We start from the raw sequence: 56,658 nt of genomic DNA on the forward strand, positions 1-56,658 counted from the left end.
CCGGTGCGCGCCGGCCTCGAAGGCGGCAGCTACGGGCCGCTCAACCAGAACGACCAGGAGCGCATCCATGAAGCGGTGCTGACGCTGCTGGAGACCGTCGGCTTCGCCAATGCCATTCCCTCCTGCATCGAGGCGCTGACCGGGGTCGGCGCCGTCTATGGCGATGACGGCCGCGTCCGTTTCCCACGTGGGCTTGTGATGGACACGATCAGACGAGCCGCGCGGAATTTTACGCTGCACGGCCAGGACCCGAGGCATGACATGCTGATCCAGGGCAAGCGCGTGCATTACGGCACGGCGGGTGCGGCGGTGCATCTGGTCGATGCCGAAAAGCGCGAATACCGCGAGTCGCTGGTGCAGGACATTTATGATGCCGCTCGCCTCGTCGAAGGGCTCGACAACATCCATTTCTTCCAGCGGCCGATGGTGCCGCGCGACATTCCCGATCCGCTCGAAATGGACTTCAACACGCTCTACGCCTGCGTGATGGGCACGTCTAAGCATGTCGGCACCTCGTTCACGGTGCGCGAGAACGTGCAGCCGGCGCTGGAAATGCTTTATGCGATCGCCGGCGGCGAAGAGAACTTTCGCGCGCGGCCGTTCGTATCCAATTCCAACTGCTTCGTCGTGCCGCCGATGAAATTCGCTGAGGACGCCTGCGGCGTGCTCGAAGCCTGCGTCGAAGGCGGCATTCCGATCCTGCTTCTATCGGCCGGCCAGGCCGGCGCCACCGCTCCGGCGGCAATTGCCGGCGCTGTGGTGCAAGCGGTGGCCGAAGTGCTGGTCGGCCTCATCTACGTCAACGCCATCAAGCCCGGGCATCCGGCGATCTTCGGCACCTGGCCGTTCGTCTCCGACCTCAGGACCGGCGCCATGTCGGGCGGCTCGGCCGAGCAGGCAGTGTTGACTTCGGCCTGTGCGCAGATGGCGCAGTTCTACGATCTGCCGGGCGGTTCGGCCGCCGGCATGACGGATTCGAAACTGCCCGACATCCAGTCCGGCTATGAAAAGGGCATCACCGATGTGATGGCCGGTCTTGCCGGCCTCAACTTGGTCTACGAATCGGCGGGTATGCATGCCTCGCTGCTCGGCTTTTGCCTGGAGAGCCTGATCATCGACAATGACATGCTGGGCCACTGCCTGCGCTGCGTGCGCGGCATCGAAGTGACCGACGAAGCGCTGTCGATCGACACCATCACCGAAGTCTGCATGAATGGCCCAGGCCACTATCTCGGCAATGAGCAGACGCTGCGCCTGATGCAGACGGAGTATTTCTATCCTGCCGTCGGCGACCGCTTTTCGCCCAAGGAATGGAACGAGAAGGGCCGGCCCGACATCTTGCAGCGGGCGATCATCGAAAAGAAGCGCGTGCTGGCCGAGCGCTTCCCGCGCCATGTGCCGAAGCTGCTCGACGACAAATTGCGTGCCCGCTTCGGCGAGATGATCAAGCTGCCACGCAGCGGCATGGGCGGGTAAGCTTCACCTTACGAAGGTCAGTCCGCACTTAGCCCAAAGCGCTCGACGACTTCGGCGCTGATCAGCTTGCCATGCAGCGCCATCAACACGATCTGGGCATCCAGGCTGTCGCCGGTTTCAAGCGCAGCCTCGATGCGGCGCTCAGCCTCCAGCCGCCGCTCCGGCCCATTGGCCTGCTCGAAGGTTTGTGGGCCCGCGATGCAAAAGCCGAACAGCTGCGCCACGGACCGGTAGGCGTCGGGCGGCGGCTCGTCCGGCCAACGATCCTTCATCAAATTGACGATGGTGAGCTTTACCCCCTCGGGAACAATCGCCGGATGAAGATCGGCGCCGCGCAGCGCGTTGTCCAGTTCCCGCAAGTCACCCGAGCGGCCGAACATGCCGAGGAAACCGAGGGAAGAGCGCCGCTTCGTCATTGATGGGTGTTATCCCTCGTGCAGGACCTGTCAGACGACGTATCTGTAGACTTGGCCCAATCGATACAAGAGCGTTGCCATGAGAAAAGGCGGCCTACCCGATGGCAAGCCGCCTTCGATTTCACCAAACTTGCAACGCTCAGTGGTTGTCCCTCGGCACGCCGCTGGTATGGGCGACGTCCTGGTATTTCACCGCCGGCTTCAGCACCATGCCCTCCGAGAACTGGTCGACCATGGAGCGCTGGATTTCCTGCCATGGCGTCTGGTGCTTGGGATAGTGATAGCCGCCATCGTCCTGCAGTTCGGCACGGCGCCGCGTGATTTCCTCGTCGGAGACGAGGATGTTGGCAGTGCCTTTGCGTAAGTCGATGCGCACACGGTCGCCGGTCTTGAGCAGCGCCAGGCCGCCGCCAATGGCGGCTTCCGGGGAAGCGTTGAGGATAGAGGGCGACCCCGATGTGCCCGACTGGCGGCCATCGCCGATGCAGGCCAGCGCGTGAATGCCCTTCTTGATGAGATAAGCGGGCGGCTGCATGTTGACGACCTCGGCGCCGCCGGGATAGCCGATCGGGCCGGCGCCGCGCATGAACAGGATGGTGTGCTCGTCGATGCCTTGCGCCGGATCGTCGATGCGGGCGTGGTAGTCCTCCGGCCCGTCAAAGACCATGGCGTTGCCTTCGAAGGCTTCCGGGTCGTTCGGGTTGGAGAGATAGCGTTCGCGGAATTCCGGCGAGATGCCGCTCATCTTCATGATGGCGGAATCGAACAGATTGCCGCTGAGATTGATGAAGCCGGCATTGGCCTTCAGCGGCTCGGCAACAGTGCGGATGACATCGGTATTCTCGTTGGCGACCCCCTTGCAATTGTCGCCGATCGATTTCCCGTTGACGGTCATGGCTTCGGGATAGGGCAGCAGCTTGGCCTTCATCAGTTCGGCAACCACAGCCGGCACACCGCCGGCATGATGATAGTCCTCGCCGAGATATTCGCCAGATGGCTGCAGATTGACGATGAGCGGCACATGGAGGCCGACCGTCTGCCAGTCGTCATTGGTGAGCGGCACGCCGAGATGGCGGGCAATCGCGTTGAGGTGGATCGGCGCATTGGTCGAGCCGCCAATCGCCGAATTGACGACAATGGCGTTCTCGAACGCCTTGCGCGTCATGATGTCGGATGGCTTCAGATCCTCATGCACCATCTCGACGATGCGCTTGCCCGTCTCATAGGAGATCTGGCCGCGCTCGCGGTAGGGTGCCGGAATGGCAGCCGAGCCCGGCAATTGCATCCCGAGCGCCTCTGCCAGCGAGTTCATCGTGGTGGCGGTGCCCATGGTGTTGCAATAGCCGGTCGACGGCGCCGATGAGGCGACGATGTCCATGAACTCGTCATAGTCGATCTCGCCGGCGGAGAGCCGCTGGCGCGATTCCCAGACGATGGTGCCGGATCCCGTGCGCTTGCCTTTGTGCCAGCCATTGAGCATCGGTCCGACCGAAAGTGCTATGGCCGGAATATTGACGGTGGCCGCCGCCATCAGCAGCGCCGGCGTGGTTTTGTCGCAGCCGATGGTCAGCACGACGCCGTCGAGCGGATAGCCGTAAAGCACTTCGACCAGGCCGAGATAGGCAAGGTTGCGGTCGAGTGCCGCGGTCGGGCGCTTGCCGGTCTCCTGGATCGGATGGCACGGGAATTCGAAGGGGATGCCGCCCATCGAGACGATGCCTTCGCGCACGCGCTTGGCGAGTTCGATATGATGGCGGTTGCATGGCGACAGATCCGAGCCGGTCTGGGCGATGCCGATCAGCGGCTTGCCAGACATCAGCTCGGCCCGCGTCAGGCCGTAGTTCAGGTAGCGCTCGAGGTAGAGCGCGGTCATGCCTGGATTGTCGGGATTGTCGAACCACTCCTGCGAGCGAAATTTCTTCTTTCCGGTGGGGGCGCCTGCCATCATGGTCTCCGTATTTGTAAGACAAATCGATATGGCAACGCGCGGAAGCAGGCAAGAGGGCGCACCGTCGCAACCGGACTTTGGTGCGATAGACACAGACCAGACCGTGCGTTAGGCCTTCGAAGTCTGTCCGGGAGGTATCGATGGCTTTGGTGATCGAAGGCGAGGAACGCATTGCCGCCCCCCTGCAGAAAGTGTGGGACGCGCTGAACGATCCGAAGGTTTTGCAGGCGACCATTCCCGGCTGCCAGAACCTGGAGATGAAATCGCCGACCGAAATGGCAGCGACGGTGGTCCTGAAGATCGGACCGATCAAGGCGATATTCAACGGCGAGGTGACGTTGAAGAACCTGAAGCCGCCGCACTCCTACACCATCCAGGGCGAGGGCAAGGGCGGTATTGCCGGCTTCGCCAAGGGTGGCGCCGACGTGACGCTGACGGCGGACGGGCCGGATGCGACGGTCCTCAAATACGCGGCCAAAGCCGAAGTCGGCGGCAAGATCGCCCAACTCGGCAGCCGGCTCATCGAATCGACTTCGAAGAAGCTGGCCGGGCAGTTTTTTTCAAGCTTTGGTGAGAAGGTGGGTTCCCCTCCCCCTTGAGGGGAGGGTGCCTCGCGAAGCGAGGCGGGTAGGGTCGCCTCAACCGCCTCAACCTGAGTTGAGCTGCCTCGACTTGTAAAGAAATAGCGTCGAGCGTGTCACCGCGGACCCCACCCGGCCCTTCGGGCCACCCTCCCCTCAAGGGGGAGGGATATCCGAGCTACTCGAACACGATGTTCGGCACCGCCGCTTCGGCCGCGCCGCGTTCTTCGTTGACCCGGTCCCAGACCTTCGAAGCAATGCCGCGATAGATCTTCGCCTCGGCGCTGTCTGGCTTCGACGCCACCACGGGCGAGCCTTCATCAGAACTTTCGCGAATGCCCATTTCCAGCGGCACTTCGCCGAGGAAGGTCACGCCGAGTCGCTCGGCCTCGCGCCGCGCCCCGCCATGGCCAAAGATGTCGTAGCGCTTGCCGGTATCGGGGGCTATGAAATAGCTCATGTTCTCGACGATGCCGAGCAGCGGCACGTCGACCTTCTTGAACATATTCAATCCCTTGCGGGCGTCGATCAGCGCCAGGTCCTGCGGCGTCGAGACGATGACGGCGCCGGCCAGCGGCACCTGCTGGGCCATAGTCAGCTGCGCGTCGCCGGTGCCGGGCGGCATGTCGACGACGAGCACGTCGAGGCGGCCCCATTCGACCTCGCGCAGCATCTGCGTCAGCGCCGACATCACCATCGGACCGCGCCAGATCATCGGCGTCTCCTCGTCGACGAGGAAGCCCATCGACATCACCTTAAGGCCGTAATTCTCCATCGGTTTCAGGATCTTGCCGTCGACGGTCTGCGGCCGGCCATGGATGTTGAGCAGCCTGGGCATGGACGGGCCATAAATATCGGCATCGAGCACGCCGACACGCAAACCGTTGGCGGCGAGGCCAAGCGCGATGTTGACGGCGGTGGTCGACTTGCCGACGCCGCCCTTGCCGGACGCCACCGCGATGATCGCCTCGATGCCGGGCACGCCGCGCTTGCCCGACCTTTCCGAGGCCGGGGCGTGCGGGGCTGGAGAGTGTGGAGCTGGGCGCGGCGCGGCTGGCGCAGCCGGGGGTGCCGGCCTGGGCGCGGGACGCGACGCAACCGGAGCCTCCATGCCGCCGCCCTTCTTCTCCGCCGTCAGCGCGACGACGGCGCCGGCGACACCAGGGATCGCCTTGACGACACGCTCGGCTGCGGCGCGCAGCGGCTCCATCTCCTGTGCACGGGCGGCGGGAACGGTGATCGAGAAAAACACTTTCGAATCGGCGATGAAAATCTCCGAAACCATGCCGAGGTCGACGATGTTGCCGGTGAAGTCCGGCCCGTTGACCGTCTTCAGACGCTCGGTGACGATTTCCTTGGTGACGGACATGCATTGTTCCCTAAGGCGTTTGGCTGCGGCTCAGATAGTGCAGATTGGCAGCGACTCCAAGCACCACAGTGTCCGCCTCACCCTGCCAGGCCAACCGCAAGGTAGGTGAGCGCCGAAATTGCAGCCGTGGCCGGCAAGGTGACGATCCAGGCGATGACGATGTTGCCGGCAATGCCCCAGCGCACGGCCGAGACGCGACGGGCAGCGCCGACACCGATGATGGCCCCGGTGATCGTATGGGTGGTCGACACGGGAACGCCAAGCCAGGTGGCGGCAAACAGGGTGATGGCGCCGCCGGTCTCGGCGCAGAAGCCCTGCATCGGGTTCAACCGGGTGATCTTCGAGCCCATCGTGTGGACGATGCGCCAGCCGCCGAACAAAGTGCCGAGCGCCAGTGCTGTCTGACAGGTGAGGACGACCCACAGCGGCACGTAGAACGTCCCGCCGAGCATACCTTGCGAATAGAGCAGCACGGCGATGATGCCCATGGTTTTCTGGGCGTCGTTGCCGCCGTGCCCTAGCGAATAAAGCGAGGCCGAAAAGAACTGCATGACGCGGAAAGTGCTGTCGACGGCGAACGGTGTCTGGCGCACGAACAGCCAGGAAACGGCCAGGATCAGGACCAGCGCCAGAACAAACCCTGTCGCCGGCGACACGACGATTGCGGCGACCGTCTTGCCAAGCCCGGTCCAGACGATGGCGCCGGGCCCAGCCTTTGCAACGCCGGCGCCGACGAGCCCGCCGATCAGGGCATGCGAACTGCTGGACGGGATGCCGACAATCCAGGTGACGATGTTCCAGACGATGGCGCCGACGAGCGCCGAGAAGATCACCGCCGGCGTGACGATGCTGACGTCGACGATACCTTTTCCCACGGTTTCAGCCACGTGAAGGCCGAAGAACATGAAGGCGATGAAATTGAAGAAAGCCGCCCACAGGACCGCATATTGCGGTCTCAGCACGCGGGTGGAGACGATGGTGGCGATGGAGTTCGCCGCATCGTGCAAGCCGTTTAGGAAATCGAAAAACAGCGCGACGGCGACAAGGCCGATCAGCACGGGAAAGGCGATGGTGGCTTCCATTGCCTAAACGTTCTCGATGACGATGCCGCTGATCTCGTTGGCGACGTCCTCAAAGCGGTCGACCACCTTCTCCAGCTGGCCGTAGATCTCCGAGCCGATCAGGTAGGCCATCGGATCGCTGCGGCCATGCCGCTTGAACAGGTCCTTCAATCCCTGCTCATGCAGATCGTCGGCGCGGCTTTCGACGCGCATCACCTCTTCGGCGATGGCGTTGAGGCGTACCGTGTGCGTGCCGACCTTGCTGAGCAGCGGGATCGCTTCGGCAACCAGCCTGGAGGCGGCAACGATGACGCCGCCCATCTCCTGCATCAGCGGGTCGAATTCCTTCTTTTCGAACAGCTTCACCGTCTTGACGGTCTTGTGCATCATGTCGATGGCGTCATCCATCGACTGGATCAGGTCCTTGATGTCGCCGCGATCGAAGGGCGTGATGAAGGAACGCCGCACCGCCAGCAGGACTTCGGCCGTGATATGATCGGCCTCGTCCTCGAGATCGATGATCTTCTGGCACCAGCGATCGATGTCCTTGCCCTGCAGAAGCTGCTCCAGCGCCTCGGCGCCGCCGACCACGGTGCGGGAATGCCGTTCAAAGAGGTCGAAGAAGCGATCTTCGCGCGGCAAAAGCTTGCGGAACCAGCCCAGCATGTCCGATCTCCTCGTATTCCATCCAACCACATAGCGCCGTGTTCGGCCGGGGGAAACAGCCAGCCGGCCCAAAGATGTGGATGCATGGCCAATTGCGGGTAGAGCTTGCGGCGAAAGGCAATTTCCCCGACCTTGCGCGCAACGAACGGACGGATGGTATGATCGACAAGCTCGAATTCTTCATCGCGCTGGCCAAGGAGGAGCATTTCGGCCGGGCGGCGGAAGCGTGCGGCGTCACGCAGCCGACCTTGTCGGCCGGGATCAAGCAGCTGGAGGGCCAGCTCGGCGTCATGCTGGTCAATCGCGGTTCGCGCTTTCAGGGGCTGACGCCGGAAGGCAAGCAGGTGCTGGTGTGGGCGCGTCGCATCGTCGGCGATTCCAGGACCATGCGCGAAGAGATGCGGGCGGCGCGACATGGCCTGTCCGGGCGTATCCGTATTGCCGCCATCCCAACCGCCCTCGCCATGGTGGCGCGGCTTACGACGCCATTTCGCGAGAAGCATCCGGGCGTCACCTTCTCTATCCTGTCGCGCACCTCGATCGAGGTGTTGTCGCTGCTCGGCAATTTCGACGTCGATGCCGGCATCACCTATCTCGACAACGAGCCTCTCGGACGGGTGACCAGCGTGCCGCTCTATGACGAGCGCTACCAGCTGATCACGGCGGTCGGAAATCCCTATTCGGATCGCGACAAAGTGACATGGGCCGAAATCAGCCAGCTGCCGCTCTGCTTGTTGACGCCGGACATGCAGAACCGCCGCATCATCGACCAGCATCTGGCCGAGGCCGGCGTGCAGGTGCGGCCGACACTGGAATCCAACTCGATGATCGTGTTGTTCTCCCACATACGGACAGGCAAATGGTCGTCGATCATGCCGCTCAACCTGGCGGAAACATTCGGTTTTTCCGAGCCGATCCGGGCCATTCCGATCGTCGAACCGGATGCCAGCCACACGGTCGGGCTGGTCGCCGCGCCGCGCGAACCGCACACGCCGCTGGTGCAGGCGCTGCTGGACGAGGCGATGGCGCTGGCAGACGATTTCCGCGCCAATCGCTGAGCTAGTCATAACTGGTCAATCGGCGCGATAGAAATTTCCTATCGTGCAACGAAACCGCTTTATTGATTTCAGAGGTTTTCTCTGATTTCTTAAGCACTTAGCGATTAAGCGGCGTAGGCATGTCGTTGTTCCAAAACCGCTTCATGCTTTTGGACGATTATATGCATCGATCGCTTCGATAGGGAGGGCGCTGCGTGACGATGCAGCCTGCAAGTACCGAGATACAGTCGCGCACGGCGGCGATCATCCAGGAGTTGAAGGGCCTCGAAGGCCCCCTGCTGCCGATCCTGCACGAGATCCAGGAAGAATTTGGCCACGTGCCGCAGGACGCCGTGCCCGTCATCGCCGATGGGTTGAACCTGTCGAGGGCCGAAGTGCATGGCGTCGTGACCTTCTATCATGATTTCCGTGCCCGGCCGGCTGGCCGGCATGTGCTCAAGCTCTGCCAGGCGGAAGCCTGCCAGTCGATGGGTTCGGATGCGATCGCCGCAAAGGTCAAGCAGTTGTTGGGCATCGATTTCCATGAGACCACCCGCGACGGATCGGTTACACTTGAGCCTGTCTATTGCCTCGGGCTGTGCGCCTGTTCACCGTCGGCGATGCTGGATGGTGAGGTGATCGGGCGGCTCGATGACGAGAAGATCGAAGAGATCGTCGGGGAGGTACGCTCATGATCCCGCGCATCTACATTCCAGGTGACTCCGGCGCGCTGGCGCTCGGCGCCGAAAAGGTCGCCAAGGCTGTTCGTGCGGAACTGGCTGAACGGGGCGTCGAGGCCAAGATCGTCCGCAACGGCTCGCGCGGCGCCTATTTCCTCGAACCGATGGTCGAGGTCGCGACCGAAAAGGGCCGCGTCGCTTACGGGCCGGTCAAGCCATCGGACGTCAAGAGCCTGTTCGACAGCGGCTTTCTCACTGGCGGCCATCACAAGCGCTGGCTGGGCGCGCCCGACAAGATCCCGTTCCTGGCCAAACAGACGCGCCTGACGTTCGCGCGTTGCGGCATCAACGACCCGCTATCGCTCGACGCCTACAAGTCACTGGGCGGGCTGAGGGGCCTGCAGAACGCGGTGGCCATGGCGCCGCTCGACATCGTCAAACAGGTCACGGAATCGGGCTTGCGCGGCCGCGGCGGCGCCGGCTTCCCGACCGGCATCAAGTGGAAGACGGTGCTCGATACGACATCTGACCGCAAATACATCGTCTGCAATGCCGACGAGGGCGACAGCGCCACCTTTGCCGACCGCATGATCATGGAGGGCGACCCCTTCGTGCTCATCGAAGGCATGACGATTGCCGGCATCGCCACCGGCGCGACCAAGGGGTTCGTCTATATCCGCTCGGAATATCCGCATGCGGTGGATGTCATGAACAAGGCTGTCGAGGTCGCCCGCAAGGCAGGCGTGCTCGGCGTCAGCGTGCTGGGTTCGCCCAACGCCTTCGACATGGAAATCCGCGTCGGCGCCGGCGCCTATGTCTGCGGCGAGGAAACGTCGCTGCTGAACAGCCTTGAAGGCAAGCGCGGCGTGGTCCGAGCCAAGCCACCGCTGCCGGCAATCCAGGGTCTGTTCGGCAAGCCGACGGTGATCAACAACGTCATCAGCCTAGCCTCCGTGCCCATCATCATGGACAAGGGTGCGGCCTTCTACAAGGATTTCGGCATGGGCCGCTCGCGCGGCACGATCCCGATACAGATCGCCGGCAACGTCAAATTCGGCGGCCTGTTCGAGGCGGCCTTCGGCATGACGCTGGGCGAAATCGTCGACGATATCGGCGGCGGTACGGCCACAGGTCGCCCGGTGAAGGCGGTGCAGGTCGGCGGCCCGCTCGGCGCCTATTTCCCGCGCGGCCTGTTCGACACGCCGTTCGACTACGAAGAGTTCGCGAAGCGCGACGGGCTGATCGGCCATGCCGGCATCACCGTGTTCGACGACACGGCCGACATGCTAAAGCAGGCGCGCTTTGCCATGGAGTTCTGCGCCATCGAAAGCTGCGGCAAGTGCACGCCCTGCCGCATCGGCTCGATACGCGGGGTGGAGACCATCGACCGGATTGCCGCCGGCATCGAGCCGGAGAAGAACCTGGCTCTGGTCACCGATCTCTGCAACACGATGAAGTTCGGATCGCTCTGCGCGCTGGGCGGCTTCACGCCCTACCCGGTGATGAGCTCGATCACCCATTTCCCCGAAGATTTCAAGCCCGCGCCGGCGCGCGTGGCTGCTGAATAGGAGCTGGCAGATGAATATCAAGGCCGACTTCCCGACACTCATCGAAGAACTCGATTACGGAACCCCGGAATCGAAGGCGCAAAAGCAGGTTACGCTGATCGTCGACGGCCGCAGCATCAGCGTGCCGGAGGGTACGTCGATCATGCGCGCGGCGATGGAAGGCGGGGTCGAGATCCCAAAACTCTGCGCTACCGACATGCTGGACTCGTTCGGCTCCTGCCGCGTCTGCCTGGTCGAGATCGACGGGCGCGGCGGCACGCCGGCATCCTGCACGACGCCCGTCGGCGAAGGCATGGTGGTGCGCACGCAATCCGAGCGGCTCGACGCCATCCGCCGCGGTGTCATGGAGCTTTACGTCTCCGACCACCCGACCGGCTGGAACGAGAAGGCCGGCACCGGCGCCAGCGAGTTCGACGTTGTGGCGAAATCGGTCGGCCTGACCGAGAACCGCTTCGGCATCGAGGGCCGCAACCACGTCAAGCAGGAAAACGGCGTCGCGCCCGGCCATGGCTCGCTGGCGGTCGACTACATCGCCCGCGACGAGTCCAACCCATATTTCACCTATGATCCGGCGCAATGTATCGTCTGCTCGCGCTGCGTGCGGGCCTGCGAGGAGGTGCAGGGCACCTTCGCGCTGACGATCGAGGGCCGCGGTTTCGAATCGCGCATGGTCGCCGGCATGCACGAGGATTTCATCGCCTCCGAATGCGTGTCCTGCGGCGCCTGCGTGCAGGCCTGTCCGACCGATGCGCTGCGTGAAAAGACCGTGCTTGAGAAAGGCATGCCCGAGCGCTCCGCCGTCACCACCTGCGCCTATTGCGGCGTCGGCTGCTCGTTCAAGGCCGAAGTGAAGGACGACGAAGTCATTCGCATGATGCCCTACAAGGACGGCAAGGCGAACCACGGCCACTCCTGCGTGAAGGGCCGTTTCGCCTATGGATATGCCACCCACAAGGACCGCATCCTGTCGCCTATGATCCGGGAAAAGGTCAGCGATCCCTGGCGCGAGGTGAGCTGGGAAGAGGCCATCGCCCATACGGCCAAGGAATTCCGCCGTATCCAGTATCAATACGGCCGCACCTCGATCGGCGGTATCACGTCCTCGCGCTGCACGAATGAAGAGACCTATCTCGTCCAGAAGCTGGTGCGCCAAGGCTTCCGCAACAACAATGTCGACACTTGCGCGCGCGTCTGCCACTCGCCGACCGGCTACGGCCTCGGCCAGACCTATGGCACCTCGGCCGGCACGCAGGATTTCGATTCCGTCGACTTCACCGATGTCGCCGTCATCATCGGCGCCAATCCGGCTTCCGCGCACCCGGTGTTCGCCTCGCGGCTGAAAAAGCGGCTGCGCCAGGGCGCCAAGCTGATCGTGCTCGATCCGCGCCGCACCGAAATGGTCAAGTCAGCGCATATCGAGGCCGACTATCACCTGCCGCTGAAGCCCGGCACCAACGTGGCGGTGCTGACGGCGCTGGCGCATGTCATCGTTACCGAAGGGCTTTTCGACGAAGCCTTCATCCGCGATCGCTGCGACTGGGCGGAGTTCCAGGATTGGGCTTCTTTCGTCGCCTTGCCGGAAAACAGCCCCGAAATCGTGGGCAAGCTGTCCGGCGTCGACCCCGAACTGATCCGGGGTGCTGCGCGCCTCTATGCCAAGGGCGGCAATGGCGCGATTTATTATGGCCTTGGCGTCACCGAACACAGCCAGGGTTCGACCACGGTTATGGCTATCGCCAACCTTGCCATGGCGACCGGCAATATCGGCCGTCCCGGCGTCGGCGTGAACCCGCTGCGCGGCCAGAACAACGTGCAGGGTTCCTGCGACATGGGCTCGTTCCCGCACGAACTGCCAGGCTACCGCCACATCTCGGGCGAGGCGGTGCGTGACATCTATGAGAGCCTTTGGGGGGTGAAGCTCGACGACGAACCCGGCCTGCGCATCCCCAACATGCTGGATGCCGCCGTCGACGGCTCGTTCAAGGGCATCTACATCCAGGGCGAGGACATTTTGCAGTCGGACCCTGATACCAAGCATGTCGCGGCCGGCCTGGCGGCGATGGAATGCGTGGTCGTGCACGACCTGTTCCTCAACGAGACCGCCAACTACGCGCATGTCTTCCTGCCGGGCTCGACCTTCCTGGAGAAGGACGGCACTTTCACCAATGCCGAGCGCCGCATCAACATGGTGCGCAAGGTTCTGGAGCCGAAGGCGCGCTACGCCGACTGGGAAGCGACACAGGAGCTTGCCCGTGCGATCGGGCTGGACTGGAACTATCAGCATCCCTCCGAGATCATGGACGAGGTTGCAAAAACGACGCCGAGCTTCGCCGGCGTGTCCTTCGAGCTGCTCGACCGTGTCGGATCCGTGCAATGGCCCTGCAACGAGAAGGCGCCGCTCGGCACACCGATCATGCATATGGATGGCTTCGTGCGTGGCAAGGGCAAGTTCATCCGCACTGAATATGTCGCGACCGACGAGCGGACCGGGCCGCGTTTCCCGTTGCTGCTGACCACCGGCCGCATTCTCAGCCAGTACAATGTCGGTGCACAGACAAGGCGCACCGAAAACGTAATGTGGCACTCGGAAGATCGGTTGGAGATCCATCCGCACGACGCCGAGAACCGCGGCCTGCGCGATGGCGACTGGGTGCGGCTGACCAGCCGTTCGGGTGAGACGACGCTGCGTGCGCTGATCACCGACCGGGTGTCGCCAGGTGTGGTCTACACAACGTTCCACCATCCCGACACGCAGGCCAACGTCATCACCACCGACTTCTCCGACTGGGCGACCAACTGCCCGGAGTACAAGGTGACCGCGGTGCAGGTCGGCGCCTCCAACGGGCCTTCGGACTGGCAGCGCGATTATAACGAGCAGGCCGAGCAGAGCCGCCGCATCGCTCCGCTACAGGCGGCGGAGTAGTCTTGCCACGGCGTTCGACAATGAGAGCTTCAATCTTGACGGTTGGTCGACCCCCACTCCGTCAGGAAGGAGAGCTTAAGCCGCCTGGCGCCTTTCCTCTCCCTCCGGAGGGGGGAGAGGTGGCGCCGCGAAGCGGCGACGGAGTGGGGGACGCCGGCCCCGCAACACGCAGCCGTCGAAAGTCGCGCACAACCCAAAGAGCAGGCAAACCGGCCTATCTGGCGAGCAGTCGAGCCCCACTCCCTCAAGCTTCGCTCGACACCTCTCCCCCGATCGACGGGGGAGAGGAAAGGCGCGAGCCTCCACAGCTACTGCTAAGGACGAACAGGGCAGAGGGGCGCGCCTCGTGACCCGAAAACGCCCAGCCACCACCCAAATCTCTCGCCTTGCCCACCGCGCCAGCGGCACGACATCGGCCAACCGCATGGTGCCGGAGGAGACGCCGGTGGCGTTCTCGTTTGCCGGCACCACACATGCGGTGATGATGGCGAGCCCCGCCGATTTCGAGGATTTTGCGCTCGGCTTCTCGCTGACCGAAGGCATCATCGCGTTGCCTGACGAGATAGAGGCGATCGAGGTCGAGGACCATGGCGCCGGGATCGATATCCAGATCCGGTTGAAGGACCAGGCCAATACGCGCTTCGAGGCGCGACGCAGGCGATTGGCCGGTCCGGTCGGCTGTGGGCTATGCGGCATCGAATCGATCGAGGAAGCGATGCGCTCGGTCGACAAGGTTGGTGCGTCCAAGCTTACGCTTGAAGCTGACGACATCGTTCGCTCGGTCAAGCTTTTGTCGAAGGTGCAGCCGCTGCATTCGGAAACCGGTGCAGTTCATGCAGCGGGCTTCTACATCCCCGGCAAGGGCATAGTCATGGCGCGCGAGGATGTCGGCCGCCACAATGCGCTGGACAAGCTGGCCGGCGCGCTGGCCAAGGCCGGCATTGACGGTGCATCGGGCGCGGTGGTGGTGACATCACGCGTCTCGGTCGAAATGGTGCAGAAGACGGCGGCGATCGGCTCGGCCTTCATCATCGCCGTCTCGGCGCCGACAGCCCTTGCCATCCGCACCGCTGATGAGGCCGGCATGACGCTGGTAGCGCTGGTGCGCGGCGACGATTTCGATGTTTTCACCCACCCGGAACGGGTGGTCTTGGGAGTTGCCCAGCATGTCGCATAACGAAGAACACATCACGAGCACCGGGGAAAAGCTGGTGCGCATGGCCAACCAGATCGCCGCCTTCTTCCATTCAAGGCCCCGCGAGGAAGGTGTGGCGGGCGTGGCCGAGCACATCAACAAGTTCTGGGAGCCCAGGATGCGCCGCCAGTTCTTCGAGATGCTGGACAGCGGCGGCGAAGGTTTTGACGAACTCGTCGTCGTGGCCTCGGCCAGGATCAAGCGGCCGAAGACCGAGGAGCAGGCCGATGTGAGCATCGGCTACGTCCAACCCACGGGTGCAGAGAGCGCCGCTCCCCAGAAATAGCCTCCCCCAGAAATGGCGGGCGAACACGGTTCGCTGCGGGTTATATTCCTGTCTTCTAAAGTTTGGCTGCCGCATCCGCCGGGCGTCTGCTATGGTCGGCGATCAGAAATCGTCTGGCCGGGCGGGATAGCAACGTGAGGCCGATCGAGACGCGATATGCCCTCAGCGGCGACGTGCGGATCGCCTATCAGGTGGTCGGCCAGGGATCGTTCGACCTGGTTTTCGTGCCCGGCTTCATCTCCAATCTCGACCTGCATTGGGAAGACGAGGGCTACGCCAGGCTGTTGAAACGGCTCTCGGCGTTCTCGCGGCTGATCCTGTTCGACAAGCGCGGCACCGGCCTGTCCGACCGCGTCGACCCACGCCATCTGCCCAGCCTCGAAACCCGCATGGACGATGTGCGCGCGGTGATGGATGCCACCGGCAGCGGCCGTGCGGCCTTGCTCGGCGCTTCGGAAGGCGCGCCGATGGCAATGTTGTTTGCCGCCACCTATCCGGAACGGACACGAGCGCTGGCGCTCTATGGCGGTTATGCGCATTTCCACAAATGGGTGATGTCGCCGGAGCGCCTCGAGGCCTTCATCGCGACGGCCGGCACGGAATGGGGCACGGGCGCCACACTGCCCAACTTCGCTCCCGGCCGGGTAGATGATGCGCATTTCACCCAGTGGTGGGCCCGCTTCGAGCGGCTGTCGGCCAGTCCGACGGCAGCGGCCGCTCTTGCCCGAATGAATGCCGGGATCGACGTGCGCGGCGTGCTTTCGGCGATCGGCGCACCGACCCTGCTCATCCATCGCCGCAACGACGCGCGGGTGGACCCCGGAGCCAGCCGCTTTCTGGCGAAAAACATCTCGAATGCGCGACTGGTCGAAGTCCCCGGGCGCGACCACCCGATCTGGACCGGCGATGTCGACCGGGTGGCCGACCTGATCGAGGAATTCCTGACCGGCGAGCGTGCCGTGGCCGAAGCGGAGCGCGTGCTTGCCGCTCTTCTGGCGACACGCATCTACGACACGGCGCGGGTTGGCGACCGCATGTGGAGCGAGCGCAGCGAGCGCTTCCAGGAGAGCTGGCGGCAGCTGGTCGGCCGTCATGGCGGACGCGTTGCCGGCATCCATGGCGAATTGATGATCTCGCGCTTCGACGGGCCGGCGCGGGCCATACGCTGCGCGGCGGCACTGCGCGATGCGGCGCAACATATGGGCATTGCAAGCGCCCAGGGCGCCCATGTCGGCGAGGTCGAAATGCGCGGGCCGCCCGTGGGGCTGATGGCACGGGTGACGATGCAGATCGCCGCCCATGCCGGGCGCGGCGACATTCTGGCGTCGCGGCTGGCGGCCGATCTGGCGGCGGGGTCCGGCCTGTATTTCATCGATGCCGGGCGTGTCACGGTGGATGAGCTGGACGAGCCGCTGGCGCTGGTCCAGGCAACGTCGGAACAGCACCTGGAGCCGGCCTGCCGCCCCAAGGCGAAACCCGCCGAGCCGGCTCAACTGACGGCGCGCGAAAGCGAGGTGGTGATCCTGATCGCCGACGGCAAGAGCAATGCCGCGATCGCCGCCGAGCTGAGGCTCAGCGAGCATACGGTCAAGCGTCATGTCGCCAACATATTGCTGAAGCTCGATTTGCCGTCACGGGCGGCGGCAGCGGCATTTTCCGCCAGGCAGGCTGGCCCGGACGGGCCATAGGGACCATGGCGCTTTCGGGCGAAGCGGCCAGGTGGGGTCGAGGCGTACCAATTCTCTCCATGCAGGCCAGGCGGATGTCGCCGGGAAAGGCACTGCGGATGGAGGATGCAATGCTGAAGTCAAACAGGTCGATCAAATCGCTGGTGATAGCGGCAGGCGTTGGCGCGCTGTTCACGATCGCTCCCGCCAGAGCCGAGGATGCCTCGGCGGCCGCCGCCTACAAGGACATCGAGGCGACGCTCGGCTCAGTGCCGGACATGTTCAAGACGCTGCCCGATGTCGCGGTTGCCGGCGCCTGGGCCGAGATCAAGGGTGTGCAGCTCAACCCCAAGACCGCGCTCGACGGCAAGACCAAGGAACTGCTGGGGCTGGCCGTCGCCTCGCAGATCCCCTGCCAGTACTGCATCTATTTCCACACCGAGGCCGCCAAGCTCAATGGCGCGACCGATGAGGAGATCAAGGAAGCGATCGCGATGGCGGCCATCGTGCGCCACTGGTCGACGATGCTCAACGGCAGCCAGGTCGACTTCGCGACCTTCAAACAACAGACCGACGGCGTGTTCGCAGCCGTCAAAGCCAAGTCGCAGTGAAAGACAAACGCCCGGCGGTGCGCGCCGGGCAGTGCTTGATCATCAACCGCCCGATCGACGGGCCATGGAGGAAGAAATGCTGACAAAGACGCAAAGCGTGGACGGCGCGGCGATCAAGAAAGCGATCGAAGGACGGGACGGCAGGATGCTGGCGAGCTTCTATGCCGACGACGCGCTGGTGCGGGTGATCGACCGCAACAATCCGCCGAGCAAGCCGCGCGAGATCCGCGGCCGGGCGGCGATCAGCACGTTCTGGGACGACATCTGCAGCCGGGCGATGACCCACAAGGTCGACACCACCATCGCCGATGGCGACAATCTCGCCTTCACCCAGGCCTGCGCCTATCCGGACGGAACGAAAGTGTTCTGCGCGGCGATGCTGGAGCTGAAGAATGGGCGGATTGCGCGACAGACCGTCGTGCAAGCCTGGGACGAGTAGGTCACCGCGAAAGATCAACCGCGGTTTGGGGCCGCATAACTGGAGGAGACAAAAATGTTCAGCGCCAGATGGCAGATCGACGCCAAGTTCGGACACAAGCAGACCGTGCTCGAACTGCTCAAGAAATGGGAACGCGAGATCGGCTCTCAGGTCGGCATCGCCGACCTCAAATTCCAGATCATGACCGGTTCGATCGGCGCTCGGGAAGCGACGGTCGAATCGCATCATCAGGTCGAAAGCCTTGCCCAGCTGGAGGGATTCTTCGCCAAGATCGGCAAGATCGACGCGCACGCAAAATGGGGCAAGGAGATGGAGCCCTACGTCGTGTCGGGCACCAGCCTTTGGAACATCTATCGCATCGTGGAGTAGCCGTGGCAGGTGCAGCAGTTTTCGGCCATCAGTTGCGGCGGCCGAAACTCGTCCGCTGCCCGGGAAACCGCCCTTCCCTGGCCAATCCGGCAGCCGCGACACGTGCCGGCTGATTGGGCAATGTGGCCTGCTTGGCCAGGGCCGCCGCTATCAAGGCGTCGGCCTGGCGCGCGCGCTGGTCCGCGCCGGCATCTCCGGCAGGGTTGCCCGCCACGGCGGAGCTCGACATCCGCCGGCGGGGTTTGAAAGCAAGATAGAGAAGCAACGCGCCGAGCAGTCCAGCCCCAATGACGATCGTCAAACGCGTGCCGGTCATGCCGGTGCGTTCGATCTGGGTGGGGTTGGCGGGGTTCTGGACGACGGTGAGCTTGTCGCCGACCTGCGGTTCGCGGGCACCGTTCTTGTTCAGCTCCATCGTGGCCTCGACGGCGTCGGCGCCGGTGCCGACGCGCAAGGTGCCGGTGAATTTCTGGGTCACCTTCCACTCTTTGTCAGCATGAACCGTCTTGAACGCATCCACCAGTTCGCACGGGATCGTGGCGGTGCTGACGGTCTGGTAGACAATCTTGTGGGCGGTCGATTCCATGTCGCATTCGACATTGACCGCGAGGATTTCAGCAGGCGCCTCGGGCCAGCCGCTCTTCTTGATCATGTCCTTGCCGCCGAACACAGCGATCAGCAGACAGAAGCCGCCAATGAGTACCAGCTTGATCTTGGTCGTGTTCATGCGCAAACCCCTCGCCGCGCGGTTTCCCGGCAAGAAGCTGCTCGTTCAGGTTGAATATTCAGTAAATCGTGAACTCCCGCCGTACCGCAAAAGTAACTCTCGCTTAATGTACAGAAAACGGGTTGGCGAATATCTTAGAGATAGTGGCGGCCTCTACCCATGCGCCACCATCACATGACGAACGGCGGTATAATCCTCCAGCGCATAGAGAGACATGTCCTTGCCGTAGCCAGACTGCTTCAGCCCGCCATGCGGCATCTCGTTGGTCAGCATGAAATGGGTGTTGATCCAGGTGCAGCCATATTGCAGACGGGCGGCCGTCGCCATGGCGCGCGAGACGTTCTTGGTCCACACCGAGGATGCCAGGCCGTAGTCGCTGTCATTGGCCCAGTTCACGGCTTCATCGACTTCGGAGAAGCGGGTGATGGAGACGACCGGACCGAACACTTCGCGGCGCACGATCTCGTCTTCCTGCAGCGCGCCGGCAACCACCGTCGGCTGGTAATAGAAGCCGGAGCCTTCGCCGGGCTTGCCGCCGGTGGTGATCTCGATGTGCTTCAGTTCCGAAGCGCGCTCGACGAAGCTCGAGACGCGATCGCGCTGGCGGCGCGAGATCAGCGGCCCGATCTCGTTTTTGGTGTCGTCGGGCTGGTTGTATTTGATGGTTGAGACGGCAGATGAGAGATCGGCGACGAGCTTGTCGTAGATCTTCTTGCCGGCATAGATGCGGCAGGCGGCTGTACAATCCTGCCCGGCATTGTAGTAGCCGAAAGCGCGCAGGCCGTTGACCACGGCGCCGAGGTCGGCGTCGTCGAAAACGATGACCGGCGCCTTGCCGCCGAGTTCCAGATGCGTGCGCTTGACCGACTTGGCGGCGGCCTGCAGCACCTTCTTGCCCGTGGCGACGTCGCCGGTGATCGAAATCATGTTGACCTTGGCGTGATTGATCAGCGTGTTGCCGACGCTGTCGCCGCGGCCGAGCACGACATTGACGACGCCCTCGGGCAGAACCTCGGCCAGGATCCTGGCCAGCTTCAGCGCCGTCAGCGGCGTCTGCTCCGACGGCTTGAAGACGACGGTGTTGCCGCCGGCAATGGCCGGCGCCAGCTTCCAGGCCATCATCATCAGTGGATAGTTCCACGGCGCGATGGAAGCGACGATGCCGATCGGATCGCGCCGCACCATCGAGGTGTGGCCGGGAATGTATTCGCCGGCGACCACGCCCGGCATCGAACGCACCGCGCCGGCAAAGAAACGATAGCAGTCGACGATCGCCGGGATCTCGTCATTGAGCACGGCGTTGATCGGCTTGCCGCAATTCAGCGCCTCGAGCGCCGCGAACTCCCGCGCGTTGGCCTCGATGCGGTCGGCGATCTTGAGGAGATAGCCGGAGCGCTGCGCCGGCGTTGTGCGTGACCACAAGACGAATGCTCGCCCGGCGGCAGTAACAGCCGCCTCGATCTGCGCCTGGCTTGCTTCAGGCAGGTTGAGAATGGTCGCCCCGGTCTTTGGATTCAGAATCGGCTCCTCAGTCTCGGTGCCGTTCTCGAACTTCGAGCCGATCAGCATCTGGGTGTCCATGCAGGTTCTCCTCGGTCAGGAGCGAGTAGCGAATAGCGAGTAGCGAATGGGCTGGTCGTGCAATCTCCCCTATTCGCTGTTCGCTACTCCCTATTCGCTGTTCTTCATTTGCCCGAACCGGCGATCTGGTCGCCGTCGCGGGTCAGGTAATAGGCGGCAAGGATGGGCAGCAGCGTCACCAGCACCACGACCATGGCGACGACATTGGTGACCGGACGCTGGCGTGGGCGGATCAGCTCTTCCAGCATCCAGATCGGCACGGTCTGCTGCTGGCCGGCGGTGAAGGTGGTGACGATGACCTCGTCGAAGGAGAGCGCGAAGGCGAGCATCCCCCCGGCAAGCAGAGCGGTGGCGATGTTGGGCAGCACGACGTGCCGGAAGGTCTGGAAGCCGTCGGCGCCGAGATCCATCGAGGCCTCGATCATTGAGCCGGAAGTGCGGCGGAAACGGGCGACCGCATTGTTGTAGACGACGACAACGCAGAAGGTGGCGTGGCCGAGCACGATCGTCCAGAACGAGAACGGTATGTCGGCCAGTGAGAAGGCGGAGCGCAATGCGATGCCGGTGATGATGCCGGGCAGCGCGATCGGCAGGATGACGAGCAGCGAGATCGTCTCGCGGCCGAAGAATTTCGTCCGTGACACGGCGGCGGCGCACAGCGTGCCCAGGATCAAGGCAATCGCCGTCGAGATGGCGGCGACACGGACCGACAGCGACAGCGCCTGCCAGACATCCGGCCGGTTCCAGGTGACGGCAAACCATTGCGTGGTCAGCCCCGGCGGCGGCCAGACGAAGCTCTTCTCTTCCGTGGTGAAGGCATAGACGAAGATCAGCAGGATCGGCAGGTGCAGGAAGAGCAGGCCGCAAGCGGCTGCGATCTTGAGGCCGAGCGGGGCGGATTGCGAACCGTCAGAGCGCATCGAAGGCCCCCATGCGCTTGGCGCCCCAGAGATAGAAACCCATGATGACGATGGGCACGACGGTGAAGGCGGCGGCGAGCGGGATGTTGCCGGCTGTGCCCTGCTGCGAATAGACGGCCTGGCCGATAAACAGCCGCGACGTGCCGATGATCTGCGGGATGATGTAGTCGCCCAGCGTCAGCGAGAAGGTGAAGATCGAGCCGGCGACGATGCCGGGCAGCGCCAGCGGGAACAGCACGTTGCGGAAGGTCTGGCCCGGCGACGCCCCGAGATCGGAGGACGCCTCGACCAGATTGCCGGGCACGCGCTCCAATGCCGCCTGCACCGGCAGGATCATGAACGGCAGCCAGACATAGACGAAGGCGATGAAGGTTCCGGTGGCGGAGACCGACAGGGAATTGCCGCCGACGACCGGCAGCGACAGCCAGCCATCGAGCATCCAAAGCAGATGCAATTTGGCGAGCAGCCAGGTCAGAATGCCTTCCTTGGCGAGGATCAGCTTCCAGGCGTAGATCTTGACGAGGTAGCTCGACCACAGCGGCAGCATGATGCCGAGATAGAACAGCGCCTTCCAGCGGCCGCGGGCATAGCGCGCCGCATAATAGGCGATCGGGAAGGCGATGACGGCCGAGGCCAGCGTGACCAGCACCGCCATCGTCACCGTGCGCAGGATGATGTCGAGATTGGCGGGCTGGAACAGGTCGCCATAGGTCTTCAGCGTGAATTCGTGGTTGATGAGGCCGGAGAACTCGTCGATCGAGAAAAAGCTCTGCGCCAAGAGCGCGAACAGCGAACCGATATAGACGACGCCCAACCACAGCACCGGCGGCGCCAGCATGAGGAACAGCAGGAGTTGCGGCTTGCGCCAGAACAGGTCGGACAGCGCACCGCGCATGCCGCCGCTGCCGGGCAGGATGGCGGGGGCGGTGGTTGGGTCGAGCGCGGCGATGGTCATGGGGCGACCGCGTGCTGAAGGAACCCTGAGAAGCCGCGTTCCTTCACACCCCCCTCTGTCCTGCCGGACATCTCCCCCTCAAGGGGGGAGATCAGCAGTTTCGCTGCCCCGCCAAATCCCCAACGTTGAAGATTGGCGAAACCGGGAAGAACAGCCAATCTCCCCCCTTGAGGGGGAGATGTCCGGCAGGACAGAGGGGGGGGGCTTGGCGCCAACCTTAATCATGCCGGCTCGTCCATCAAATGCAAATGCTCGCGGTTGAAGGTCAGCACCACCGCTTCGCCTTCCGCCGGCAGTTTCGTGCCGGCCGGCACGATGGCGTGCAGCCTCAGGCCATCAGCGTCCAACGCCAGTTTTGTGGTAGCGCCGAGATAGTTGGTTCCGACCAGGCGCGCGGCAACCCCTTCGCCTTTCGCAATGCTGCCGATGCGGATGGATTCGGGACGCAGGCTGCCCCAGCGGTGCTCACCGGAATAGCGGTGGACGAAATCCGGCGGCAACACATTGGAGGAGCCGACGAAATCGGCGACGAAGCGTGTCCTGGGCCGCTGGTAGATGTCTTCCGGCGTGCCGATCTGCATGATCTTGCCGTCATTGAAGACGGCAACGCGGTCGGCCATCGACAGCGCTTCGCCCTGGTCGTGGGTGACGAAGACGAAGGTGATGCCGAGCGCCTTCTGCAGCGACTTCAGCTCTTCCTGCATGTTTTCACGCAGCTTGAGGTCGAGCGCGCCGAGCGGCTCGTCGAGCAAAAGCACCTTGGGCTGGTTGACCAGCGCACGGGCCAGTGCAACGCGCTGGCGTTGGCCGCCGGAGAGCTGGCCGGGACGGCGGGCGCCATAGCCGGGCAGACGTACCAGCGACAGCGCTTCGCCCGCCGCCTTATGCCGCTGCGGCTTGGCGATGCCCTTGACCATCAGCCCGTAGGCGACATTGTCGAGCACGTTCAGATGCGGGAACAGCGCGTAGTCCTGGAACACGGTGTTGACGTTGCGGCGGTAGGGCGGCACGCCCTCGGCGCGTTCGCCGAAGATCGAGATCGAGCCCGATGTCGGCTGCTCGAAGCCGGCGATGAGGCGCAGGCAGGTCGTCTTGCCTGACCCCGACGGACCGAGCATGGCGAAGAACTCGCCGGGCACGATGTCGAGATCGACCGCATCGACGGCGCGCACGCTGCCGAAATGGCGAGAGACTTTCTGGAAGGAAACGGCCGATGTCATGGGCTATCCGTCTGTTGCCGGTTTGTGGTTCGTGCCGCCACCAATCAGGCCAGCGGGCACGGCACTTCACCTCCCCCTCGATGGGGGAGGTCGCGGCGAAGCCCCGGGTGGGGTGACTAGCACCGGACGTCAGCGTTGCCCCCACCCCGACGCTGCGCGTCGACCCTCCCCACAAGGGGGAGGGTTAAGGGAGCTCACCGCCCGCCGATGACGCCGATATAGTCGGACACCCAGCGGTAGTAGGGCACGCACTGGCCGTTCTGGGTGGCGCACTTCGACACCGGCGTCTTCCAGAACTTGATCTTGTCGAAGTTCTCGTAGCCGTTGGTCTTGCAGCCTTCCTCGCCGAGCAGCTCGTTGCCCTTGCAGGCAGCGGGCACCACGGGGAGCGAGCCGAACCAGGCAGAGACATCGCCTTGCACCTTGGGCGACAGCGAATGCTCAAGCCACATATAGGCGCAGTTGGGATGCGCGGCGTCGGCCTCCATCATGGTGGTGTCGGCCCAGCCGGTGACGCCTTCTTCCGGCACGGTCGAGGCGACCGGCTTCTTGGCGGCAACCAGCGTGTTGACCTGGTAAGGCCACGAACCGGAAGCGACGACGCCTTCGTTCTGGAAATCGTCGACCTGGATGGCGGCGTCATGCCAGTAGCGGCCGACCAGCGTCCGCTGAACACGCAGCAGCTCGAGCGCTGCCTTGTACTGGTCTTCGTTCAGTTCGTACGGGTCCTTGATGCCGAGTTCCGGCTTGTGGAACATCAAATAGTTGGCGGCGTCGGCGATGTGGATCGGGCCGTCATAGGCCTGGACGCGGCCCTTGTTGGACTTGCCGTCCGGCAGGTTCATTTCCTCGAAGACGACGTTCCAGCTCTTGGGCGCTTCCTTGAAGACATCGGTGTTGTACATCAAGATGTTCGGGCCCCACTGATAGGGAACGCCGTAATGCACCTTGTCGACGGTGAACCAGGGCGCATCCTTCAGACGGTCGTCTACCGCCTTCCAGCTCGGGATGAGATCGGTGTTGATCGGCTGCACGCGCTTGCCGGCGACGAGGCGCAGCGAGGCATCACCCGAAGCGGTGACCAGATCGAAGCCGCCCTCATTCATGAGCGAGACCATCTCGTCGGAGGTGTTGGCGGTCTTGACGTTGACCTTGCAGCCGCTCTCCTTCTCGAAGGAGGTCACCCAGTCATAGCCCTTGTCGGTTTCGCCGCGCTCGATGTAGCCCGGCCAGGCAACGATGCTGACCTCCCCTTCGCCCTTGCCGAGCTCCTTGACCTGGGCGACGGCCTGACCGGAAAAGGTCAGCGCGACCGTCAAGGCGGTGCACGTCTTCAGGAATGAATTCATCGTCAATCTCCCATTTTGGCGCCTGACTGCGAAGCGAGTCGCCGCCGCAGTCAGCCGCAGGCTGAAAAGCGTCAGTTCATCCGATGGCACGTTGCCGCTCTGATGGCGGCTTTCGTCCCAGATGAAAAGTGCTCGGAAAATTCCGGTTTCGCAAATTCATTTATCAGAAACGCGATATCGGTTTTTCCGATAGATAAGCACACACCGTATCAACGCTGCTGGCGTACCATACGCTGCGACTGGGCAAGGCCGATGAAGTCGCGCGACGCCTGCGGCAGACCGGAGCCGCGGCGCCAGACCATGCCGACCTGGACGACCGGCAGGGAGCCCGAAATGTCGCGCGATTCGATGCGGTCGCCTTCCAGCGACCAAGGCCGGTAGACTAGGTCGGGCAGCAACGCCACGCCCGCACCTGTGGCGACCAGGCTGCGCACCGCTTCGACCGAGCGGGTGCGAAAGGCGACATGCGGCCTGGCGCCGATCGCCGCCAGAAGCTTGCCGGTGTTCTCCTCGATCTCGTCGACGGTCAGCATGATCAGCGGCTCGCCGGCAATGTCGCCTATGCCAATAATGTCGGCGCTGGCCAGCTTGTGGCCGAGCGGGACCCACAGCCGGTAGGCCGAGACCTCGAGGATTTCCGACTGCAGCGCGGTGCGGTCGCGCAAATTGGAGGTGACCATGACGGCAATGTCGAGCTTGCCGCCGATCAGCAGATGTTCGAGATAGTCGCCATTGTCCTCGATGGCCGAGACATCGACGCCGGGATAGGCGCGGCGGTAGCGCGCCAGCAGATCGGACAGCACATAGCCCGCGACCAGCGAGGTGACGCCGAGCTGCAGCCGCCCGCCGGCCACCACCTGGTCGTCGGAAAAAGCGCGGCGCGCGTCGGAGACGTCGGCCAGGATCTTGGTCGCATGGCGCAGGAACTGGTGGCCTTTGTGGGTAATGTTGAGGCCACGCGGATGGCGCTCGAACAATTCGACGCCGAGATCGCTCTCCAGCTCCTTGATCGCCTCGGTGACCGAGGATTGCGAGATGGAGAGGTTTTGTGCGGCGCCCGACACCGTGCCTTGCTCGGCGACGGCAATGAAGAACTGCAGCTGGCGGATGGTGAAAGCCATGGCCGGACTAAACACCGGCGCGCCGGGGAAGGAAAGCCGAAGGCGGAGCTTATACCCATACGGCTTGAGGCGCCTCCTGGTCAGCCGAACCCGAGGCGCCGCCGGCAAGCAGGACCGTAGCGAAGCGCGAGCATAAACGCCGTCTCCAGCGCCAAAACGATGACGATGATGCGAAAGCCGATGGCATAGGAATCCCGGCCGCTGCCGCGCATAAGGTAGCCGGTGACGAGGAAGCCGGTGTTCCATAGCGTGGCGCCGAGCAGCGTCGCCGCCGCGAAGGGCAAGAGTGGAAGACGGAGCGCGCCGGCCGCGATCGGCAGATAGTTGCGAACCGTCGGGATGAACTGCGCCAGCAAGGAGACCCGGACATGATGGCGGCGATAGGCCTGACCAAGCTTGCTGTAGGTCGCATAGCGCAAGCAGACATATTTGCCGAAACGCTGGACCAGCCTGTCGGCACGATCCAAGCCAATCCGACGACCCAAACTATACCAGACAAGGCAGCCTGTGATGGCGGACAGCGTCGTTACCAGAAGCAGGATCGCCAGCGCCGGGAGATCGGGGGCTGCCGTCATGCCGAGGAACAGCAGCAGCACATGCGAGGGCGGCAGCGGCAGGATCTTTTCGGTGAAGGCGAGACAGCCGACGCCGAGCAGGCCGAAGCCCAGGATCGCCGACAGTGGATCAGTCATGCGAAGCGCCAGTCATAGGTTTTGAGGTTCTTGATCCTGGACACCTTATACACCGTAATACACCGTCGCCGGCGGAAAGTTGCGGAATGTCCGGCCAAGCCGGGTCGGCTTCCAGGTCGGAGCGCGCAAGCGTCCAGGAAAGACAAGGCATCGTTTGCAGCATGGTGGCCTCATTGCTGATGCGGGCGATTCGCCCGGCCCGCATTTCGACGAGGCGCTGTTTGCGGCTGCCAAGTTGCATGGACATTGCGAAGAGCCGGATGATTGAAAAACAATTTTTCACCAGAACGACATCTTATGCGGCCGGCGACGCGGCGCGCATGATGCACAACATCGCCTTCGTGGTATCGGGTAGCGGCATGGGCCGGGATCGCGGCGCACCAGTCGCTGGTGTTTGGCTAGGCGGCAGCGATGCTGAGGCGCGCTCCAGCCTCGGCCAGTGCCGAGGCAATGTCGCGCGGCGGCGGCTGGTCGGTGGCGAGTTCGGAAAAACCGTCGAAGCCGCAGACCTGGACTAGACCCTGGCGACCGAACTTGGTGTGGTCGGTGATGACCAGCGAGCGCTGGCCGCGCGACAGCACCATGCGGGCCAACTCCGCCTCTTCCAGATCGTAGTCGGCAAGGCCTGCGGCGGCATCGACGGCGCCGATCGAAATCACCGCATGGCTGACCGAGAAGCGGCTGACGAAATCGATCGCCGAGGCGCCGAAGGCGGCTCCGGAATCGCTGCGCAATTCGCCGCCGGCCATATAGACCTTGTTGCCGTTGACGGTGGCCAGCGTGCGGGAGATGTCGGATGAATTGGTGACCACGGTCAGCCGCCGGTGGCCGAGCAGTTCGCGGGCCAGGAACGAGGTCGTGGTGCCGGTGTCCAGCATGACCGATTCACCGTCGCGAATGGTGGCAGCGACCATGCGGGCGATCAGCCGCTTGGCCTCCGCATTGTCGCGCATACGCCGCTCGAAGGGCGCTTCGCCGGCCATCGACGGCAGGCCGATGGCGCCATGCATCTTGAGCACCGAGCCATTGCCGGTCAGTGGCTTGACATCCCGGCGCACCGTTTCAAGCGAAACCCCCAGCCGGTCGGCGAGGCTGGCAATGGTGACGGTGCCCTCTTCCTTGAGGAGGCGGAGGATTTCGCCATGCCGTTTCGAATGGATCATCTGGCTTCCTGAATTTGCGGCCTGCCCGGTTTTAGGGCAATGCCGCCGTTTTTAAAGGAATTGCTCGTGGTTTCGGGCAAAACACCCAAAAAAAGTCACAACATTTCATTGACAGTTACGTAGCACTGGCGTGACATTGACGGCGTGACAGCTTCGGAACTGCCACGGGAGGGTGATGGCAGAGCCGCAATTCACGGACCGGACCGTCTGGCCAGACCGTCTGGGTTTGAACTGGCACAAAAGTTTCTCAAATCCGCGGGGGCGGAGACCGGGTATCAAAACCTGGCCAGAGGGGCTCGTCGGTGCGGCGCGGGATAGGAGTTCCTGCGTCCCGCACCGACGAGATTTTTTGCGTTTCCCAACGCTCGTTACGCGGCGCATGGCGCCCAGGAAAGCTCCGCAAAAGTCAGGGATGGTCCCGTGACTGCTGAAGACCGCATCCGGGCCTTGCCCTGCTGGAACGGCAACATCGACATTGCGCCGCTGCCGGGCGGCCTCAGCAACGCCAATTATCTGGTCAAGGACGCAGCCGGGCGGCATGTCGTGCGCTTCGGCCAGGACTATCCATTTCACCACGTCTTTCGCGACCGCGAGGTGATGACGGCCCGCGCGGCGCACGCCGCAGGCTTCGCGCCGGCGGTCCGCCATTCCGAACCCGGCATTATGGTCACGGAATTCCTCGGCGCGAAAACCTTTGTCGCCGAGGATGTGCGCGCCAATATCGGCCGCGTCGCAGCCCTTATGCGCGGGTTCCATCGCGAGATGCCCAATCACATCTCCGGCGCCGGCTTCATGTTCTGGGTCTTCCATGTCATCCGCGACTATGCGCGAACGCTGAGCGAAGGCGGCAGCCGCAAGCGGGACGAGCTGCCCAGGCTGCTGGCGCTAGCCGACGAACTGGAGCGGGCGCAGAAGCTGCTGCCGATCGTGTTCGGCCACAATGATCTTTTGCCGGCAAATATCCTCGACGATGGCGACAGGTTGTGGCTCATCGATTTCGAATATGCCGGTTTCAACACCGCGATGTTCGATCTTGCCGGCGCTGCCTCCAACGCCGAGATGAGCGACGCGGAGTCCTTCACTTTCCTCACGGCGTATTTCATGCGCGAGCCGGATGAGGCGATCCGCCGCTCGCACGCGGCCATGCAATGCGCCTCGCTGCTGCGCGAGGCGATGTGGAGCATGGTTTCCGAACTTTACCTCGACGCGCCCGGCATCGACTACGTCGCCTACACCGCGGAGAACCTGACGCGGCTCGACGGGGCGCTGGACAATTACCGCACGAAGTACGGGACACAGTCATGACATTGCCTACACATGCCGGCATCGTCGTCATCGGCGGCGGCATTATCGGCTGTTCGACGGCCTATCACCTGGCACGCGACCACAAGGCCGATGTCGTGCTGCTGGAACAGGGGAAGCTGACCTCGGGTTCGACCTGGCACGCGGCCGGGCTGGTCGGCCAGCTGCGCTCGTCCGCCTCGATCACCCGCGTGCTCAAATATTCGGTCGAGCTCTACAAGGGGCTGGAAGCCGAAACCGGGCTCGCTACCGGCTGGAAGATGACCGGGTGCCTCAGGCTTGCGACCAATGCCGACCGCTGGACCGAATATAAACGGCTGGCGACGACGGCCAGGAGCTTCGGCATGGACATGCAGTTGCTGTCGCCGGGGGAGGTCAAAAAGATGTGGCCGCTGCTGGAGACCGGCGACCTCGTCGGCGCCTCCTGGCTGCCGACCGATGGGCAGGCCAGCCCCTCCGACATCACGCAGTCGCTGGCCAAGGGCGCGCGCATGCATGGCGCCAAGCTGTTCGAGGACGTCCGCGTTACCGGCTTTGACATGACGGACGGGCACATCACCGCGGTGAAGACCAACAAGGGCGACATTGCTTGCGACAAGGTGGTGAACTGCGCCGGGCAATGGTCACGCCAGGTCGGCGCGATGGCCGGCATTTGCGTGCCGCTGCAACCGGTCAAGCACCAGTACATCATCACCGAGAAGATCGACGGGCTGGCGACCGACGCGCCGACAATCCGCGATCCCGACCGCCGCACCTATTTCAAGGAAGAGGTCGGCGGGCTGGTGATGGGCGGCTATGAGCCGAACCCGCAGGCCTGGACGACCGGCCTGCCCGGCGGCGATGTCCCCGACGACTGGGAGTTCCGCCTGTTCGACGACGACTACGATCATTTCGAACAGCATATGAGCCAGGCGATCGCGCGCGTGCCGGCGCTGGAGACGGTCGGCGTCAAGCAGATGATCAACGGGCCGGAGAGTTTTACGCCGGACGGCAATTTCATCCTCGGTGTCGCGCCCGAATGCGCCAACATGTTCGTCGGCGCCGGCTTCAACGCCTTCGGCATCGCTTCCGGCGGCGGCGCCGGCTGGGTGCTGGCGCAATGGGTTGTCGATGGTGAAGCGCCGCTCGACCTTTGGGTGGTCGACATCAGGCGCTTTTCCAATTTGCACCGCGACCGGCAATGGGTCAGCGATCGCACGCTGGAAGCCTATGGCAAGCATTACACGATCGGCTTTCCGCATGAGGAGTACGTCTCGGGCCGGCCGCGCATCGTCTCGCCGCTCTACGAGCGGCTGAAAGCGCACCGCGCGGTGTTCGGCTCCAAGCTCGGCTGGGAACGGCCGAACTGGTTCGCGCCGCAGGGCGCCACATCCGAAGACATTTATTCCATGGGCCGGCAGAACTGGTTTGGCCCGGTCGGCGAGGAGCATCGCCATGTGCGCGAGAAAGTCGGCATCTTCGACCAGTCGTCCTTCGCCAAATACGAAATGGCGGGTTCGGATGCGGCTAAGGCGCTGGACTGGATCTGCGCCAACGATGTCGCCAAGCCGGTGGGACGGCTGACCTACACGCAGCTTCTCAACACGCGCGGCGGCATCGAGGCCGATTTGACGGTGGCCAGGCTCGCCGAAGACAAATTCTACGTCGTGACCGGCACCGGCTTCCGCACGCATGATCTCTCCTGGATCGGCGACCATGTCGGCAAGGGTCTCGACGTGACGCTGAAAGATGTCACTGAGGATTTCGGCACGCTGTCACTGATGGGGCCGCGCGCCCGCGACGTTCTGGCTGCCGTGACCGATGCCGATGTCTCGAACGCCGCCTTCCCGTTCGGCCATATCCGCGAGATCACGACTGCCGGCCATACGGTTCGGGCGCTGCGCGTCACCTATGTCGGCGAGCTTGGTTGGGAATTGCATGTGCCGATCGCCGCCACCGGCGAGATTTTCGACACGCTGATGGCGGCAGGCAAGCCGCACGGCATCCGGCCGATCGGCTACCGGGCGCTGGAATCACTTCGACTGGAGAAAGGCTACCGCGCCTGGGGCTCCGACATCACCCCCAACGACACGCCTCAGGAGGCCGGCCTCGGCTGGGCGGTGAAGCTGAGGAAGAACACCGATTTCGTCGGCCGGCGGGCGCTCAAAAAGATCAGCGGCGCCGACCTGAAGAAACGCTTTGCCGGCTTCACGGTCGACGATCCCGATATCGTGCTGGTCGGGCGCGAGACGATTTTGCGCAATGGCGAACCGGTCGGCTATCTCACCAGCGGCGGTTATGGCTACACGCTGGCTAAGAACATCGGCTATGGCTATGTCCGCAACGCCGATGGCGTCAGCGACGATTTTCTCAGCTCAGGGGACTATGAGCTGGTGGTCGCGATGGAACGGACGCCGGCCAACATTCATCTCGAACCGATGTACGATTCTTCGATGAGCAGGATCAAGGCGTAGACGAAACCTGGATTAGCTCACACGGAGTACAAGGCCGCGGCTGGGCACGGTGTCAGCCTCGCCCGGCATCGAAACATAAGGCGCAGTCTCCTCGGCACGAACGACCCTGACCTCAGCCTCGAGCGCAGCGATGCGATCGGCAAAGCCGGCGTTCCACAGCGTGTTCTTGATGGTCAGCACGATGACGCCACCGGGACGGCAGACGCGGATCAGTTCGTCCAGCCCCTCGGCGCCGACATGGCCGGAGGTGAAAACGCCGGCCGAGACGATGCCGGCATAGGCATTGTCGGCAAAGGGCAGTGGCCCGCCGAGCGCCAGGCAATGCAGCGCCGAATAGACGCCCTTTGCCGCCGCTTTAGACAGCATGCCTTGCGAAATATCGAGCGCTTCGACCTGGGGATAGCCGGTGATGGCCAGCCACTCGCCGATCAGCCCGGTGCCGGCGCCTGCGTCGAGAAGCGGTGCGGCGCCGCGCGGCAGATGGCGGGCCAGCAGGGCCAGGCAGATCGTCGGATGGCGGTAGCCGGCGGCCGACATGTCGGCATCGTAGGTTTCCGACCAACTGTCATAGATCGCGGCGACGTCCTCGGGCCGTTGCGCCGCATAGGCGGCGCCAAGCCCGCCATGATCCTTGTTGCCCGCCATGGCTGTTTCTCCGCCAGCTCGCTGCTCACCCTCGATCGGGATGATAGCCAAACGGCGAAAACTGTGGAACCGTTGTCGCAAGAAATAACACGCCAGGGGCAACAGGCATGGGGACCGACGAGGCACGCGCAACACTTGCGGCGATTCCGGCATTGGCGGGCTATGACGGACCGCTGGAGCGGCTCGGCGGGATGACCAATCTCGTCTTTCGGGCCGGCGATATCTGCCTGCGTATCCCCGGCAAAGGCACGGAGGAATATATCAACCGCGCCAATGAAGCGGTGGCGGCGCGTGAGGCGGCCAAAGCCGGCGTCAGCCCCGAAGTGCTGCATGTCGACCCTGCGACAGGCGTGCTGGCGAGCCGCTTCGTTGCCGGCGCCGTGACGATGTCGCCGGAAAAATTCAAGCTGCGCGCCGGCAGCCCGGCCCGCGCCGGCGAAGCCTTCCGCAGGCTGCACGCGTCCGGTGCGGTGTTTCCGTTCCGCTTCGAGCTGTTTGCAATGATCGACGACTATCTCAAGGTCTTGTCGACCAAGGACGTCGCCTTGCCGCCGGGCTACCACGACGTGGTGCGCGAATCCGGCACCGTGCGTGCCGCCCTTGCTGCCCATAGACTGCCGATTGCCGCCTGCCATTGCGATCCACTGTGCGAGAATTTTCTCGATACGGGCGAGCGGATGTGGATCATCGACTGGGAATATTCGGGGATGAATGACCCGCTCTGGGACCTCGGCGACCTCTCGGTCGAAGGCCGGTTCGACACCACGCAAGAGGAAGAGATGATGCGCGCCTATTTCGGCGGCGAGGCAAAACCGGCCGAGCGCGGCCGCGTCGTTATCTACAAGGCGATGTGCGACCTGTTGTGGACGTTGTGGGGGCTGATCCAGCTTGCCAACAACAACCCGGTCGAGGACTTCCGCGCCTATGCCGACGGCCGCTTCGCCCGTTGCAAGGCGCTGATGGAAACGCCTGAGTTTTCACGGCATCTGGCGGCGGTGCGCCAAGGTTAGGTCAATTCACGCCTTTCGGCACGTTCTCTGGCGGCACGACTGTTTCGACCACCTTCTGGCGGTGGAAGATGAACAGGCCGGCGAGCACGACGATGGCCGAGCCGATCAGGATGCGCGGTCCCGGCACGTCGCCGAAGAAGGCCAGGCCGAAGATCACCGCCCATAGAAGGAGGCTGTAGTGCAGCGGCGCCAGCGTCGAGGCAGGGGCCAGTTTCAGCGCCCTGGTAATCATCAGATGCGCGCTGCAGGAGACGATGCCGAGCAGGAGCATGGCGCCGAAATCGAGTGCCGACGGCGCCTTCCAGGCGCCGATGGTCATCACGGCGCCAACCAGCAGCGTGCCGATCGTCTGCCATGTGACCAACGTGGTGTCGCTGGTGCCGCGCAGGCGGCGGCTGAGGATGATGGCGAAGGCGAAGGCAATGCTGCCGACCAGTGCGAACAGCGAGGACTGCGAGAACGCCGCCGAAGAGGGCTTCAAGATGATCAGCACGCCGCAGAAGCCGACCAGGATGGCGGCCCAGCGGCGCCAGCCGACCTTTTCGCCGAGCAGGAAATGCGACAGCGCCGCCACATAGATCGGCCCGGCCATGTAGAAGCTCATCACGTCGGCAAGCGGCAGATAGACGACAGCGGCATAGAACAGCGCCGTGTCCACCGTGGTCGCCAGCACGCGCAGAATCTGGAGGACCGGCCGCTCCATCCGGAACAGTCTGCCGGCGCCCTGGTTGGCGATCATCGGGCCGAGCACGATGAAGGCGCCGATCGATCGGATCAGCACCACCTGGCCGACCGAGAAGCTGGCGACCAGCCATTTGCCCATCGCGTCGTTCAGCGCGAACATGAAGTCGCCGGCCAGCATCAAAAGGATGCCGGCCAAAAGCACGTTCCTGATGGTAAAGGTGCGGACGAGCGACTGGGCCATGCGGCTCCCTAGCTGCAAGCGGCCGCTTTGACGAGGCAAATCGGTAAGACCAGCGGCGGAATCGGCTGTTTCTACGCAGTTTTGTGCCGCCGGTTCACCTGTCCGGGACGGCCGGCGATCGACAGCCGTGTCTCCTGCTTCGTGCGCTCGGCCACCACCTTGCCCCTGGCGACGACGCACAGCCGTTCGGCACGTAACCTCAAGGCTTCGATCGGATTGCCGGCATCGAGGATGACGAAGCTGGCGCGCTTGCCCACGGCAAGGCCGAGATGATCGAGGCCCATGATGGCGGCGTTGACATTGGTGACCATGTCGAAGCAGCGTGCCATGTCGGCAGGGCTCGACATCTGAGCGACGTGAAGCCCCATGAAGGCGACGTCGAGCATGTCGGCGGTGCCCAGCGAATACCAGGGGTCGAGAACGCAATCCTGGCCCCAACCGACGCGGATGCCGAGCGCCAGCATCTCCTTCACCCGGGTCATTCCGCGCCGTTTGGGAAACGTGTCGTGGCGGCCCTGCAGCATGATGTTGATCAGCGGATTGGGGATCGCCGACACACCGGCCTCGGCAATCAGCGGCAGGAGCTTGGAGGCGTAATAATTGTCCATCGAGTGCATTGAAGTCAGGTGCGAGCCGGCCACCTTGCCCTGAAGGCCAAGGCGGTGGGTCTCATAGGCAAGCTGCTCGATGTGGCGCGACAGCGGATCGTCGGTCTCGTCGCAATGCAGGTCGACCATCAGCCCGCGCTTAGCCGCGATTTCGCACAATTCGGTCACCGAGCGCGTGCCGTCGGCCATGGTGCGTTCGAAATGCGGGATGCCGCCGACGATGTCGACGCCCATGTCGAGCGCGCGCAGCGTGTTCTGGCGCGCCGTCGGCGAACGGTAGAAGCCATCCTGCGGGAAGGCTACCAGTTGCAGATCGATATAGGGCGCGACAATCTTCTTGACGTCGAGCAGCGCCTCGACCGCCAGCAGCCGGTCGTCGCAGACATCGACATGGGTACGGATGGCGAGCAGGCCCATCGAGACCGCCCAGTCGCAATAGGCGAGCGCCCGCTCGCGCACCGCGTCATGGGTCAAGAGCGGCTTCAGTTCGCCCCACAGCGAAATGCCTTCCAGCAGCGTGCCCGAAGCGTTGATGCGTGGAATGCCGTAGGACAGCGTGGCGTCCATATGGAAATGCGGATCGACGAAGGGCGGCGAGATCAGATTGCCACGGGCGTCGATCGCCGTGCCGGCGCTGACATGCAGTTCGGACTCGATGGCGACGATCGTCTCGCCGATGATGCCTAGGTCGGCGACGGTGCCGTCGGGCAGCGTTCCGCCGCGCACAACAAGATCGAAATCCATCTGTCGTCATCTCCCTGCAGATCAGTCGCCGCAATCGTGGCGCAAAAGACACCGTGCCGCAGCCGATTGTCTCCGCGACAGCGAAAGGTTCCATCCGGTCACAACTCGCTCTATAAGCCGCCTTTCGCCCCGGTGGCGAATCCGAAATTCGTCAGTCAGTCATGGGATCGGCCATTTGTTTCGCTTCTTCCGTTCGACGGAAAACCAGCGCCTTATCGCAAGGCTTTTGCGGGAATCCTTTCACGCACATAGATTTGGCTACGCTGCGGCCATTCTGTCGATGCTGGTGGTGGCGGCAACGACAGCAGCCAGCGCCTATATGCTGCGCGAAATCACCAATGAATTCGTGGTTTACAAGAGGATTGGGCAGGTCAATCTGATCGCGGCGGCGACCGGAGCGATTTTCATTCTCAAGGGCTTCGCAAACTTCATCCAGGCCTACTTCATGAGCAGGGTCGGCAATGCCATCATCGCCGACCGGCAGCGCAAGATCTATGACAGCATTCTCGCGCAAGGCATCGAATTCTATCATTCGACCTCTTCGTCCGAACTGATTTCGCGCATGACGAACAATGCCCAGGCCGCGCGCAGCGTGCTCGACCAAATCGTCACGTCCTATGTTCGCGACCTGGTGACGCTGGCTGCGCTGGTGGGTGTGATGGTCTGGCAGCAGCCGGCGCTGTCCCTGATCTGTCTGGTGATCGGGCCGATCGCCATTTACGGCGTCAATCGTATCCTCAAGCGCGTCCGAAAAATTGCCTCGCAAGAATTCCGTTCGCTCGGCCAGATCGTGCAGGTGATGCAGGAAACGGCGATCGGCGTGCGCGTCGTCAAATCCTTCGGTCTCGAAGGCGCCATGCGCAAGCGCATGTACAAGGCCGTGTCGGACGTGGAGAGCCGCGCCAACAACATCGCCACGCTGGAGGCCGCCACCAGCCCGGTTATGGAAACGCTTGCGGGGCTGGCCATCGCTGGCGCCGTTTTTGTCAGCGGCTTCCTGGTTCTGGGCGGCGGCGGTCAGATGCCGGGCAACATCATGGCCTTCATCGCGGCGCTGCTGTTGGCCTATGAGCCGGCCAAGCGCCTGGCCCGCGTACGCATCTCGCTTGAAACCGGCATTGTCGGCGTGCGCATGATGTTCCAGCTCGCCGACCGGCCGCTGACGCTGGCCGAAAAGCCGGACGCAAAGCCGCTGCGGGCCGGGCCGGGCGAGATCCATTTCGACAATGTCAGCTTCGCCTACCCCGAAAGCGCGCCGGTGTTCGAGGGACTGGACCTGACGCTTGCCGCCGGCAAGATGACGGCGCTGGTCGGACCCTCGGGCAGCGGCAAGTCGACCATCCTCAACCTGATCATGCGCATGTACGACCCGCAGAGCGGCAGGGTGATGTTCGACGGGCAGGACATTTCTTGTGCCACGCTCACCTCGGTGAGGGAAAAGATCGCCTATGTCAGCCAGGACACGTTCCTGTTTGCCGGCACGATCATGCACAACATCAGGCTCGGGCGCGAGGGCGCCACGGACGAGGAAGTAATGGCCGCCGCAAGGGCCGCCAATGCACATGACTTCATCAGCGCCCAGGCGAAAGGCTACGACACGGATGTCGGCGAGAATGGCGCGCTGCTGTCAGGCGGCCAGCGCCAGCGCATCTCGATCGCACGCGCCATGCTGCGCAATGCCGAAATCCTGCTTCTGGACGAGGCGACCAGCGCACTCGACGCCGAATCCGAGGCGCTTTTCCGCGACGCGCTGCAGCAGCTGACGGTCGGGCGCACCACCATCGTCATTGCCCACCGCCTGTCGACCGTGCACCAGGCCGACACGATCGTGGTGCTGGAGGCCGGCAAGGTGGTGGAAAGCGGCGCGCATCGCACGCTGCTCAACCAGGGCGGGCTGTATCAGAAGCTTTACGAATATCAGCTGATGCCGTGAGCTTTACCCTCCCCCTTGTGGGGAGGGTCGCTGCGCAGCAGCGGGGTGGGGGTCGGCGCCGCACCCCCTCACTGCGGCACGTGCCTCACCGCGCCCTTGTCTGCGCTGGTGGCGAAGGCGGCGTAAGCGCGCAGCGCGGTCGTCACCTTGCGCTTGCGCTTTTCCTCGGGCTTCCAGGCCATGGCGCCCTTCGCCTCCATGGCCGCGCGGCGCGCGTCGAGTTCAGCGTCGCTGACAGCAAGCCGGATCGTGCGGTTGGGGATGTCGATCTCGATCGTATCGCCTTCCTGCACCAGTCCGATCGTGCCGCCTTCCGCTGCTTCGGGCGAGGCATGGCCGATCGACAGGCCTGATGTGCCGCCTGAGAAGCGGCCGTCGGTGACCAGCGCGCAGGCTTTGCCGAGGCCTTTCGACTTCAGATAGCTGGTGGGGTAGAGCATTTCCTGCATGCCGGGGCCGCCACGCGGCCCTTCATAGCGGATGACGACGACATCGCCGGCCTTGATTTCGTTGGACAGGATCGCCTTCACCGAAGCGTCCTGGCTTTCGAACACGCGGGCCGGGCCGGTGAACTTCAGGATCGACTCGTCAACGCCGGCCGTCTTCACGATGCAGCCGTCGAGCGCCAGATTGCCTTTCAGCACGGCAAGACCGCCGTCTTTCGAGAACGGCGTCTCGGCTGAGCGGATGACGCCCTTCTCGCGGTCGAGGTCGAGCTCGTCCCAGCGGCGGTCCTGGCTGAAGGCGACCTGTGTCGGCACGCCACCCGGAGCGGCGAGGAAGAAATCGCGGACGCTCTGGCTCGAGGTGCGGGAGATGTCCCAATGGTCGAGCGCTTCGCCGAGGCTTGCCGTATGCACCGTCGGCAGGTTGCGGTTGAGCAGCCCGGCATTGTCGAGCTGGCCGAGGATCGCCATGATGCCGCCGGCACGATGGACATCTTCCATATGCACGTCGGACTTGGCCGGTGCGACCTTGCACAGCACCGGAACGCGGCGTGACAGCCGGTCGATGTCTTCCATGGTGAAATCGACCTCGCCCTCATGGGCGGCGGCCAGGATATGCAGCACGGTGTTGGTCGAGCCGCCCATGGCGATATCGAGCGTCATGGCGTTCTCGAAGGCGCCTTTGGAGGCGATGCTGCGCGGCAGTGCCGACTCATCATCCTGCTCGTAGTAGCGCTGGGCGAGATCGACGATGAGATGGCCGGCCTCGACGAACAGCCGCTTGCGGTCGGCGTGGGTTGCCAGGGTCGAGCCGTTGCCGGGTAGCGACAGGCCGAGCGCCTCGGTCAGGCAATTCATCGAATTGGCGGTGAACATGCCGGAGCACGAGCCGCAGGTCGGGCAGGCCGAGCGTTCGATGACCTTGACGTCCTCGTCGGAGATCTTGTCGTCGGCGGCGGCAACCATGGCGTCGACCAGGTCGAGCGCTTGTGTCTTGCCGGCGAGCACCACCTTGCCGGCTTCCATCGGCCCCCCGGAGACGAAGACGCTTGGGATATTGAGGCGCAAGGAGGCCATCAGCATGCCGGGCGTGATCTTGTCGCAATTGGAGATGCAGACCATGGCATCGGCGCAATGCGCGTTGACCATATATTCGACCGAGTCCGCGATCAGCTCGCGCGACGGCAGCGAATAGAGCATGCCGTCATGGCCCATGGCGATGCCGTCATCGACGGCGATGGTGTTGAATTCCTTGGCGACGCCGCCGGCCTTCTCGATCTCGCGCGCCACCAGCTGGCCAAGGTCTTTCAGATGGACATGACCCGGCACAAACTGGGTGAAGGAATTGACCACCGCGATGATCGGCTTGCCGAAGTCCGAATCCTTCATGCCGGTGGCGCGCCACAGGCCGCGGGCGCCGGCCATGTTGCGGCCGTGGGTGGTGGTGCGGGAGCGATAGGCAGGCATGAATTTTCCTTGGCTGGCTGGCTGCGCTCAACGCGGAGCGTGGCGGCGCTGGATTTGGATCGCAGGGTTTATAGACCGGCAAGTATGGTCTGGCCACATTTTTGCAATGCGCCAGAGTCTCGCTGAAATCAGGGTTTCGAAAAAGATTGCCGGCCAGTGTCGGATCGCTAGCCCGGCATCCGTCCTTGGGACGACGGCAAGGGAATGGCACCATTTCAATAAGTCAGCCGCTTCACCTGTAACCGCAACCAAACACCCGAGGAGCATGACATGCAAAAGATCACCACCTGCCTGTGGTTCGATGGCCAGGCCGAAGAGGCGATGAATTTCTACGTCTCCATCTTCAAGAATTCGAAGGTGCTGAGCGTGCTGCGTTGGCCCGAAGGCCATGCCGATGCCGGCAAGGCGCTGGTGACCACGTTCGAACTCGACGGCGTGCAGTTCCAGGCACTCAACGGCGGACCGCAATTCAAGTTCAACGAGGCGATGTCACAGTCGATCGACTGCAAGACCCAGGAAGAGGTCGATTATTTCTGGGACAAGCTCATCGAAGGCGGCGGCGAACCGTCGCAATGCAGCTGGCTGAAGGACAAGTTCGGCGTCTCCTGGCAAGTCGTGCCGGAGCAACTGCCGCGCCTGCTTCTGGATCCGGACCGGGCCAAGGCCGGGCGGGTGATGTCGGCGATGATGCAGATGAGCAAGATCGATATTGCCAAGATCGAGGAAGCTGCGGAGGGGTGAGAAGGGGTCCGCGTAGCGGACGAAAAGCCAATTGCTTGGCTTTTCGAGCTTCGAACGCCCTGAGCCATGCGAAGGGCCGGCGCGCGTTGGAGCCAATTGACCCTTCAACGTCGGCGCTGCCCCTCATCCGCCCTTCGGGCACCTTCTCCCCGTAAGCGGGCAGAAGGAAAAGGGGCGCCTTAGGCCGCCTTGTCGCGGACCTGGTAGTCCTTGACGGTTGCGAAGCGGATCGCCTTCCAGCGTTCGGCTTCGTAGTTCAGCGAGAAGGCGTGCTGGGCCAGAAACACCGGGTCGTTGTCGAGGTCGCGGGCGATGTCGCCGCGATGCGCCTCAATGAAGCGAAGCGTTTCGGCCTTGTCGTCGGCAGAGATCCAGCGGCAGACCGAGAAGCGCGACATTTCGAATTCGACCGGCAGCGTGTATTCGAAATTCAGCCTTTCCTTCAAGACGTCGAGCTGCAGCGCGCCGACAACGCCGACGATGGCCGGCGAGCCGTCTTCCGGCGAAAACAGCTGCACGACGCCTTCCTCGGCCATCTGGTGCAGCGCTTCCTTGAGTTTTTTCGCCTTCATCGCGTCGCCGAGGCGCACACGGCGCAGGATTTCCGGCGCGAAGTTAGGTACGCCGCGGAACAGTATCTCCTCGCCTTCGGTCAGCGTATCGCCGATACGCAGCGTGCCGTGGTTGGGAATGCCGACGACATCGCCGGCAAACGCTTCGTCGGCGGTGACGCGGGTGCGAGCGAAGAAGAACTGCGGTGCCGACAGGCTCATCGGCTTGCCGGTGCGCACCAGCTTGGCCTTCATGCCGCGCTCGAGCTTGCCCGAACAGACGCGCACGAAGGCGATGCGGTCGCGATGGTTGGGGTCCATATTGGCCTGGATCTTGAACACGAAGGACGTCATCTTCTCCTCCGTCGCCTCGACCTTGCGGGTGTCTGCCTCCTGCGCGCGCGGCGGCGGGCCGAAGGCGCCGAGCGCCTCGATCAGGTCGCGCACGCCGTAATTGCGCAGCGCCGAGCCGAAATAGACCGGTGTCAGATGGCCTTCGCGGAAGGCGTCGATGTCGAGCGGGCGGCAGGCTTCGCGCGCGAGCTCCAGCTCCTCTATGAAGGCCTCGCGCTCGTTTTCCGGCAACAGGCCGGCGACGCGGTTGGAATCGGGACCATCGACCGGCGTGCGGTCTTTCTCTGCATCGCCCTTGCGCACCGCATTCAGCGCCAGGTGATAGGTGCCGGCAAAAGTCTTGCCGCGGCCGATCGGCCAGGTGATGGGGGCAGTGTCCAGCGCCAGCTTCTGCTCGATCTCGTCCAAAATCTCGAAGGGGTCGCGGCTTTCGCGGTCCATCTTGTTGATGAAGGTGATGATGGGGATATCGCGCAGCCGGCAGACCTCGAACAGCTTCAGCGTGCGCGGCTCGATGCCCTTGGCGGCGTCGATGACCATGACGGCCGAGTCCACCGCCGACAGCGTGCGGTAGGTGTCGTCGGCAAAATCCTCGTGGCCGGGCGTATCGAGCAGGTTGAAGACATTGTCCTCGTATTCGAAGGTCATCACCGAGGTGACGACCGAAATGCCGCGCTCGCGCTCGATCTTCATCCAGTCGGACCGCGTCTGGATGCGGTCCTTCTTGGCCTTGACCTCGCCCGCAAGCTGGATGGCGCCGCCGAACAGCAGCAGCTTTTCGGTGAGCGTCGTCTTGCCGGCGTCTGGGTGGGCGATGATCGCGAAAGTGCGGCGGCGCGATACCGCCTGTTCGATGTCTTCAGCCAATTTCTGGAATCCTGTCTGTGGCGCGGGCTTCTAGCAGCGCATTGCTGGCCTGTCGACAGTTTCGGGCCGGCAGGCCGACCACACTTGAGCTTGAATCGTTACGGTGGCATCAGAGGAGCCCATTCTGAGAGGTCCGGTATGAGCAGCGCTAAAGAAGTCATCGTCATCGGCGCCGGCATTATCGGGGCGTCCATCGCCTGGCACCTGACCAAGGCCGGGGCGCGGGTGACTGTGATTTCCGATAGTGGTGCCGGCGGCGTCGCCACGCCAAACTCCTTTGCCTGGATCAACGCCAGCTGGGGCAATCCCGAAATCTATTTCCGGCTGCGCATCCGTGCGATGGCCGAATGGAAGCGGCTGGCAAACGAGCTGCCCGGCCTGCCGCTCGCCTGGTGCGGCGGGCTGTGCTGGGATCTGCCGGCCGACAGGCTCGAAGCCTACGCGGCTGAGCACGCTTCCTGGGGTTACGGCATCGAACGCGTCGACGCCGGGCGCGTAGCGCAAATCGAGCCCAATCTCGTCGAGCCGCCGGAATTCGCTGTCTATGTCGCGGAAGAAGGCGTGGCCGAACCGGTCGCAGCGGCCAAGGCGCTGCTGGCCGACGCAGAACGGCAAGGTGCGCGCGTTCTCTCCAGTTCTGTAACCGCACTTGTCCAGACCGATGGCAGGATTGCCGGTGTCGATACATCGCATGGGCTGATGCCAGCCGAAGAGGTGGTGATCGCAGCCGGTGTCGGGGCGCCCGATATTGCCGCTACCGTCGGCATCAAGCTGCCGATCGAGACGCCGCCCGGTCTGATCGTCCACTCGCAGCCCTACAAGAAGCTCCTCAACGGGCTGGTGCATGCCGAAAAGCTGCATATGCGCCAGACGGCGGAGGGCCGCATCATCGCCGGCTCGGATTTCGCGGGGAGCGATCCCGGTGAGAATCCCGACGCCACGGCGCGCGAGCTGTTTGCAGCAATGAAGGCGGCCTTGCGCGGCGCCGACGAACTGGAATTCGATTTCCACACGGTTGGCTACCGGCCGACGCCGATCGACGGCTTTCCGATCATCGGCCGCGCCGAGGGCACGGAAGGTCTCTATGTCGCCGTCATGCATTCCGGCATAACGCTGGCGCCCGCGGTCGGGCTGTTCGCCACGCGCGAAATTCTCGACGGCGAGCGTGATCCGCTGCTGACGCCTTATGGGTTGGGTCGGTTTGCTCAGTAGCCCGGCGGACGCTTGAAGCCGCCGGTCAGCGCTTCGATCGCCTTGGCGATGCCGAGCAGCCGCGATTCCGACCAGCGCTTGCCGACCAGTTGCAGGCCGATAGGCAGGCCGTCGCGGTCTTGCCCGCAGGGCAGCGAGAGTGCCGGATGGCCGGAATAATTGAAGACCGCGCCATAGGCCGGTAGCATCCAATAGCTTTGCTCCTTGCCGTCGACTTCGATCGGCGTGCCGGGCTCACAATGCGCGAAGGCCGTGGTCATGGCGACCGGGCACAGCAAGGCATCGCAGGTTTCGAAGAACCTGTCCCAGGCCAGGATCGAGCGGTCGCGGCGAGCGAGCGCCTCGAACCAATTGGTGATCGGCGTTGGCTGCTCCGGCGGTTCGGGCTGCGCTGCCTCCAGCATCATGCCGATCAGATCGCCGCCCTGCTCCAGATCGTCATGCAGATCGATCTCAGGCAAGTTCGCTTCTTCCACAATCACCCCTGCTGATTGCAACCGCTTGGCCAGGCTTTCGGCGGCGACAGCGATTTCGCCAGCCACCGGAAAGCCGGTGATGGACGGCGCCACGGCGATGCGCAATGTCTTGAGGTCTAGCCTGAGCATGGCCTCTACGGGCACCGGCGCGAGGTCCGTGTCTGCTCCGTCCGGGCCGGCGATGATTTTGTAGATCAGCGCAAGATCCTCCACGCTGCGCGCCAGCGGGCCGAGGCAGGACATCAGCCGCACGCTACGCGCCGCGCCGTTCGGATCGGGGAAGGCGCCGGCCAGGGACACGCGGTGCTCGGTCGGTTTCAACCCGTAGACGCCGCAAAAAGCCGACGGCAGGCGGATCGAATCCTGCATGTCGGTGCCGACATCGAACGGCGTCATGCCGGCCGCCACCGCTGCCGCTGCGCCACCGCTGGACCCGCCTGACGTGCGCGATCGGTTCCACGGATTGCTGGTGCGACCGAACAGCGGATTGTCCGATTGCCAGTCGCCCAGCATCGTCGCGACATTGGTCTTTCCAATCAGGATGCCGCCTGCGGCTTTCAATCGGGCGACGACCGGGCTGTCTGCCTTTGCCACATAGTCGGCGAATGGTGCGAAACCAACCGTGGTCTTCATATCAGCGGTTTGGTGCATGTCCTTCAACGTGAAAGGCACGCCATGCAGCGGTCCGAGCGCATCGCCGCGCGCCTGCACCGCGTCGGCTTGTTTCGCGCGCTCGCGGGCGCCTTCCCGATCGAGATTGACGACCGCGTTGACCGCCTCGCTGTGTCGGTCGATTTGGGTCAGATGGGCGTCCAGAGCTTCGACGGCGGAGATCTTTCGCGCCGCGATTGCGGCGGCGAGATCGATGGTCGAGGAAAAGGCGAGGTCCATGATTGCTCCGGCTGCTGCCAAACGTATCGCGGTTAAAAACCAAGTTCAGCATTCGGAGATCATCGGCGCTTGATCAAAATTGCGCTTGCCGGTCGGTTGAGGTTGGCGCTCTACGGCGCCCCCCTCTGTCCTGCCGGACATCTCCCCCACTTTGGGGGGCGATTGGCAGCTTTGGCTTCGGCGCCCCTTTTCCTGCGTTGAAAATTGGCGAAGGCCGCCGTGACCTCCAATCTCCCCCCTCGTGGGGGAGATGTCCGGCAGGACAGAGGGGGGCGCGAAGGAGTGCGGCTTAGACTAGGGCCTAGACGACCAGTGCCAGCCTTGCCACAGCCGGCACGAACGGCCGAATGCTCATCCCATCGCCAGTGATCGTGACAAAACTCGCGGGCGGGATGGCCTGCCATTCCCCGCCCTCGCGATCGAAAGGCTCCGACACGATGCAACGGCCGGCATTGCGCACCGACGTGTACAGCGTCGGCGCGTGATCGTCGCTGGCATAGCGCACGGCATACAGCGCCTTTCCATCCGAAAAGGCCGCAGTCAGTTTCAAGGCTGGCTCCAGACCGGCGCGGCGCGATGCCTCGATGACGCGGGCGGTGGCGCGCGATACTGCCCCTTGCGGGTCGCCAGCAAGACCCTCGTCGATCATCAGCAGGAAAAACAATTCGGAATCGGTGGTGCCCTCGCGCTGGTCGAAGACGGCGTCAGAGAGCGAGTTCTCCAGCGCGCGGCGGATCTTTTCGAAGCCGCCGATCTGGCCGTTGTGCATGAACGACCAGCTGCCGGAGATGAAGGGATGGCAGTTCATGCGGCTGGTGGCGCCGCCGGTCGACGCCCTGACATGGGCGAGGAACAGGCCGGATTTGATCTGCCGGCATAGGCTTTTCAGATTGGGATCCGACCAGGCCGGCAGGATGTCGCGGTAGAGGCCGGGCTCGGGCCGGTCGCCATACCAGGCAAGGCCGAAACCGTCGCCATTGGTCGGCGACTTGGCTTCCTGGGCGCAATGGCTCTGGGCGATCAGCGAGTGGCAAGGCGCGGTGACGACGTCTTCGAGGAAGACCGCTTCACCCAGATAGGCCGCCCATCGGCACATGGCTTCTAACCAATCCTAGGCGCGATCCAAGAGAGCCTGGGGCTCCTTGACCGCGTGCGAGCCTCTGTTGTGCGTCCGCTCGTAGAGTTCGCGAACGATTCGGCTTGCCGTAGTTTCGAAGAGAAACGGCAAGAAAGCGTGAACGAGTGCCGCACCAGCGGCCATCAGGAGGCGCGAGCAGAACCAGGCGGCAAAGGCCATATGGCTGAAATAGGTCTCGCCCACCTTGGCCGGGTGAGAGGTGAACAGCTTCGAAAACAGCGTCGTCATGGTGATCCCTCCTGCCGGGATAAGCCCCCGATGTGGGTATCCTGCCACGGGGTAAAGGTTCATCGGTCTCAATTTGTCCTTGTCTAACGCCGTGGTTCGGGACATTCATCCCAACATGGCGCTTGAATTTGATGAAATCGACCGAAGATTGCTGGCCGAGCTGCAACGCGACGGCACACTGTCGGTCGATCAGCTCTCCGAAAAAGTGTCGCTGTCGCGCAACGCCTGCTGGCGCCGGGTCAAGCGGCTGGAAGAGGACGGCGTCATCACCGGGCGGGTGGCGCTGGTCGATGCCGACAAGCTCGGGCTCGGGCTTTCGGTGTTCATCCTGATCCGCACGTCCAATCATGACCCGGACTGGCTGCAGAAGTTTCGGGCGGCGGTGACCGGTTTTCCCGAGATCACCGGAGTCTATCGCATGTCCGGCGATCTCGACTACGTGCTGCGCGCCCGCGTCGCTGACATGAAGGCCTATGACCGGCTCTATCAGCGGCTGATCGCCAAGGTGGCGCTGTCGGACGTTTCGGCCTCCTTCGTCATGGAGGAGATCAAGGAGACGACGGTCGTTCCGGTGGAATTGCGCTAGGTCACACTGACGCCCGAAAGAAAGCCGTTGATAGGCCTGCGGACGAGTTGACCGAATCGCCGTTCGCGCCGATAGGATCGATTTTATGCGCGCAGCCCTCCACAATTCCTCCGTCATCGGTCCAACCGTCGGCTTCGTCAGGTTGCCGCATGGCGATGGACTTCCCCTTCCCGCTTACGAAAGCACCGGCGCCGCCGGCATGGATCTGCGCGCCGCGGTGCCGGAAGACCGGCCGCTGCTGATCCTGCCTGGCAAGCGCGCCTTGGTGCCGACCGGTCTGATCCTGGAAATTCCCGAAGGAATGGAAGGCCAGGTGCGGCCGCGCTCCGGCCTTGCCTTCAAGCATGGGCTGACCGTCCTCAATTCACCAGGCACGGTCGACAGCGACTATCGCGGCGAGGTTAAGGTGCTGCTGGTCAACCTCGGCGACGAGGATTTCGCGGTGACGCGCGGCATGCGCATTGCCCAGATCGTCTTTGCCGCGGTGACGCAGGTGACGGTTGAGGAGCGCTCGCTGGCCGGCGCCACGACGCGCGGCGCGGGCGGGTTCGGATCGACCGGCACCGCCTGAATGAGCATACCGAAACTGGTCATCTTCGACTGCGACGGAATCCTGGTCGACACCGAGAACCTTGCCAACCGGCGGCTTGCCGAGTGGTTTGTTGCCGCCGGTTATCCCACCACATTCGGATATTGCCGCAAATATTTTTCCGGCCGCAGCATGGCTTCGGTGCAGAAGGAAATCGAAGAGACGACCACGGTGCGGCTCGGCGCCGATTTCGTCGATCGCTGGAATGCCGGCCTGCCCGATCTGTTTGCGCATGGCGTCGAGGCGATCCCCTATGTGCGCGACTTCATCGAGGCGGTTCGCGCGGCCGGCATTCCCTATTGCGTCGCCACTTCCGCGCGTATCTCGAAGATGCACATCACGCTCGGCCAGACCGGGCTGCTGCCGCTGTTCGAGCATGCCATGTTCTCTTCGACCATGGTCAGCCGCGGCAAGCCATTCCCGGACCTGTTCCTGCATGCGGCAAAGACCATGGGCTTTGCGCCCGCCGACTGCATCGTCATCGAGGACAGCGTTGCCGGCACGCAGGCCGGCATTGCCGCCGGCATGCGTGTCTATTCCTATCGTGGCGATCCCTATTCCGACCGCGATGGCCTGGCCAGCGCCGGCGGCGTCCTGTTCGACGACATGCGCGAACTTGCCGGGCTGGTGCCGATCCACTGAAGCTGTGTTAGGTTCCGCGCGGCCAGCCTGAGGCGCCCATGCCAACGAACCTGCTTCGCTCCATCCTAAAGCGTTTCACCGTTTCATGGAAACGGCGAACCGCTCTATCTTCTTGTTTTGTTGCAATTTCCGGCCGGAAAACCGCACACACTTTTCCTGAAATTGCTCTAGCGCTTGTGCTGCTGCCGTGGCTTTGGACCGCAGCCGGCGCGCAAGCCGTCAGCTTCCCGGAATTCGCCGGCGCCATCCCCGGCCACATGAATGTGACCTATCTGGACCTCGCAAGGATGGTCATTCCCGGCCTCGCAGGTGACAGCAACGGTTTCTACCGGGGTGGATTGCCGATCGAGATGGGCCACATCGAGGGACCGGATGACGGCGGTTCGCCGCCTGAGACATCGGGTCTCTCCAACGCCGGCGTGCTCGCCATCAAGGCCGGGGGTAAGGACCGGCTGGCGATGCTCTACGACCTCGGCGACTCTCCCGACAGCGCCGAAGGCTATGCCGTGCTGGCGCTCTACGACATCACAGACAAGCCGAAGCTGCTCGACGCCGTCAATGTCGCGCTCGACCGCGGCACCTATTTCCGTGAACCGGGCAAGCTTTCCGTTGGGCCGAACGACGACATCGTGATCACCATGAGCGCGCATTTCAATTCAAGCCAAAACTACGCGATCACGCCGCTGATCATGGTGCGCGACGACAAATTCCAACTGATCGACATGATCTTCACCTTCGATGAGAACCTGTGCGCCTACAGCCGCAAGCAGGACGTTGCTTTCCAGACGATCGCTGACGGGCAGCCTTATGCCGCAGTCAAAGTGACGGTGACCGACGCCACGGTGCTCAACGGCGAGAGCTGCGACGGCCAGCCGCCCAAGCCTGAAGCCCACGCAATTTCCGTTACCTATCATTGGGACAAGAAGACGTTGCACTACGTCAGGGATTCCGACGCGCTGGACAGATTGGCAGGAGAGAACGCCAAACGCTTCTGAGCCAACCGCATTCGTTTGCCCGGTGCATTTCTGCACGATAGAATCTGCCGATATTCCGCATCTGAAGGGAGCACTCATGGACAAGGGCAAGATCTTTCGCGACCTGCACGCCTCGACCTTCGTCATGCCCAACCCCTGGGATGTCGGCACGACCAAGCTCCTGGCCTCCTTCGGCTTCAAGGCGCTGGCGACGACCAGCGCCGGTTTTGCCTTCTCGCGCGGCCTGCCCGATGGCGCAGTGACCTTCGAGGCGATGATCCACCATTGCCGCGAGCTGACGGCGGCAACCAGCCTGCCGGTGTCGGCCGATCTCGAGAAAGGCAAGGGCGACAGCGCGACGAGTGCCGCCGAGACGGTTTTTGCGGCCGAAGCGGCAGGTCTCGCCGGCTGCTCGATCGAGGACCATACCGGCGATCCCGACAAGCCCATCTATGAGTTTTCACACGCCGTCGAGCGCGTTGCAGCTGCTGCTGAAGCCGCACGGGCGCTCAAGCATGATTTCGTCTTCACCGCACGGGCCGAGAATTTCCTTTGGGGCAAACCGGATCTCGACGACACGATCAAGCGGCTGCAGGCCTTCGAAAAGGCCGGCGCCGATGTGCTCTATGCGCCCGGCCTCAAAGATGTCGAGACCATCCGGGACGTCTGCTCGGCGGTGAGCAGGCCGGTCAACGTCATGGCACTGTCGGCCTTCACCATCGCCGACCTTGCCATGGCCGGGGTCAAGCGCATCTCGCTCGGTCCGTGGCTGACCAATTTCGCCTTCGGCATGCTGGAAACCGCGGCGCGCGAGATCCAGCAGGACGGCACGTTCGGCTTCACCCGGGCCGCCATGCCGTTCGGCAAATTGCAGGCGCTGTTTTCCAAATCCTCAGGGTAGGGGTCCCGGCGCATGACGCTCACCGTCGTCGACATGCACACCGGCGGTGAGCCGGTCAGGATCGTCACGGACGGCTATCCAGACATTCCCAAAGGCACGATCCTGGAAAAGCGTGCCTATGTGCGCGACCACCTCGACCATTTGCGCAAGCTGCTGATCTTCGAGCCGCGCGGCCACTACGACATGTATGGCGCGCTGCTGGTGGAGCCCGACCTGCCCGGCGCCGAGCTGGCCGTGCTGTTCATGCACAACGAGGGCTATTCGACGATGTGCGGCCACGCCATCATTGCGCTTGGCCGCTACGCCGTCGACGAAGGGCTGGTGGTCAAGCAGGAGCCAATCACCACCGTCAACATCGAGGCGCCGTGCGGCATGGTCGTCGCTTCGGTGGAGGTCAAGGACGGCAAAGCGGGATCGGTGTCGTTCGAAAGCGTGCCGGCCTTTCTGTTTGCCCATGACCAACAAATCGAATTGGGGGGATACGGCAAGATTGCGTTCGACATCGCCTATGGCGGCGCCTTCTACGCGCTGGCCGGCTGCCATCAATTCGGCCTGGAGTTCGGCCGCAGCCGGGTGCGCGATTTCGTCGACGCGGCAACCGCGCTGACCGAGCGGCTGAAGGCGGCGTTCCCTCTATCGCATCCCGACCATGCCGATCTCGCTTTCCTCTACGGCACCATCCTCACCGATGGACACGATGCATTCTCCAGCGAGGCAACGCAAAACATCTGCGTCTTTGCCGATGCCGAGGTCGACCGCTCGCCGACCGGCTCCGGCGTCACCGCGCGGCTGGCGGCAATGCATGCCAAGGGTGAGATCAACCCTGGTCAGGAGCGGTCCTTCGAAAGCATCGCCGGCTCGCGCTTTTCCGGAGCGGTGGCGCGCACGACCATGGCCGGCCCGCATGATGCGATCATCGCCCGCGTCGGCGGCCGCGCCTACTATTCGGGCCGGACGGAATTCACCGTCGAGCCGGATGACGAATTGGGACGCGGTTTCCTTCTGCGTTGATAGGCCTATCGCCCGGCGCTCTCCCGCGCGCCGACCGCCTTGTGCAGATGCACCATCATGGCGGCGGCAAAGAGCGGCGTCAGCAGGTTGAGCAGGGGCACGGCGAGGAAGGCAGCGATGAGCAGCCCGGCCAGAAAGACGGTGCCGGCATATTTCCGGCGCAACGCCCTCGCCTCATCTTCCGGGCGGAAGCGCATGGCGGCGAATTCGAAGAATTCACGTCCGAGCAGATAGCCGTTGACGATGAAGAAGGCGGCGATGTTGACGCCTGGAACCAACAGAAGGAGCAAGGCGACGATGTTGCCCAGGATGACGACGCCGAAGAATTTCACCGACAACACGAGCGAGCGCAGCGCCGGCATGGCGCGTCCGACGGGATCGGCCGGATAGTCGGTGCGCTCGACCACTTCGGCGATGTCGTCGAGAAACAGGCCCGCCACGATTGCCGTCACCGGCGCGATCAGCAGCGCCATCCCGAAGGCAAGCGCGATGGCAGCGATGATGCCGCTCAGCCATCCGGCCCAGGACGGCAGGCCGGGCAGCAAGGAGTGAACCCATGGCAGGGCCAGCCAATCGACAAGCCCGGTCAAGACGAACCACAAGGCGACCAGCGCCAGGACGGTCAAGCCCAGCGTCTTCAGGAAAACCGCGCGGAATTCGGGAGAAAACAGCCGGCTGAAGGAGGCGCGGGCAGCGTTGGAGATCACGGCGTTTCCACCCCCAGGAACAAACGGATATCTCCGACATAGGCGGAGACCCTGTCAGCCGCAAGCCTGCTGGAGCGGGCGCAATTCCGGACGGGAACTGGAGCATGATCCCAAAAAGTGGGTACCGGTTTTTGGAAAAGATCATGCTCCAACAAAGGGTTAGATCATGATGAGATTTCAACCAAATCTCATCATGATCTAGCGCGCCAGCGCCCGGGAGCGGGCGGGGATGGTCATTGCCGCAACACCGGCGACGACGCAGCCCATGCCCCAGAAAGCTGTCGGCCCAAGGCTTTCACCGAGGAACAGGACGCCGATGCCGACGCCGATCGGCACGCGCAGATAGGCCTGCGACGTCGTGCCGACCGAACCAAGCGTGTGGATGAGGCGGAAAAAGATGCAGAAGGCCAGCGCCGTGGAGAACACCGACAATGCCAACAAGGCCAGTATCGACGCCATTGAAGGCGACAGCGTCCACGGGCGGTCGAAGGCCAGGCTCAAGGGGACGAGGATGACCGCGCCGCACAGCATCGAGCCGGCGGCCGGCAGCATCGGGTCGAGTCCCCTAAAGCTGCGGCCGAAAATGGCGGCGCCGGCATAGCAGACCGTGGCGGCAATGACGGCAAGCTGCGCCCACAATTGATGGCCGAGCCCGCCAAGCGCCTGGGTGCCGACGATCAGGCAAATGCCGGCAATGCCGGCACCGACACCGAACAGCTTGCGTGCGGTCACGGATTCATGGCGGGTGATAAGCGCGGTTAGCAGGAAGGTGAAGATCGGCGAGGTCGCGTTGAGAATGGTGGCCAGACCGGCGTCGATGGAGCGCTCGGCGGCGGCGATCAGCGTGAACGGCACGACGCTGTTGAGGCAGGCCTGGACCATGAACCGCCACAAGGTCGCGCTGTCCTTGGGCATGGCGAGGCCGCGCCAGCGGATCAGCGCGAGCAGGATGGCGCCGGCAATCAAGGTGCGGGCAGCGATGAAGGATATCGGCGGGATCGTCTCGACACCGATCTTGATGAAGCTATAGAACGCGCCCCACAGGGCGGCCAGCACGCCAAGCAGCGCCAGTTCGGTGGTCATGTCGGTCTTTGCTTGCATGCGGGTGCTTCCAGCGCTTGATTTGAGGCCAAGCTTGTAGGCGACCCGGCGGTCAGATGCTTCGGCCACGGTCGAACTGTGATGGAGCCTCGTCCCAGGCGCGCGCGCCGGCTTGGGCCGGCAAAGGATGGAAATCGGTTGCCATTTTTCGGGGTGATGCTGTAGACCCGCCCGGGCGCGGCAGAAAGCCGGCAGGTTCCGAGGCGGAGACATTGATGCCGGATTTTGACGTGCTTTGCATCGGCAATGCCATTGTCGACATCATCGCCCAGTGCGACGACGCTTTTCTCGAGACCAACGGCATCATCAAGGGTGCGATGAACCTCATCGACACCAAGCGCGCCGAGCTGCTCTACAGCCGCATGGGGCCGGCGATCGAGGCCTCGGGCGGCAGCGCCGGCAACACGGCGGCGGGCGTCGCCAGCTTCGGCGGCCGCGCCGCCTTCTTCGGCAAGGTGTCGAACGATCCGCTCGGCGAAATCTACGCCCATGACATCCATGCCCAGGGCGTTGCCTTCGACACCAGGCCGCTTGAGGGACAGCCGCCGACGGCGCGCTCGATGATATTCGTCACCCCCGATGGCGAGCGTTCGATGAACACCTATCTCGGCGCCTGCGTCGAACTCGGCCCGGAAGACGTCGAGGCCGACAAGGCATCCGGCGCCAAGGTTACCTATTTCGAGGGCTATCTGTGGGATCCGCCGCGCGCCAAGGAGGCGATCCGGCAGACGGCGAAGCTCGCACACGAGGCCGGGCGCGAAGTGTCGATGACGTTGTCGGATTCGTTCTGCGTCGACCGCTACCGGGACGAGTTCCTCGAGCTGATGCGCTCGGGCACTGTCGACATCGTCTTTGCCAACAGCCACGAGATCAAGTCGCTCTACCAGACAAAATCCATCGACGAGGCGCTGGCGGCTATCCGCAAGGACTGCAAGATTGCCGCTGTCACCCGCTCCGAAAAAGGCTCGGTGATCGTGCGTGGCGAGGAGACCGTCACCATCCAGGCGACGACGATCCGCGAACTGGTCGACACCACCGGCGCCGGCGACCTCTACGCCGCCGGTTTCCTCTACGGCTACACCTCGGGGCGCAGCCTGCAGGATTGCGGCGATCTCGGCTCACTGGCCGCCGGGCTGGTGATCCAGCAGCTCGGACCGCGGCCACGGCAGAATCTGCGCAGCGCTGCCCAACTGGCGGGGTTGCTGTAGGGCCGTCTTTCGGCGCGCAGCGCCGAGCCAGATGAGGGGTGCCCGCCGGTTCAGGCTGTCCGGCGCTCCGCTCAGGCGGTGCGGCGAACGTCGTCGGACGTAGGCCCGGGTTCCAAAGCCCCGGCGGTGACCAGCCGGTTGCGGCCGCTCTTTTTGCCGATGTACATCAGTCGGTCGGCGAGCGTTATCAGCGCCTCCGAATCGGACGCTTCCGCCGGGTAGATGGCGACGCCAACGGTGCAACCAACATGGATGGCTCCATTCGGCGTCGGCACCTTGATCCGCAGCTTTTCCAGGATACGTTCGGCGACGCCCACGGCCTTCTGTCGGGCCCGGCTAGCCTCTCCTGAAAACAGGAATGCGAACTCGTCTCCACCGAGCCGCGCCACGAAATCAGCGCTGCGCAGGATGGTGCGAAGCTGACCCGCCACCTCCTGCAGCAGCGCGTCGCCGGCCTCGTGGCCGAGCGTGTCGTTGACCTTCTTGAACCTATCGAGGTCGATGAACAGCAGGCCGGCCGCCTGGCCGGTGCTGTCGCAGCGGTCGATCACCGACCTCAGCTCGTTGTGAAAGGCGCGCCGGTTGGGCAGGCCGGTCAATGCATCGTGGTTGGCCGAGTGGTCGCTGTGCTGCTTGGCCAGCTCGATCTCGCGCTTTTGTACCGAGAGTTCCTCATTGGCGGCCTTGAGTTCGAGCAGCAGCTCGGCGTTGAGATCCTCGACGACCTTGCGGTCGCTGATGTCGACGACGAAACCTTCCAGGAATTCCAGTTCGCCGGCCTCGTCCCAGACGCCGCCGCCGATCTCGCGGACCCAGAGCGGCTCGCCGACCTGCGGCACGATGCGGTAGTCGACGTTCCAGTTGCAGCGCGCCTCGAGCGCGGTATCGACGGCGGCATAGACGGCAGCGAGATCATCCGGGTGGATGGCCGAGACATAGTCGCGCACGGCATTTTGAATGAAGTCGCTCGGCCGATAACCGCTGACGGTGAAAATGCCGTCGCTGATGTAGAGCATGGTGTAGGACGCATCGTTGCGGCAACGGTAGAGATAACCGTCCATGCGGCCGGTGATACTGAGCAGCGCGTCCAGCCGCTCGTCGTGGTAGACCCCATGGCCAACCGCGGATGCAGAAACCCCGTCATGCTTCATGGCCGCACCCCCGTTAGCGGTCTGAGCGCGCCGCCAATGCCATAAGGCCATAGGGGCGAGAACGTTCCCTATAGCAGCCGAATATTATCAATCTCTTATGGGTTGGTGATTTTGCCGCCAATCAGGCTCCCGCGCTATAGGCCGCGATCGCAGCCATGTTGACGATGTCCGAATCCTTGGCGTTCAGCGAGACGATCTGGACCGGCTTGTTGAGGCCGACCAGCAGCGGGCCGATGACGGTGGAGCCGCCGAGTTCCTGCAGCATCTTGGTCGAGATCGAGGCCGAGTGGAACGCCGGCATGATCAGCACATTGGCCGGTCCGGTCAGGCGAATGAATGGATACTGGGCCATGGCGCGGGCATTGAGCGCCACGTCGGCGGCCATCTCGCCATCATATTCGAAATCGACGCGGCGCTTGTCGAGGATGCGTACCGCTTCCTGGACGCGTTCCGAGCGCTCGCCCTGCGGGTGGCCGAAAGTCGAATAGGCCAGCATGGCGAGCCTCGGCTCATAGCCCATGCGGCGGGCGAAGCCCGCCGCCTCCTCGGCGATATCGGCGATCTGCTCGGCATTGGGCATATCGTGCACGGCGGTGTCGGCGACGAGCACGGTCTTGCCCCGGGCGAGCACGATCGAGACGCCGATGACGCGGTGGCCGGGCTTGGCGTCGATGACGCGGCGGATATCGTCAAGCGCCGTGGAATAGTTGCGAGTGACGCCGGTGACGATGCCGTCGGCATCGCCCAGCGCCACCATGCAGGCAGCGAAATGGTTGCGGTCGTTGTTGATCAGCCGCTGGCAGTCGCGGAACAGGAAGCCTTTGCGCTGCATGCGCTCGTAGAGATAATCGGTATAGATGCCGTTTCGGCGCGACAGCCTGGCATTGATGATCTCGATGCCTTGCTTGTTGAGGTCGATGCCGGCGTGCCTGGCGTTTTCCTTGATGACATCGTCGCGGCCGAGCAGGATCGCGGTGCCGAGCTTCTGGTTCACATAGGAGACGGCGGCGCGCATCACCTGTTCTTCCTCGCCCTCGGCAAAGACGATGCGCTTGGGCTGGCGGCGGACGCGATCGTAGATGCGCTGCAAGGTCGAGGCGATCGGGTCGCGGCGGGCCGACAGCTCCTGCGCGTAGCGGTCGAGGTCGAGGATCGGCTTGCGGGCGACGCCCGACTCCATCGCCGCCTTGGCCACAGCGAGCGGGATGGCCGAGATCAGGCGCGGATCGAACGGCACCGGGATGATGTAGTTGGGGCCGAATTTCGGCCGGTTGCCCTGATAGGCGGCGGCGACATCGTCGGGCACGTCCTTGCGCGCCAGGTCGGCCAGCGCTCTCGCTGCGGCGATCTTCATGTCGTCATTGATGGTGGTGGCCCTGACATCCAGCGCACCGCGGAAGATGTAGGGGAAGCCCAGCACATTGTTGACCTGGTTGGGGTAGTCGGAACGCCCGGTGGCCATGATGGCGTCGGTGCGGATTTCGGCCACTTCCTCCGGCGTGATCTCCGGGTCGGGATTGGCCATGGCGAAGATGATCGGGTTCTTGGCCATCGACTGCACCATCTCGGTGGTCAATGCGCCCTTGGCCGACAGGCCGAGGAAGACGTCGGCGCCATCCAGCGCCTCGGCCAGGCTGCGCGTGGCGGTCTTGACCGCATGCGCCGACTTCCACTGGTTCATGCCTTCGGTGCGGCCCTGGTAGACGACACCCTTGGTGTCGCACAAGATGATGTTTTCCGGGGCGAAACCCATCGCCTTCATCAGTTCGATGCAGGC

Annotated in this window: 51 protein-coding genes (2 of these 51 only partly in view); 25 read left to right on the forward strand and 26 right to left on the reverse strand. The window is 63.6% G+C overall.

The genetic code is table 11. From position 1 onward, the window contains the following. Window positions 1–1,476, forward strand: partial view of a trimethylamine methyltransferase family protein gene (locus NKJ78_RS09595; RefSeq protein ID WP_023696769.1) — the 3' portion only. 129 nt of this gene lie to the left of the window's left edge; the window shows 1,476 of its 1,605 coding nt (coding positions 130–1,605); its start codon lies beyond the left edge, outside the window; its stop codon occupies window positions 1,474–1,476. A gap of 17 nt (window positions 1,477–1,493) precedes the next feature. Here the strand turns inward: NKJ78_RS09595 and NKJ78_RS09600 are convergent, their stop codons facing one another. Then, the gene (locus tag NKJ78_RS09600; protein ID WP_023696770.1) at window positions 1,494–1,892 is read right to left on the reverse strand and encodes a hypothetical protein; all 399 of its coding nucleotides are present in this window, start codon (window positions 1,890–1,892) and stop codon (window positions 1,494–1,496) included. Between the two features lie 139 nt (window positions 1,893–2,031). Beyond that, entirely contained in the window at window positions 2,032–3,837 is a 1,806-nt protein-coding gene (locus tag NKJ78_RS09605) for an IlvD/Edd family dehydratase (protein ID WP_023669481.1), read from the reverse strand. Between the two features lie 143 nt (window positions 3,838–3,980). Here NKJ78_RS09605 and NKJ78_RS09610 point away from each other — a divergent pair, with 143 nt between their 5' ends. After that, entirely contained in the window at window positions 3,981–4,439 is a 459-nt protein-coding gene (locus tag NKJ78_RS09610; protein WP_023692623.1) for an SRPBCC family protein, read from the forward strand. 160 nt (window positions 4,440–4,599) lie between these two features. On the opposite strand, the gene NKJ78_RS09615 is transcribed toward NKJ78_RS09610, so the two are convergent. The 3 genes from NKJ78_RS09615 to NKJ78_RS09625 all read right to left on the reverse strand — a co-directional run bounded on the left by NKJ78_RS09615 (window position 4,600) and on the right by NKJ78_RS09625 (window position 7,517). Continuing rightward, entirely contained in the window at window positions 4,600–5,790 is a 1,191-nt protein-coding gene (locus NKJ78_RS09615) for an Mrp/NBP35 family ATP-binding protein (RefSeq protein WP_023692624.1), read from the reverse strand. Between the two features lie 77 nt (window positions 5,791–5,867). After that, on the reverse strand, window positions 5,868–6,872 hold the full coding sequence (locus NKJ78_RS09620; protein ID WP_352459230.1) for an inorganic phosphate transporter: 1,005 nt from the start codon (window positions 6,870–6,872) through the stop codon (window positions 5,868–5,870). A 3-nt stretch (window positions 6,873–6,875) separates the two neighbouring features. Beyond that, window positions 6,876–7,517 (reverse strand): DUF47 domain-containing protein, encoded by a 642-nt coding sequence (locus tag NKJ78_RS09625; protein WP_023673429.1) that lies wholly within the window; start codon window positions 7,515–7,517, stop codon window positions 6,876–6,878. Between the two features lie 158 nt (window positions 7,518–7,675). Here NKJ78_RS09625 and NKJ78_RS09630 point away from each other — a divergent pair, with 158 nt between their 5' ends. The 10 genes from NKJ78_RS09630 (at window position 7,676) to NKJ78_RS09675 (ending at window position 18,292) form a co-directional block, all read left to right on the forward strand. Next, window positions 7,676–8,575 carry a LysR family transcriptional regulator gene (locus tag NKJ78_RS09630; RefSeq protein ID WP_023688790.1) on the forward strand — a complete coding sequence of 300 codons (900 nt, stop codon included), beginning with the start codon at window positions 7,676–7,678 and terminating at the stop codon, window positions 8,573–8,575. A gap of 194 nt (window positions 8,576–8,769) precedes the next feature. Beyond that, complete coding sequence (locus NKJ78_RS09635) at window positions 8,770–9,249, forward strand: formate dehydrogenase subunit gamma (protein WP_023688791.1); 480 nt, start codon at window positions 8,770–8,772, stop codon at window positions 9,247–9,249. Then, window positions 9,246–10,802 (forward strand): formate dehydrogenase beta subunit, encoded by a 1,557-nt coding sequence (locus NKJ78_RS09640; RefSeq protein ID WP_023688792.1) that lies wholly within the window; start codon window positions 9,246–9,248, stop codon window positions 10,800–10,802. Before NKJ78_RS09635 ends, NKJ78_RS09640 begins: the two co-directional genes overlap by 4 nt. A gap of 10 nt (window positions 10,803–10,812) precedes the next feature. Continuing rightward, window positions 10,813–13,725: a formate dehydrogenase subunit alpha gene (gene fdhF / locus NKJ78_RS09645; protein ID WP_352459231.1), complete on the forward strand. Its 2,913-nt coding sequence runs from the start codon at window positions 10,813–10,815 to the stop codon at window positions 13,723–13,725. 346 nt (window positions 13,726–14,071) lie between these two features. Further along, window positions 14,072–14,902: a formate dehydrogenase accessory sulfurtransferase FdhD gene (gene fdhD / locus NKJ78_RS09650; protein WP_352459232.1), complete on the forward strand. Its 831-nt coding sequence runs from the start codon at window positions 14,072–14,074 to the stop codon at window positions 14,900–14,902. Continuing rightward, on the forward strand, window positions 14,892–15,206 hold the full coding sequence (locus NKJ78_RS09655; RefSeq protein WP_023673423.1) for a formate dehydrogenase subunit delta: 315 nt from the start codon (window positions 14,892–14,894) through the stop codon (window positions 15,204–15,206). Before fdhD ends, NKJ78_RS09655 begins: the two co-directional genes overlap by 11 nt. Window positions 15,207–15,340: 134 nt before the next feature. Next, window positions 15,341–16,894 (forward strand): alpha/beta fold hydrolase, encoded by a 1,554-nt coding sequence (locus NKJ78_RS09660; protein WP_023823790.1) that lies wholly within the window; start codon window positions 15,341–15,343, stop codon window positions 16,892–16,894. Window positions 16,895–17,004: 110 nt separating this feature from the next. After that, complete coding sequence (locus tag NKJ78_RS09665) at window positions 17,005–17,484, forward strand: carboxymuconolactone decarboxylase family protein (protein WP_023688798.1); 480 nt, start codon at window positions 17,005–17,007, stop codon at window positions 17,482–17,484. A gap of 76 nt (window positions 17,485–17,560) precedes the next feature. Next, a complete protein-coding gene (locus NKJ78_RS09670) occupies window positions 17,561–17,923 on the forward strand; it encodes a nuclear transport factor 2 family protein (RefSeq protein WP_023688799.1) in 363 nt (120 codons plus the stop codon). Between the two features lie 54 nt (window positions 17,924–17,977). Then, window positions 17,978–18,292 (forward strand): hypothetical protein, encoded by a 315-nt coding sequence (locus tag NKJ78_RS09675; RefSeq protein WP_023732486.1) that lies wholly within the window; start codon window positions 17,978–17,980, stop codon window positions 18,290–18,292. 28 nt (window positions 18,293–18,320) lie between these two features. Here the strand turns inward: NKJ78_RS09675 and NKJ78_RS09680 are convergent, their stop codons facing one another. The 9 genes from NKJ78_RS09680 to NKJ78_RS09720 form a co-directional block, all read right to left on the reverse strand. Next, the gene (locus NKJ78_RS09680; protein ID WP_352459233.1) at window positions 18,321–19,019 is read right to left on the reverse strand and encodes a hypothetical protein; all 699 of its coding nucleotides are present in this window, start codon (window positions 19,017–19,019) and stop codon (window positions 18,321–18,323) included. A gap of 153 nt (window positions 19,020–19,172) precedes the next feature. Continuing rightward, window positions 19,173–20,600: a gamma-aminobutyraldehyde dehydrogenase gene (locus NKJ78_RS09685; protein ID WP_023745237.1), complete on the reverse strand. Its 1,428-nt coding sequence runs from the start codon at window positions 20,598–20,600 to the stop codon at window positions 19,173–19,175. Window positions 20,601–20,704: 104 nt separating this feature from the next. Then, a complete protein-coding gene (locus NKJ78_RS09690; RefSeq protein WP_023673416.1) occupies window positions 20,705–21,520 on the reverse strand; it encodes an ABC transporter permease in 816 nt (271 codons plus the stop codon). Next, window positions 21,510–22,475: an ABC transporter permease gene (locus tag NKJ78_RS09695; RefSeq protein WP_352459234.1), complete on the reverse strand. Its 966-nt coding sequence runs from the start codon at window positions 22,473–22,475 to the stop codon at window positions 21,510–21,512. Before NKJ78_RS09695 ends, NKJ78_RS09690 begins: the two co-directional genes overlap by 11 nt. Window positions 22,476–22,696: 221 nt before the next feature. Next, window positions 22,697–23,695, reverse strand: coding sequence for an ABC transporter ATP-binding protein (locus NKJ78_RS09700; protein ID WP_352459235.1), 999 nt, complete (start codon window positions 23,693–23,695; stop codon window positions 22,697–22,699). 194 nt (window positions 23,696–23,889) lie between these two features. Beyond that, the gene (locus tag NKJ78_RS09705) at window positions 23,890–25,044 is read right to left on the reverse strand and encodes an ABC transporter substrate-binding protein (RefSeq protein WP_352459236.1); all 1,155 of its coding nucleotides are present in this window, start codon (window positions 25,042–25,044) and stop codon (window positions 23,890–23,892) included. A 209-nt stretch (window positions 25,045–25,253) separates the two neighbouring features. Beyond that, window positions 25,254–26,165, reverse strand: coding sequence for a LysR family transcriptional regulator (locus tag NKJ78_RS09710; protein WP_023673412.1), 912 nt, complete (start codon window positions 26,163–26,165; stop codon window positions 25,254–25,256). An 80-nt stretch (window positions 26,166–26,245) separates the two neighbouring features. Next, entirely contained in the window at window positions 26,246–26,857 is a 612-nt protein-coding gene (locus tag NKJ78_RS09715; protein WP_352459237.1) for a DedA family protein, read from the reverse strand. A gap of 398 nt (window positions 26,858–27,255) precedes the next feature. Then, the gene (locus tag NKJ78_RS09720) at window positions 27,256–28,020 is read right to left on the reverse strand and encodes a DeoR/GlpR family DNA-binding transcription regulator (protein WP_352459238.1); all 765 of its coding nucleotides are present in this window, start codon (window positions 28,018–28,020) and stop codon (window positions 27,256–27,258) included. 420 nt (window positions 28,021–28,440) lie between these two features. On the opposite strand from NKJ78_RS09720, the gene NKJ78_RS09725 reads away from it, so the two are divergent. After that, the gene (locus NKJ78_RS09725) at window positions 28,441–29,325 is read left to right on the forward strand and encodes a phosphotransferase (protein WP_352459239.1); all 885 of its coding nucleotides are present in this window, start codon (window positions 28,441–28,443) and stop codon (window positions 29,323–29,325) included. Continuing rightward, window positions 29,322–31,775 carry a GcvT family protein gene (locus NKJ78_RS09730; RefSeq protein ID WP_352459240.1) on the forward strand — a complete coding sequence of 818 codons (2,454 nt, stop codon included), beginning with the start codon at window positions 29,322–29,324 and terminating at the stop codon, window positions 31,773–31,775. Before NKJ78_RS09725 ends, NKJ78_RS09730 begins: the two co-directional genes overlap by 4 nt. A gap of 12 nt (window positions 31,776–31,787) precedes the next feature. Here NKJ78_RS09730 and NKJ78_RS09735 read toward each other — a convergent pair whose 3' ends face one another. Then, complete coding sequence (locus NKJ78_RS09735; RefSeq protein ID WP_023692639.1) at window positions 31,788–32,420, reverse strand: class I SAM-dependent DNA methyltransferase; 633 nt, start codon at window positions 32,418–32,420, stop codon at window positions 31,788–31,790. 107 nt (window positions 32,421–32,527) lie between these two features. Here NKJ78_RS09735 and NKJ78_RS09740 point away from each other — a divergent pair, with 107 nt between their 5' ends. Further along, window positions 32,528–33,430, forward strand: coding sequence for a phosphotransferase (locus NKJ78_RS09740; RefSeq protein ID WP_352459241.1), 903 nt, complete (start codon window positions 32,528–32,530; stop codon window positions 33,428–33,430). Window position 33,431: 1 nt separating this feature from the next. Here the strand turns inward: NKJ78_RS09740 and NKJ78_RS09745 are convergent, their stop codons facing one another. Continuing rightward, window positions 33,432–34,355 carry a DMT family transporter gene (locus NKJ78_RS09745; RefSeq protein ID WP_352459242.1) on the reverse strand — a complete coding sequence of 308 codons (924 nt, stop codon included), beginning with the start codon at window positions 34,353–34,355 and terminating at the stop codon, window positions 33,432–33,434. 71 nt (window positions 34,356–34,426) lie between these two features. Then, window positions 34,427–35,707, reverse strand: a complete 1,281-nt coding sequence (locus tag NKJ78_RS09750) for an amidohydrolase family protein (protein WP_352459243.1) — start codon at window positions 35,705–35,707, stop codon at window positions 34,427–34,429. Between the two features lie 175 nt (window positions 35,708–35,882). Here NKJ78_RS09750 and NKJ78_RS09755 point away from each other — a divergent pair, with 175 nt between their 5' ends. Beyond that, complete coding sequence (locus NKJ78_RS09755) at window positions 35,883–37,640, forward strand: ABC transporter ATP-binding protein (protein ID WP_023685110.1); 1,758 nt, start codon at window positions 35,883–35,885, stop codon at window positions 37,638–37,640. 68 nt (window positions 37,641–37,708) lie between these two features. Here NKJ78_RS09755 and ilvD read toward each other — a convergent pair whose 3' ends face one another. Continuing rightward, window positions 37,709–39,553 carry a dihydroxy-acid dehydratase gene (gene ilvD, locus NKJ78_RS09760; RefSeq protein ID WP_352459245.1) on the reverse strand — a complete coding sequence of 615 codons (1,845 nt, stop codon included), beginning with the start codon at window positions 39,551–39,553 and terminating at the stop codon, window positions 37,709–37,711. Between the two features lie 270 nt (window positions 39,554–39,823). Between ilvD and NKJ78_RS09765 the strand changes: the two genes are divergently transcribed. Continuing rightward, window positions 39,824–40,294: a VOC family protein gene (locus NKJ78_RS09765; protein ID WP_023672886.1), complete on the forward strand. Its 471-nt coding sequence runs from the start codon at window positions 39,824–39,826 to the stop codon at window positions 40,292–40,294. 179 nt (window positions 40,295–40,473) lie between these two features. Here NKJ78_RS09765 and NKJ78_RS09770 read toward each other — a convergent pair whose 3' ends face one another. Next, a complete protein-coding gene (locus NKJ78_RS09770; RefSeq protein WP_352459246.1) occupies window positions 40,474–42,066 on the reverse strand; it encodes a peptide chain release factor 3 in 1,593 nt (530 codons plus the stop codon). A gap of 138 nt (window positions 42,067–42,204) precedes the next feature. On the opposite strand from NKJ78_RS09770, the gene NKJ78_RS09775 reads away from it, so the two are divergent. After that, entirely contained in the window at window positions 42,205–43,278 is a 1,074-nt protein-coding gene (locus NKJ78_RS09775; protein WP_352459247.1) for an NAD(P)/FAD-dependent oxidoreductase, read from the forward strand. Here the strand turns inward: NKJ78_RS09775 and NKJ78_RS09780 are convergent. The 3 genes from NKJ78_RS09780 to NKJ78_RS09790 all read right to left on the reverse strand — a co-directional run bounded on the left by NKJ78_RS09780 (window position 43,272) and on the right by NKJ78_RS09790 (window position 46,011). Then, window positions 43,272–44,645, reverse strand: a complete 1,374-nt coding sequence (locus NKJ78_RS09780; RefSeq protein WP_352459248.1) for an amidase — start codon at window positions 44,643–44,645, stop codon at window positions 43,272–43,274. The two genes, NKJ78_RS09775 and NKJ78_RS09780, sit on opposite strands and share 7 nt — an antisense overlap. Before the next feature lie 301 nt (window positions 44,646–44,946). Beyond that, complete coding sequence (locus tag NKJ78_RS09785; protein WP_352459249.1) at window positions 44,947–45,741, reverse strand: class II glutamine amidotransferase; 795 nt, start codon at window positions 45,739–45,741, stop codon at window positions 44,947–44,949. 15 nt (window positions 45,742–45,756) lie between these two features. Then, window positions 45,757–46,011, reverse strand: coding sequence for a DUF6356 family protein (locus NKJ78_RS09790; RefSeq protein ID WP_023685117.1), 255 nt, complete (start codon window positions 46,009–46,011; stop codon window positions 45,757–45,759). A gap of 115 nt (window positions 46,012–46,126) precedes the next feature. Here NKJ78_RS09790 and NKJ78_RS09795 point away from each other — a divergent pair, with 115 nt between their 5' ends. The 6 genes from NKJ78_RS09795 (at window position 46,127) to NKJ78_RS09820 (ending at window position 50,714) form a co-directional block, all read left to right on the forward strand. Beyond that, window positions 46,127–46,597 carry an Lrp/AsnC family transcriptional regulator gene (locus NKJ78_RS09795; protein WP_023690042.1) on the forward strand — a complete coding sequence of 157 codons (471 nt, stop codon included), beginning with the start codon at window positions 46,127–46,129 and terminating at the stop codon, window positions 46,595–46,597. A gap of 85 nt (window positions 46,598–46,682) precedes the next feature. Further along, window positions 46,683–47,168 carry a dUTP diphosphatase gene (gene dut / locus NKJ78_RS09800; RefSeq protein WP_023690041.1) on the forward strand — a complete coding sequence of 162 codons (486 nt, stop codon included), beginning with the start codon at window positions 46,683–46,685 and terminating at the stop codon, window positions 47,166–47,168. Then, the gene (locus tag NKJ78_RS09805; RefSeq protein ID WP_352459250.1) at window positions 47,169–47,828 is read left to right on the forward strand and encodes an HAD family hydrolase; all 660 of its coding nucleotides are present in this window, start codon (window positions 47,169–47,171) and stop codon (window positions 47,826–47,828) included. 176 nt (window positions 47,829–48,004) lie between these two features. Next, on the forward strand, window positions 48,005–48,823 hold the full coding sequence (locus NKJ78_RS09810) for a hypothetical protein (RefSeq protein ID WP_352459251.1): 819 nt from the start codon (window positions 48,005–48,007) through the stop codon (window positions 48,821–48,823). A gap of 76 nt (window positions 48,824–48,899) precedes the next feature. Beyond that, entirely contained in the window at window positions 48,900–49,703 is an 804-nt protein-coding gene (locus NKJ78_RS09815) for an isocitrate lyase/PEP mutase family protein (RefSeq protein ID WP_023834356.1), read from the forward strand. A 12-nt stretch (window positions 49,704–49,715) separates the two neighbouring features. Then, complete coding sequence (locus NKJ78_RS09820) at window positions 49,716–50,714, forward strand: proline racemase family protein (RefSeq protein ID WP_352459252.1); 999 nt, start codon at window positions 49,716–49,718, stop codon at window positions 50,712–50,714. A 5-nt stretch (window positions 50,715–50,719) separates the two neighbouring features. Here NKJ78_RS09820 and NKJ78_RS09825 read toward each other — a convergent pair whose 3' ends face one another. After that, window positions 50,720–51,421, reverse strand: coding sequence for a sulfate transporter family protein (locus tag NKJ78_RS09825; protein WP_352459253.1), 702 nt, complete (start codon window positions 51,419–51,421; stop codon window positions 50,720–50,722). Between the two features lie 198 nt (window positions 51,422–51,619). After that, the gene (locus tag NKJ78_RS09830) at window positions 51,620–52,522 is read right to left on the reverse strand and encodes a DMT family transporter (protein ID WP_352459254.1); all 903 of its coding nucleotides are present in this window, start codon (window positions 52,520–52,522) and stop codon (window positions 51,620–51,622) included. A 215-nt stretch (window positions 52,523–52,737) separates the two neighbouring features. Here NKJ78_RS09830 and NKJ78_RS09835 point away from each other — a divergent pair, with 215 nt between their 5' ends. Next, window positions 52,738–53,730: an adenosine kinase gene (locus tag NKJ78_RS09835; RefSeq protein WP_352459256.1), complete on the forward strand. Its 993-nt coding sequence runs from the start codon at window positions 52,738–52,740 to the stop codon at window positions 53,728–53,730. 71 nt (window positions 53,731–53,801) lie between these two features. Here NKJ78_RS09835 and NKJ78_RS09840 read toward each other — a convergent pair whose 3' ends face one another. Beyond that, window positions 53,802–54,881: a diguanylate cyclase domain-containing protein gene (locus NKJ78_RS09840; protein WP_352459257.1), complete on the reverse strand. Its 1,080-nt coding sequence runs from the start codon at window positions 54,879–54,881 to the stop codon at window positions 53,802–53,804. Between the two features lie 121 nt (window positions 54,882–55,002). Continuing rightward, window positions 55,003–56,658, reverse strand: the 3' portion of a protein-coding gene (locus tag NKJ78_RS09845) for an NADP-dependent malic enzyme (protein ID WP_023738125.1). Its footprint extends 624 nt past the window's final position; only the last 1,656 of its 2,280 coding nucleotides appear in the window; the start codon falls outside the window, past its right edge; its stop codon occupies window positions 55,003–55,005.

It is taken from the genome of Mesorhizobium sp. M0037 (genome assembly GCF_040323635.1).
GTDB lineage: Bacteria > Pseudomonadota > Alphaproteobacteria > Rhizobiales > Rhizobiaceae > Mesorhizobium.

What these genes read in the sequence shown, in the direction of transcription:
- ilvD (WP_352459245.1), bottom strand. Translation starts at nt 39,553, where the DNA reads ATGCCTGCCTATCGCTCCCGCACCACCACCCACGGCCGCAACATGGCC.
- NKJ78_RS09820 (WP_352459252.1), top strand. Translation starts at nt 49,716, where the DNA reads ATGACGCTCACCGTCGTCGACATGCACACCGGCGGTGAGCCGGTCAGG.
- NKJ78_RS09600 (WP_023696770.1), bottom strand. Translation starts at nt 1,892, where the DNA reads ATGACGAAGCGGCGCTCTTCCCTCGGTTTCCTCGGCATGTTCGGCCGC.
- NKJ78_RS09605 (WP_023669481.1), bottom strand. Translation starts at nt 3,837, where the DNA reads ATGGCAGGCGCCCCCACCGGAAAGAAGAAATTTCGCTCGCAGGAGTGG.
- fdhF (WP_352459231.1), top strand. Translation starts at nt 10,813, where the DNA reads ATGAATATCAAGGCCGACTTCCCGACACTCATCGAAGAACTCGATTAC.
- NKJ78_RS09785 (WP_352459249.1), bottom strand. Translation starts at nt 45,741, where the DNA reads ATGTGCCGATGGGCGGCCTATCTGGGTGAAGCGGTCTTCCTCGAAGAC.
- NKJ78_RS09830 (WP_352459254.1), bottom strand. Translation starts at nt 52,522, where the DNA reads ATGCAAGCAAAGACCGACATGACCACCGAACTGGCGCTGCTTGGCGTG.
- NKJ78_RS09730 (WP_352459240.1), top strand. Translation starts at nt 29,322, where the DNA reads ATGACATTGCCTACACATGCCGGCATCGTCGTCATCGGCGGCGGCATT.
- NKJ78_RS09840 (WP_352459257.1), bottom strand. Translation starts at nt 54,881, where the DNA reads ATGAAGCATGACGGGGTTTCTGCATCCGCGGTTGGCCATGGGGTCTAC.
- NKJ78_RS09805 (WP_352459250.1), top strand. Translation starts at nt 47,169, where the DNA reads ATGAGCATACCGAAACTGGTCATCTTCGACTGCGACGGAATCCTGGTC.
- NKJ78_RS09735 (WP_023692639.1), bottom strand. Translation starts at nt 32,420, where the DNA reads ATGGCGGGCAACAAGGATCATGGCGGGCTTGGCGCCGCCTATGCGGCG.
- NKJ78_RS09815 (WP_023834356.1), top strand. Translation starts at nt 48,900, where the DNA reads ATGGACAAGGGCAAGATCTTTCGCGACCTGCACGCCTCGACCTTCGTC.
- NKJ78_RS09710 (WP_023673412.1), bottom strand. Translation starts at nt 26,165, where the DNA reads ATGGCTTTCACCATCCGCCAGCTGCAGTTCTTCATTGCCGTCGCCGAG.
- NKJ78_RS09625 (WP_023673429.1), bottom strand. Translation starts at nt 7,517, where the DNA reads ATGCTGGGCTGGTTCCGCAAGCTTTTGCCGCGCGAAGATCGCTTCTTC.
- NKJ78_RS09670 (WP_023688799.1), top strand. Translation starts at nt 17,561, where the DNA reads ATGCTGACAAAGACGCAAAGCGTGGACGGCGCGGCGATCAAGAAAGCG.
- NKJ78_RS09720 (WP_352459238.1), bottom strand. Translation starts at nt 28,020, where the DNA reads ATGATCCATTCGAAACGGCATGGCGAAATCCTCCGCCTCCTCAAGGAA.
- NKJ78_RS09750 (WP_352459243.1), bottom strand. Translation starts at nt 35,707, where the DNA reads ATGGATTTCGATCTTGTTGTGCGCGGCGGAACGCTGCCCGACGGCACC.
- NKJ78_RS09715 (WP_352459237.1), bottom strand. Translation starts at nt 26,857, where the DNA reads ATGACTGATCCACTGTCGGCGATCCTGGGCTTCGGCCTGCTCGGCGTC.
- NKJ78_RS09705 (WP_352459236.1), bottom strand. Translation starts at nt 25,044, where the DNA reads ATGAATTCATTCCTGAAGACGTGCACCGCCTTGACGGTCGCGCTGACC.
- NKJ78_RS09775 (WP_352459247.1), top strand. Translation starts at nt 42,205, where the DNA reads ATGAGCAGCGCTAAAGAAGTCATCGTCATCGGCGCCGGCATTATCGGG.
- NKJ78_RS09630 (WP_023688790.1), top strand. Translation starts at nt 7,676, where the DNA reads ATGATCGACAAGCTCGAATTCTTCATCGCGCTGGCCAAGGAGGAGCAT.
- NKJ78_RS09765 (WP_023672886.1), top strand. Translation starts at nt 39,824, where the DNA reads ATGCAAAAGATCACCACCTGCCTGTGGTTCGATGGCCAGGCCGAAGAG.
- NKJ78_RS09685 (WP_023745237.1), bottom strand. Translation starts at nt 20,600, where the DNA reads ATGGACACCCAGATGCTGATCGGCTCGAAGTTCGAGAACGGCACCGAG.
- NKJ78_RS09835 (WP_352459256.1), top strand. Translation starts at nt 52,738, where the DNA reads ATGCCGGATTTTGACGTGCTTTGCATCGGCAATGCCATTGTCGACATC.
- NKJ78_RS09690 (WP_023673416.1), bottom strand. Translation starts at nt 21,520, where the DNA reads ATGCGCTCTGACGGTTCGCAATCCGCCCCGCTCGGCCTCAAGATCGCA.
- NKJ78_RS09675 (WP_023732486.1), top strand. Translation starts at nt 17,978, where the DNA reads ATGTTCAGCGCCAGATGGCAGATCGACGCCAAGTTCGGACACAAGCAG.
- NKJ78_RS09780 (WP_352459248.1), bottom strand. Translation starts at nt 44,645, where the DNA reads ATGGACCTCGCCTTTTCCTCGACCATCGATCTCGCCGCCGCAATCGCG.
- NKJ78_RS09695 (WP_352459234.1), bottom strand. Translation starts at nt 22,475, where the DNA reads ATGACCATCGCCGCGCTCGACCCAACCACCGCCCCCGCCATCCTGCCC.
- NKJ78_RS09790 (WP_023685117.1), bottom strand. Translation starts at nt 46,011, where the DNA reads ATGACGACGCTGTTTTCGAAGCTGTTCACCTCTCACCCGGCCAAGGTG.
- NKJ78_RS09640 (WP_023688792.1), top strand. Translation starts at nt 9,246, where the DNA reads ATGATCCCGCGCATCTACATTCCAGGTGACTCCGGCGCGCTGGCGCTC.
- NKJ78_RS09620 (WP_352459230.1), bottom strand. Translation starts at nt 6,872, where the DNA reads ATGGAAGCCACCATCGCCTTTCCCGTGCTGATCGGCCTTGTCGCCGTC.
- NKJ78_RS09700 (WP_352459235.1), bottom strand. Translation starts at nt 23,695, where the DNA reads ATGACATCGGCCGTTTCCTTCCAGAAAGTCTCTCGCCATTTCGGCAGC.
- NKJ78_RS09795 (WP_023690042.1), top strand. Translation starts at nt 46,127, where the DNA reads ATGGCGCTTGAATTTGATGAAATCGACCGAAGATTGCTGGCCGAGCTG.
- NKJ78_RS09610 (WP_023692623.1), top strand. Translation starts at nt 3,981, where the DNA reads ATGGCTTTGGTGATCGAAGGCGAGGAACGCATTGCCGCCCCCCTGCAG.
- NKJ78_RS09740 (WP_352459241.1), top strand. Translation starts at nt 32,528, where the DNA reads ATGGGGACCGACGAGGCACGCGCAACACTTGCGGCGATTCCGGCATTG.
- NKJ78_RS09655 (WP_023673423.1), top strand. Translation starts at nt 14,892, where the DNA reads ATGTCGCATAACGAAGAACACATCACGAGCACCGGGGAAAAGCTGGTG.
- dut (WP_023690041.1), top strand. Translation starts at nt 46,683, where the DNA reads ATGCGCGCAGCCCTCCACAATTCCTCCGTCATCGGTCCAACCGTCGGC.
- NKJ78_RS09745 (WP_352459242.1), bottom strand. Translation starts at nt 34,355, where the DNA reads ATGGCCCAGTCGCTCGTCCGCACCTTTACCATCAGGAACGTGCTTTTG.
- NKJ78_RS09680 (WP_352459233.1), bottom strand. Translation starts at nt 19,019, where the DNA reads ATGAACACGACCAAGATCAAGCTGGTACTCATTGGCGGCTTCTGTCTG.
- NKJ78_RS09665 (WP_023688798.1), top strand. Translation starts at nt 17,005, where the DNA reads ATGCTGAAGTCAAACAGGTCGATCAAATCGCTGGTGATAGCGGCAGGC.
- NKJ78_RS09615 (WP_023692624.1), bottom strand. Translation starts at nt 5,790, where the DNA reads ATGTCCGTCACCAAGGAAATCGTCACCGAGCGTCTGAAGACGGTCAAC.